The sequence below is a fragment of the Shewanella sp. UCD-FRSSP16_17 genome (genome assembly GCF_001675935.1).
GTDB lineage: Bacteria > Pseudomonadota > Gammaproteobacteria > Enterobacterales > Shewanellaceae > Shewanella > Shewanella japonica.
Window position 1 is genome coordinate 57672 of sequence record NZ_LZFV01000024.1, and the last position, 57671, is coordinate 115342.

Sequence of the window (57671 nt, forward strand, 5' to 3'; positions counted from 1 at the left end):
CTATCAAGGTTGCTATAAAGCAAGGCTCTGTTGAGCTTGCTATCTCGGTACTTGCTTTTCAAAACCTAAATTCTAATTGCGCTGATAATGACTATTTAGCGATGGCTTTGGCTTACGGGCGCCGTGACATTTTCAATCTATTGATGCTTCATCCTGAAGTTAATGTTTATTCTAGCTATGAAGTAGACAAAGAGAATCGTGAAATCGCTGAATTCTGTGGTGTTCATGATTGGTTTGATTATTTTACACCTCATATTTGGCTTATGGAGGAGCAATATAGCTTCTTGTACCCAAACCTTAATATTGATTGGGAAACACCTGTGAGTGGTCATCAAGGCTCTCCCTTGATGATTGAATTATATCGTAAACGTGATTTTTCGTTGATGAGCAGATTAGTTGCAGCTGGTGCAGATATTAATCCTAAAGTGTCTGAGTTTGATAATGAAAGCTTGGTTCATTTAGCTATTCACGATTGGCAAGATGATGAGCCTGATAGTCAGCGGGGGTTGAGGTGGCTTGCTAGGTATATCTCATTTTTGAATGATGATGGTTGGGACGGTCTTGATGTTCTTTCTGAGTTGCTAGGAAGGGAAGAGTTTTATGAACCTAGTCCACTAATTAGAAAGTTATTTAATCTAAGAATGTTGGATGATTCTGAATCTGATTTAGAAGATCGAGATATGGAAATCTATGATTTAAAAAAGATGAATGATGATTTAGGAGCTTTGCTTAGCAAGGAGCCTGCTCACCCTATTCATTATCAACAAAAGCCTATATCAATTATGGATGACCTATTGAGGCTTGAGATAGTTAAGTTAAGTCATGGTGTTATTGATATTGAATGTGGTGTGACTGATAAAGGAATTGAGTTTGGTGTTCTCTATGAAGGGCAAAGCTTCGTCAATAGAGTTCTTTTGCCAAACCAAGTTCTTCATGAACTGGGCATATTGATGCCATCTAAATTGCGATTTATGACGATGTTTCAACTTCAAGCTGCTCTATTAGGTTGCACCACAAACGTTTATGTAGCAGTAAATATTCTGGCAGAAGACAAAGGCTTTACAGTATTCAATAGCGTCAAAGGGTGCCGAATTGCCAGTAATATGCGTTTTTCAGTCGTTAACGATATTCTAGCTTCAGGAGGGATAACTGATCCAAGCCTATTGTCTGATAAGCTTTTCGATGAGCTGAATGCATATGATACGTTACGTCGAAAGTTGAGCGATCAAAAAAACCTTCAAACACTTTTCACAGTTGATGATTTAGAAGAAGTACTTGATTACCGTAAAGAGGGGAGAGGTAGTGAGTCTCAGTTAAGTATAGAAAGGACAATTATAGGGGAATTCGATGTCATTTTAGTTCATTGTGAAATTGAAGGTAAAAAAGCGACGCTTGATTATCGCGTTAAAAATGGCGAACCGTTTGAAGATTGGGTTGAAATATTATTTCAAGCTCCGATAGCTGTACCCTGCGTTGAGTGCGGTTCTATAGGATTCGGGCATGCTTTTGCCTATGAAAAAGTATGTATGGAATGTATTAATGCGTAGAGCTATCAACTAACAAAAAAACAGCACCCATTTGAGTGCTGTTTTTGTTTAAGGCATCAAGCCAAGCGGTACTGAGTTTTACGATATTTCTTCCAGTTACGCTGCTCTTTAGTCAGGTAACTATTTGTTGTGTCTATTCCATGCGGGAAACAATGAGCACAACCCATATCCTCACCAACACAGATGCGGGAAACTTGTCTACCTGACACTTTATGTGGCATAGCAGCCAGTCCTGCTTCATTGATACCGTAAAAACGTATAAGTCGAACTTCTTTTTTCATGTCTCTCTCCTAGGGAATACCTAGAACAGAGCGCCTTTTTTAAATCGAATTAGCATTAATGCTCCCATATTTGGTAGTTCACTAAGCTTGTTTAGGTTATCGCATTTCATACGTTCTTGATACAAAGCCACGACGTGGAATCATTAAATTGTGTCATTTCAATAGTTGATGGTAGTGAGCCCTAAACCATTGAGTCTTATCTATGGGTAGAGATATTTTAATGAAACCTAAACAATCTGAAAATCTGTTTCTAAAGAGAAAAGGATCATTGAAAGTGGTCAAAACGAAACGGAACAGGAGTTTCGTGATCCATTTTAAAAATGAATTGTTTCCCCTCTGTTTTACTTCAGTTTATTGCTCAAACTATATTAGGAACATTTGAAGTTGTGTGATTTTACCAGTATTGAGTTCAGTATTTAGTAAAGATATTGAGACGAAAACTTTAGTTAAGTGAATTGCATTAGCTATTACTTTAGCTGTGACAACGTTAAATATTGAGAATGAGATAACTACATTGAGTAGCAACTTGAGTAGCAAGATAACAAAAAAGGGCTAACCATTACTGATTAACCCTTTTTAATACAACGAATTAAGAATTTCTTCTTAGTTCATGCCGTATTTTTTTAATTTCTTACGTAAAGTACCACGGTTGATACCTAACATGTTCGCAGCACGTGTTTGGTTACCACGAGTGTGTTGCATGATGATGTCTAGTAATGGTGCTTCAACTTCGCTTAAAACCATTTCATATACTTCAGACGCTTCTTGACCGTCTAACTGAGAGAAGAAGTTTGTTACTGCACGCTTTACTGCGTCACGTAATAGTTGTGGCTTGATTGTACCGTTAGCGGTTTCAATCTTACCTACGGTTAGCTGGTGAACTTCTGTGTTAGTAGTTGTCTGATCAAACATTCTATTCTGCTCTTTATATTAAAAATTTACTAATTCATCAAAGTAACATTCCACAAGGGAATATTGCTGTTCAGCGGTTTCAAGCCTATTAAAGTCAGCACGGAACTGTCGCTGTTCTTCTTGGTTTAGGTACCATCCCATATGCTTTCTCGCAAATCGGACACCTTTGTATTCGCCGTACAATTCGTACAATTTGTTCAGGTGTTCGAGCATGATTTCTCGTTGCTCGCTCGCCTCAACTGGCGGTAATTTTTTACCTGTTTCCAAGTAGTGGTGAATTTCTCTAAAAATCCACGGTCTGCCTTGGGCTCCTCGTCCTACCATCAAAGCATCGGCGCCTGTGTAATCTAAGACAAACTTAGCTTTTTCAGGACTGTCGATATCTCCGTTAGCAACAACAGGGATTGAGACATTTTGTTTTATTGCTTTAATCGTGTCGTATTCGGCAAAGCCTTTATACATGCATTGTCTCGTTCTGCCATGAACGGCGAGCGATGCAATACCACAATCTTCAGCAATATGGGCAATTTCAACACCATTACGATGTTCAGGTTGCCAACCTGTGCGGATCTTAAGTGTTACAGGGACATCAACTGCACTAACAACAGCCTGTAAAATCTCTTTCACTAGCTGGGGATCTTGCATTAATGCCGAGCCTGCAAGCTTCTTATTCACTTTTTTTGCCGGACAGCCCATATTGATATCAATGATATGCGCACCTTGTTCAACGTTGAACTGGGCGGCATTTGCCATTAAATCAGGATCTGCACCCGCAATTTGTACTGAGCGAATACCTTCTTCACCAGAATGCATCATGCGCTGGCGGCTTTTATCTGTATCCCAAACATCAGGATTAGATGAAAGCATTTCTGATACTGCTAGGCCTGCGCCATAGCGTAAACAGAGGTTTCTAAAAGCGCGATCGGTGACACCTGCCATTGGTGCCACGATCAGCTGATTGCTCAGTTGATAAGGGCCAATTTGCATTGAGTTAATCACCTTGCTCGTCAAAGGGGCGCTATATTAGCCCTTTTTTGCGCTGCTGAAAAGGTCAATAAATGAACTAAATGTAACTTTTTTTCTTGACTTTTAGTTGGGGAGTCGTAATAGCCCCTTTTGGCAGAGATCTAGCTGCCATAAGGGGTGTACTGCCTTTACCGTTATTTACGTGTACCTGTCAAGCGGCTCCAGTCTTCTTTGTGAGCCGCTTCATCCATGATGAACCATTGACTGTAAAATTGTGATATTTCTTCTGCTTGCTCTTGTAGCAGGCCTGACAGGGCTAATTTACCGCCTGTTTTAACCTTTTCTGCAATTAAAGGCGCTAATTCACGTAATGGGCCAGCAAGAATGTTAGCAACCAAGATATCTGCTTGCAGATTATCAGGTTGGTTCTCTGGTAAATATAGCGCTAATTTATCTGCTACGCCGTTACGTTCTGAATTGGCAGTTGATGCATCAATCGCTTGATAATCAATATCAACACCTGTGACAGTCTTAGCACCAAGTTTTAGTGCTGCAATGGCTAAAATGCCTGAGCCACAACCAAAATCGATCACTTCTTTATCAGATAAATCTAAGCTATCTAACCACTCTAAACATAATGCGGTAGTTGGGTGGGTACCTGTTCCGAAGGCAAGACCTGGATCAAGAATAACGTTAACAGCATCAGGCTCAGGAATATCACGCCAGCTTGGGCAGATCCATAAGCGGTTACCAAATTTAATCGGGTGAAAGCTGTCCATCCATTCACGAACCCAATCTTTATCTTCAATCTGTTCGATTTTATGTGTAAACCCTTTGCCTAGATAAGGCAGGGTTTCTAAAAAGCTCACTGTCGGAGCTAAGTCGGTGCCAGCATCAAACAGGGCAATCACGATAGTGTCTTGCCAAAGTGGCGTTTCACCTAATTTGGGTTCGAATATCGGTGTGTCTTTACCATCTTCATAGGTAATTGATACAGAACCTTGCTCCATTAAGAGGTCGCCAAGCGCGTCGGCATGGTCGCTGTGAGTACTAATGCGAAGTTGAATCCAAGGCATGGAGTTTTCCTATGAGAATAATTTAATGGCCTATTGTACCTGCTTGGCGGGTAAAACAGCAGCACTTGATAGTGAAATATTGCTCAATTGCATTGAAAGGGCCATTTTCACACCTTTTGCTACTGGTTAATCTTTAAGCTATTAATATCCATGATGAAATCACCATATTCATCTGTTTGTTTGAATGTCACGATAAATTTATGAAACATAAGGTAAATTTTGAGTTCTTAAATTTGAACAATCTGTGACTGTGATCAACTTCTAAAAGACGGTGAATGCAGGGTGAGCTTGATCACGATTTAATTTTCTAGCACAAGGAGAAATAGTGATAACTGATAAGCTGAAATCACCAGCAATATGTCATTAACAGGCATGAGAACTATGACAGCTTCATCACAAACACAAAATCAAAAAATACATGACGTATCGTCAAAAGGGTATTTGAACCCCATTTGGGCTGCCAGAGCGGATAAATTACAAAGTGCTACCGGGTTGTTGTTAGGCTTCTTCATCATTATGCACTTGCACTTTGAGTCGAGCATCCTAATCAGTAAAGAGGCCTTTTATCATGTGGGTCACTTTCTAGAAGGTGGCATCTTTAGCGAAACAGGACATGGCTTCCCTGTACTAACCAAATTTATCTCTGCCTTCATGTTAATTGTGGTGATTATTCATGCTGCATTTGCCTTGCGCCGTTTTCCTGCGCAAATTCAGCAATGGCGAGCGCTTCGCAGTCAAATGACAATCATGCCTCACCAAGATACAAAAATTTGGTTCTGGCAGCTGATCACAGGCTTTTTATTATTCTTCCTCGCGCCTGTTCATCTCTATGACATGATCACTAATCCTGCGATTGGGCCACATTTATCGGCTGAACGTGTTTACCACCAAGATGTGTGGATGCTGTATGTATTACTGCTTCCTGCCGTTGTTATTCATGCCATGTTCGGCTTATACCGTGTTGCCGTTAAGTGGGGCGTTACCACTAAACGTATGGCAGCGTTAAAACTTGCCAAGTTTATGGTGATTTACTTGATGATTATTGGTATCGCAAGTTTGATGACTTACATCGTGATTGGTCAATCGTTGGAGTTACCAGTGACTCCTTTTGTGCCGAGCTAGAAGCTTAAGAGTTTTAGGTTAATGAGTCACCTATGCCATTAACCTCGTATCGAATTTAAGGAATACCCGTGAAAATAATTTATACAGACTCATTAGTCGTTGGCGCAGGCCTTGCTGGTTTGCGCGTTGCTATTGCTTCAAAAGAACGTGGTTTAGATACCGTGGTGTTATCGCTTATCCCTGCTAAGCGCTCTCACTCTGCAGCGGCTCAAGGTGGCATGCAAGCGAGCCTTGGTAACACTGTAAAAGGAATGGGTGATGATGAAGATGTCCATTTCCAAGATACTGTAAAAGGTTCTGATTGGGGCTGCGATCAAGACGTAGCAAGAATGTTTGCCCATTGCGCGCCAAAAGCGGTGCGTGAACTGGCTAACTGGGGCGTACCTTGGTCACGTATTACTGCTGGCGATCGCCAAGTGGTAGTGAATGCTGAAAAGGTCACGATTACCGAAGCTGAAAAAGCCCATGGTTTAATTAATGCCCGTGATTTTGGCGGGACTAAAAAATGGCGTACTTGCTATACCGCTGACGGTACAGGTCATTCATTGTTATATGCAGTAGATAATAAAGCCATTGAAATGGACATTCCTGTTCATGAACGTATTGAAGCTTTATCACTTATCCATGACGGCAAACGCTGTCACGGTGTGATTGCTCGCTGCCTAGTGACTGGTGAGCTGCGCGCTTACATTGGTAAATCGACCACTATTGCCACAGGTGGTTATGGGCGTATTTACGAAGTGTCTACCAATGCAATCATCTGTGAAGGTATAGGCCAAGCATTGGCATTAGATACAGGCGTTGCCGCTTTAGGCAACATGGAAGCGGTGCAGTTCCACCCAACAGCGATTGTGCCAGTAGGGATTTTAACCACAGAAGGGTGTCGTGGTGATGGCGGATTGCTGCGTGATAAAGATGGTCATCGCTTTATGCCTGACTATGAGCCTGAAAAGAAAGAGCTTGCATCACGTGACGTAGTATCACGGCGCATGACCGAGCATATGCGTAAAGGTAAAGGGGTTGATAGCCCTTATGGCCCTCACTTATGGCTCGATATTACTCTGCTTGGCCGCAAGCATGTTGAGACCAATTTACGTGAGGTCAAAGAGATTTGTGAAAACTTCCTCGGTATCGACCCTGCGAAAGATTGGATCCCAGTCAGACCGACTCAGCATTACTCAATGGGCGGTATTCGTACTAATGCTACCGGTGAAAGTCCGCAGCTTGCAGGTTTATTCAGTGTCGGTGAGGCAGCCTGTTGGGATATGCATGGCTTTAACCGTTTAGGCGGTAACTCACTAGCAGAAACCGTAGTTGGCGGCATGATTATCGGTAAGTATGTCGCTGATTTTTGTGAGAAGAATACCCTAGAGATTAATACACAAGTCATCGATGACACCATGTCAAAATTACAAGGCGAAATTGATGAGCTATTAGTCGGTGAAGGCACTGAAAACGTATTTGATATCAAACTCGCTATGCAGCGAATTATGATGAATTATGTGGGTATTTTCCGTAATGGCCCTGAGCTTGAAAAAGCCGTCAGCGAGCTAAAAGACCTGCTGAAACGCAGTAAAAATATCGGTCTTAAGTGCAAAAAACGTCACGCTAACCCTGAGCTAGTTGAAGCATTAAGAGTCCCGCGTATGCTGCGTGTTGCCCTAACGGTTGCATGTGGCGCGAATGCGCGCACAGAAAGCCGTGGTGCCCATGCCCGTGAAGATTACCCGCAACGTAACGATAAAGAGTGGCTAAACCGCACACTATCAACATGGCCAGATGAAAATGCACTTGAGCCAGAACTACATTACGAGCAACTTGATGTGATGAAGATGGAGCTGCCACCAGGCTATCGTGGCTATGGTAATGATAATGCGGTTGCACACCCTGATACCGCAGCGCGTGAAGCGCAGATTGCAGAAATTCTTGCTGAATTAGGTGATGATGCCGACCGCTTTGATAAACAAGCAGCCATCATGCCATTCGATTTACCTGAAACATTACGTCCTCGTAATGAAAGATTAAGTGACACTAGTGCAGTGTCGGGAGAGAAGTAATGAGTAGCCCACGTACTATCAGTTTTGAAATCTTTCGATACGATCCGCAAGATCCTAACGATAAGCCAAAAATGGTGACTTACGAGATCACTGAAGCGCCAGGAATGACAGTGTTTATTGCTTTAAACCTGTTGCGCGAACAGCAAGATCCTTCTTTGCAGTTTGATTTTGTTTGCCGTGCGGGTATCTGTGGCAGTTGTGCGATGGTGATTAATGGTAAACCAACATTGGCTTGTCGTACGTTAACGGCAAACTTTGCCGATGGAAAAATCAAGTTAATGCCTTTACCAGGATTCGAGCTAATTGGCGATTTATCGGTGAATACTGGTAAGTTTATGCGTGAGCTGGCAGAGCGTTTACAACTGTGGCTGCAACCAGACAGTAATGACATCGACATTCACCGCTTAGAAAACCCAATGGATCCAGCTGAAGCGGCTAAGTTATATGAATTAGAGCGCTGCGTTGAATGTGGTGTGTGTGTTTCTGCGTGTGCGACCAAACAAATGAAAGACACCTTTGTTGGCGCAGTGGGTATGATGAAAATCGCTCGTTTTGAAATGGATAGCCGTGATACCCGCACAGCGGAAGATTTCTATCATGTGATTGGTAATCAAGATGGTGTATTTGGTTGTATGACATTATTGGGTTGCCAAGATGCTTGCCCAAAAGATTTACCGCATATGCAGCAAATTGCCTATTTACGCCGTAAAATGGCGCAAACGATAGTGAGTTGTTAATTAATCGCTAAACATTTAAAAGCCGCATATCTGCAGAGGTAAGCGGCTTTTTTGTTTGTCATTTTAATAAATCAACGTCGTGGCGCTTAGTTCACACCAGATTCAGATTGCAGGTTTCTTTCCTTTATTTCCAAACTCCGTTTGGGTTAACGTCGTGGCGCTTCGCCCACACCAGAGTCAAGGGGGAAAGCGCTTGTCCCCCTTAACAAACCCTCAGCGCCCCTAACGAAAAATGCTGGAAAGCGCATAATTTTCGATGGGGATTGATCCAGCTTTAAACTTCGTTTGTTGCTAACTTCAGACTTATTCGAAAATGCTAACGCTTCCGATGGTGCATCCATGCACCGCGAAAGCTATGCTCACATCCATGTGAGAATCACGCTATTTTCTTCAACGTCCTCAATTCAAATTGAGCCTTTTAGTTCTTTAAATTGTCACGAATACAGTCAAATCGAAGAGGCAATAATCGCAGTGTAGATGCGTTCAAGACCTTCGAAAACATGGATGTTTTCGCAGAGCCCACATGGATGTGTTTACGGCGTGTCTTGGATGTATCTGCATAAAAGGTCTCTCTTTCACATCCATGTGATCGCGACATTCGTATATCCTATACAGCATCTGCGGTAGGCAATGGATTAAGTTGAAGTGATAATTTAAGATAACCTAACCAATAAAAACGAAGTAAAAACATTGAATTAAGCACATAGGCTGTATTAAAGTAAAACCACTTAAGGGTAGAGTTGATTAGTCTCGAAGATAATCACCAAGCGGAGCATCTAGGGAAGAAAGCTCATTTAATAATGATGTATTAAACAACTCCCATATAAAGTTTACTCTGACTAGACTAATTTTGGCATGACTAATTCCAGAAGGCATCATGGATGTTTATGAGTAAAAAAATATTATTAATCAATATTTTAATCTTTTGTGTTGTATCAAGTATGCTTTCTGCGGCTTCTCTTTATGAAAAAGTTACAGATGAACAATATTTGAAATTAGAGTTTCTGCCTTTATGTACAAGTGAGGGACAAACGATTTTTCAAATTACTAATGTTTCCGGTCAAAAGTTGCTGGTAGATCCAGCTTTTATGGAAGTAGATAAATATGATGCTCATCGATTTGGAATTGATTTAGTCAATCTCACTATTTCTGATAGTTACCCGAAAATGACTAGTAAGGCATATGTCGGTGGTCAAGGTGACTGGTATCCAATGGAGGCTGGTGAAGTTATACAGCACAAAATTGATTTTAGGGAATATGCAGTATCGCCTCTTGATACTTCAGCTCAATATATGCCAGCTTTCAATGGAATGCCCATCAGGGTGATAACGACTATAGAAGGAAAGAAAGTAACCATGTTTAACGGTGTTTTCGATACAACATTTAGCAGTCAGTTTGGTCCAGAGTGTTGGAAGTAATAAAAATTAAGGCGCTTCGCCTCGCTTATTATGTAGAATTAGCTAATTTTCAGATTCCCAAAAGCAAGTCAGTTGTAACACATCTATGTCCAAAACAAGCTTCAAACTATACCCATTTAAGACATTAGTAGATATCTAAACCAAAGGCGCTAACTTCATTAACTCTGCAATATTTTGCACGCCCAACTTTTCCATTAATTTTGAGCGGTGAACTTCAATGGTTCTGACTGCCACACATAATTCATTCGACATCTGTTTATTGGTATTGCCTGCGATAACTAATTTGAAGATTTGATTTTCTCGCTCTGACAGTCCATCAATCAAAGCTAAATTGTGCATTTTCCAGTGTTGCTTCACGCTGTATTGCATACCCTTTTCAATAGACTGTGCCAGCACTTTGCCTTGAACGGGTTTTTGAAAGAAGTCAAAAGCACCTTGTTTAAACGCATCAACAGCCATGGGCACATCGCCATGTCCTGTTAAGAAGATAATCGACAACGGGCTTTTTGCTTCATTCAATAATTGCTGTACTTCTGGGCCGCTAAGTCCAGGCATTCTGGCGTCTAAAATTACGCAACCTGCTAATGACAAATCAACCTGATCGAGAAAGGCGTCTCCAGAGTTAAAGCTGGTTAGCTGATAACCGAAGCCTTCCATTAAAAAGCATATTGAATCGATAATGGCTTCATCATCATCGACTAAATAGACTGGGCAATGAATGTCAGTTTGCATGTGTATTCCTTGCAATATTTTGAATGCATCATTGATAAGTATCTCAGTTTGAATCGATATGCGAACTAATTTTATACAAACCATGAAATCCATCACGTTGCGTGATTGTCGCTCATCGTAAGCTTATTATAGTTTTCTAATGAAAGGTTTTATTGTGCTGCGGATATTGCTTTGTTTTATCGCCATTAGCTTTTTGTCACCAGTTTGGGCTAAACCGCAAGAGCTTTATGTCGGTGTGCTTGCCAATTGGGGCGATCAGCAGGCGATTGCTCGTTGGACGCCGATGATGGATTACTTGAATGAACAGTTACCTGATACCCGATTTCATGTTTATCCAGGTAATTTCGAAGCCTTGAATGCGGCAATGGAATCAGGAAAAATCCAGTTTATTATTACCAACCCAGGGCAATACCTTTATTTATCCAATCAGTTCCCTTTATCTTGGCTAGCTACGATGCGTTCAAGGCGTCATAACGGCGCTACCTCAGCTATTGGCTCAGCCATTATTGTTAGGGCTGACAGTGATTACCGCACCTTGTACGACTTAAAGCAAAAAACCATTGCGGCTAGTGATCCTCATGCTTTAGGAGGCTATCAAGCTACCATTGGCCTGATGCATAAATTGGGCATGGACACTAAAAATTACTTTAAAGAGATTAAGTTTCTTGGGTTCCCACTCGATCCATTATTGTATCAAGTGCGAGATGGCAACGTGGATGCGGCGATAACGCCATTATGTACCTTTGAAGATATGGTCGAGCGAGGGCTGATTAAAGCGGATGAGTTTCGTATATTAAACCCGAGTCGTCCGAAAGGATTCGACTGCCAGTGCAGTACTAATCTTTATCCTAACTGGTCGTTTGCTGCGAATGAGAGCGTGGATATTGAACTCAGTAAACATATCACTCAAGCGCTAATGGATTTACCTTCAGATCACCCTGCTGCAATACAAGCAAAACTAAAAGGGTGGACGTCACCTATTAGTCAGCTGGCAGTGATTCAGTTATTCAGTGAGCTTCATGTTGAAGCGTCAGAAGTAAACCGCTGGGACACTTTACTAAAATGGCTTAATGATAATCGTCATTGGGGTGGTTTGGCCGTGCTGTTATTTATCGTCGCGACGGTTTACCACTTATGGATTGAGTATCGCTTTCATCAAAAAAGTGAGTCGTTAATTGAGTCTGAGCGGCAATTAAAACAACAAGAATTGGCGTTAGAAAAACTGCAAAGTGCTGCCATTATTGGTGAGATTGGCGCAGGGCTCGCACATGAGATTAATCAGCCCATTGCGGCGATTACCAGTTACAGCGAAGGCGCTATTATGAGGCTGGAAAACAATCAGCCTTTTGATGAACAATCAGCCAAAGCATTGCTAACTAAAATCCATCAACAATCCACCCGAGCTGGCGAAGTGGTGCACCGTATTCGTGGTTTATTAAAGCGCAAAGAAGCGGTCATGGTGGATGTCAACATTTTGAGTTTGGTCGATGAGAGTGTGTCATTACTCAAAATTGAATTGGCTAGACATGACATCAGTGTTGAAAACAATATCAAAGGTGAGCCATTTTTTATTACCGCTGATAGAGTTGGCTTGTTGCAGGTGCTGATTAATCTAATTAAAAACAGTATTGATGCGATAAGTGATAGTGCTGAAGCTGTAAAACGAGCCAAAATTGTCATCGCAATGGATTTTAAAGAGCATCAGGTGGATGTTTCGATAATCGATAATGGCCCAGGCTTACCTGAAACATCAGATGCGTTAATGGCTACCTTTTATACCACCAAAGAAAATGGTTTAGGCCTTGGGCTTGCGATTTGTAATGAAGTCATCAAGGAACATGAAGGCGCCTTTAGCCTTAACAATCGACAAGATATTCAATCTGGTTGTATTGCCAAAATCAGTTTGAAGAAAAGAGGCAGCCAGCAAAAACTCATCGTTTAACGTGAGTAACAACCCGCCTCGGTAGAGGCTGGTTGAGCCGGAGAAACACTGACTATTTTGTTTTTATCACGAAAATGGACAAAATGTGGTTTACCACAATAGCGAAAAAAATAGACATGTGTTGGTGGTTTTTTAAACCGTGAACACAGTCACAAAGCCGAAATACCCGCCGTAGATATGTGGTTTACCACAATATTCAATTCGCTTCTTCTGTTTGAGAATGATGAAAACCTTAGAACAACTTAACCGTTATGCCATCCAGTTGATTGGATATTAAAGCAAGCTGATTAAGGTTCTTGGGCATCGTTGTCAATTGGGAGAAGTACCATGAAACTAGATCGGCGAACCTTTATCAAAGGCGCAGGAGCAGGCACCGCAGGTTGTGCACTCGCTGCGCTGCCTGGCTCGATTGCTGCTTTAGGCAGCGTCACTGTGCAAGGGAGTGAAGAGCTAGTCGCAAGTAGCTGCGAGATGTGTTCAACACGTTGTCCTATTTCTGCTCGAGTAGTAAACGGCAAAAACGTGTCTATTTTAGGGAATAAAAAAGCGAAATCATTTGGCGGGGCAGTGTGTGCCCGTGGTGGCGCTGGTCATAGTTTACTTTACGATAAGCAGCGTATTGTTAAGCCGCTTAAGCGTGTAGGCGAACGTGGCGAAGGCAAATGGGCTGAAATTGAGTGGGATGAAGCCTACAGTCTGATAGCGGAAAACCTCAATAAAATTAAAGCCAAGCATGGTGCAGAGTCCGTTGCATTTTCTTCTAAGTCTGGCTCGCTTGAAAGCCACCTTTTTCATCTCGCCAAAACCTTTGGCAGCCCAAATACCTTTACTCATGCATCGACTTGTCCAGCTGGTTATGTGGTTGCAGCTAAAGCCATCTTTGGTGGCAAAATTAAACGTGATTTAAGTAACTCAAAGTACATCATCAACTTCGGTCATAACTTGTATGAAGGCATTAATATGTCGGAAACAAGAGGCATGATGAATGCACAAATGGAAAAGGGCGCCAAGCTAGTGGTATTTGAACCACGCTTTTCTATCGTTGCTGATAAAGCTGATGAGTGGTACGCCATTAAACCAGGTACAGATGTAGCGGTTGCCTTGGCGATTTGTCATACCCTGATTAATGATGATTTATACGATAAAGACTTCGTCGCACAGTACGTTGAAGGCTTTGATGAGTTTGCCAAAGAAGTCAAAAACTACACACCTGAATGGGCCGAAACGATAAGTGATGTACCCGCTGAAGATATTCGCCGTATTACCCATGAATACGCTGCTGCAGCGCCTCATGCATTAGTGGATTTTGGTCACCGAGCCTCATTTACAACAGAAGAGTTTGAAATGCGCCGTGCTTTATACGCTGCCAATGTATTGGTAGGCAATATTGAGCGTAAAGGCGGTTTATATTTTGGTAAAAAAGCATCGAAATATAATAAGTTTGCTGGCGAAAATGTTGCGCCAACACTATCAAAACCAGGTGTAAAAAACTTACCTAAAATTGACGCTAAGCGTATCGATATGGTCGATGAGCAATATGCCATGTTGTGGTCATCGGGTGGGGTATATCAAACCATTTTAGATGCCACTCTTGATGCCGTGCCTTATCAGTTACATGGTTGGGTAATGAGCCGCACTAACCCAATGCAAACGATGACGGATAGAGCGAGAATTGTAGAGTCGATGAAAAAGCTCGACTTTGTTGTCGCCTGCGACTTATACATCACAGAAAGCGCAGCTTATGCTGATGTGTTCCTACCTGAATCTACCTACCTTGAACGTGATGAAGAAATTAAGGATAAGTCAGGCAAGAACCCAGCTTATTACGTGCGCCAAAGGGTGGTCGATACCATTGGTGACACTAAGCCAAGCTGGCAGATTTGGAAAGAGGTGGCAGATAAATTAGGCCTAGGTGAGTACTTCCCCTGGGAAAATATGCAGACCTTGCAGATGTTCCAAGTGAATAAAGATATTAGCTTGCTGGATAAAATTAAGCGTGATGGCTGGGTAAGCTACGGTAAACCATTAATGTTACGTGAACCGAGCATGGTGAATGCGTTTGTAACTGAATACGCTAATGCAAAAGCGCCAGATGAAGATAGCACTTATGCCAGTCATCTGAGTTTTAAAACGCCATCAGGCAAGATTGAATTAAGCTCAGATAAAGTGGAAAAAATGGCACCTGGACGCGGCGTGATTAAATACCGCGAAGTCACCATGAAAAAAGCTGATGAGCTATTTTTCATCCAAGGTAAGGTCGCCGTACATACCAATGGCGCAACGCAAAATGTCCCCATGTTGGCTAATTTGATGTCTGACAATGCCTTGTGGATCCACCCGATAACAGCGGGGCATATGGGGATTTCGAGCGGCGATAAAATTCGTATCTTCAACGATACAGGCAGCGAAGAGGGCCATGCCTTAGTCACGCCAGGTATCCGTCCTGATACCGTATTTGCTTATATGGGTTGCGGCTCTAAAAACAAAGAGCTTGCGCGTGCCACAGGTAAGGGTATTCATTGCGGTAACTTACTTCCTCATGTCACGGCTCCGGTAACAGGTATGAACCTACATACTACCGGCGTCAAAATTGCCAAGATTTAATCGGAGTTCATTATGACTAAACGTTATGTCCTTGTGCACGATGAAAATAAGTGCATTGGCTGCCAAGCGTGTAATGTCGCTTGTCGCAGTGAAAATAATGTCCCTGAGTCGGTGACCCGTATTCAGGTAAGAGTTGAGGGGCCTTACGGTAATTTCCCTCACCTGCATTTTAAATACAACCGCGTGTCATGTGAGCAATGTGAAAACGCACCTTGCGTGAAAGTCTGTCCAACTGGAGCGGCTTATGTCAACGATGATGGCATTGTATCCATCAATGAAGGTAAGTGTGTTGGTTGCTTGTATTGCGTGGCGGCGTGTCCTTATAAAGTGCGCTTTATCAATCCTGAAACCCGCGTGCCGGACAAGTGTGACTTCTGTAAAGAAACCCGTTTAGCTCGAGGTGAAGAGCCTGCATGTGTAGCAGTATGCCCAACTCAAGCGCTGACCTTTGGTGATGCCAATGATTTAACTTCAGAAGTGAGTCAATTACTGGATACCAAAAATCATTATCAACAAAAAGTGAATCTAGGCACTGAGCCAAGGGTTTATCGTATTCCTAGCCGTAAAGGAGGGATCAAAGCATGAATAATATCTGGGGCTCAATGGAGCAATACGATCCAGTCGTCTGGAACTGGATAATCGCAGTGTATTTATTTATGGCAGGGTTATCAGCAGGCTCAATGCTGGTGGCAATAGGGCTTAAATGGTACAAGCAAAGCCGAGGTTTACCGACAGAAGGGTTGCCGGTGATTAAAGCCGCAGCGGTAGTTGGCCCAGTCTCTATTTGTCTAGGTATGGCGCTGTTAGTGCTTGATTTAACCAAGCCATTTGAGTTTTACCATATTCTGCTTAACTACAACTTTACTTCGGTGATGGCTTGGGGGGTATTAGCATTATTATTTTATATCCCGCTGGTGTTTATATTTGCTGGTTTAGTGTTTGAAAAGCAGCTACTTAAATATGCGCCCTGGTTAGCTGGCGTGGCTAAAGTATGTCGCCAACTTGAGAATAGCCTTAACAAGTTGATCTTTATATTGGCGATAGGGGTTGGGGTTTACACAGGCTTTTTATTATCAGCGCTGATTAGCTACCCGATATTAAATACTGCTGTTTTACCTGCACTATTTTTAGCATCAGCTTTGTCGGTAGGTTCGGCAGGTAACATTTTGGTTGCGACCTTATTCTTCAGCAAAAAAGAATCTGACTGTATCGAGCAAGTGCATCGCATCGAATATCCTGTGGCGTTTAATGAAGCATTATGTTTGGTGTTGCTGTTTGTTGGGCTTAACTTTTCAGGCCCTGCAGCGCAAGCAGCAACGTCAGCTATCACTACAGGAACGTGGGCGAGTGTATTCTGGCTAGGGGTTGTTGGTTTAGGTTTAGTTGTGCCAGTGCTTGCTAGCACGATTGCACCTAAGTCATGGCGTCATACAAAAGGGTTTTTAATCACGGTTTCTTGTAGCACCATTCTTGGGGTATTAGCCTTACGTCACTTCGTGGTGTATGCAGGGCAAAGTTATATTAGCTAGAGCGCTGTATATAAGAAGGTATTGATTCTTGAAGAGTACCAACTTATTCAGCAATTAATAGCATCAATAAAGCCGCTTAACATATACTGTTTAGCGGCTTTATCGTACTCGCAATATTTATAGCGTTAGATTATTTCTCACATAAGCTGTGGAAATTGCCTCCCGGCGAAAATCACTTATTCCATTATTAATATCAATACTACTACCAGCACTACTATCAGTTTTACATTCCAAGAGCATCACATGTTAATCGAGCATGTTTATTTAGGTTTAAATTTATCCGATGCAATCATGTGCAGTAATGATATAGTCATTTTTATTTAATCATTTGATTCAGATGTTTGAAGAGTATTAAACATGAGTGTTTGTGGCAGTTGCGGATCAATGACTCGCAATAGATAAGCACCAAAATAACATAGAGGGATTTATGATTTATTGGCCGTTAAATAAGAACATTAGGTTGGTCAGCATACTGGCTATGCTGTTGTTATCAGGATGCGCTTCGCAGCAAGTGAATACCAAAAGTAGTGTGATGGATTACCTTTATCCAAAGTCCAGCGAAGCAGTAATTACCCCTGCAATCCCTCAGTTAACTCTCCCGTTACGGGTTGGTGTTGCGTTTGTTCCTGCAAGTAAAAGTGATAGCTCATCTCATAACTCTTGGACCGGAAATAGTTATTCTGCAGGGTTATCGGAATCTAAGAAAACCGAAATTTTAGAAAGTGTTGCTAGTAACTTTCGGATGTTGGATTTTGTTAGCAGCATAGAAGTGATCCCCTCTGCGTATTTAACTGCTGGTGGTAGTTTTGCTAATTTGTCTCAAATACAAACTATGTATGGTATTGATGTGATCGCATTGGTTTCTTATGACCAAGTACAGTTCACCGATGAGGGCATATTATCGCTAAGCTATTGGACAATTGTCGGTGCTTACGTGGTATCAGGCGAGAAGAATGATACGAATACCTTGATGGATACAGTTGTCTACGATATCGACAGTAAAATGATGCTATTTAGGGCGCCAGGAACCAGTCAGATATCAGGCAGCTCAACACCTATTAATTTAAGTGAAGAGTTAAGAGCAGATAGCATTCAAGGCTTTGAGCAAGCAGCGGATAGTATGGTTATGAATTTAAATACTCAATTGGATAGCTTTAAAAAGAGAGTTAAAGAAAACCCTGATCAAGTAAAAATAACGCATAGTGAAGGTTATAGTGCTAAAGGTGGCGCGCTAGGTTTGTTAGATATAACACTGTTTTTCATAATAATGGTATTTGGATTTAGAAACCGAGTAGGTAGAACATAATCAAAACCAGTGCCTACAACCTGAAAGATTGAATAATTAGCTACTTTTAGTGCTTTTACTGAAGTATTGCGTGCTGACATGTCCGCTTGTTGAAAGTACAGGCACAAAAAAACCACCWATATAGGTGGTTTTTTAATGCAGAATCAACGTTAGGTTTTAGCGCGTTTCATCGCAGTGAAGAACTCATCGTTTGTTTTGGTCATGGCCAATTTATCGATAAGGAATTCCATGCCTGATACTTCATCCATTGGGTTAAGGATTTTACGTAAAATCCACATCTTCTGAAGTTCATCTGGCGTGGTGAGTTTTTCTTCACGACGCGTACCTGAGCGGTTGAAATCAATCGCTGGGAATACACGTTTTTCAGCTGCTTTACGAGAAAGGTGTAACTCTTGGTTACCTGTACCTTTAAATTCTTCGTAAATGACTTCATCCATCTTAGAACCAGTATCGACAAGCGCTGTTGCGATAATGGTTAAGCTACCACCGTGCTCGATGTTACGTGCAGCACCAAAGAAACGTTTTGGACGGTGTAAAGCGTTAGCGTCAACACCACCGGTTAGGACTTTACCTGATGATGGAATCACGGTGTTGTATGCACGTGCTAGACGCGTGATTGAGTCTAATAAAATCACCACGTCTTTTTTGTGCTCAACTAAACGTTTGGCTTTTTCGATAACCATTTCTGCCACTTGAACGTGACGTGATGCTGGCTCATCAAAGGTTGAAGCAATCACTTCACCTTTTACCATGCGTTGCATTTCGGTTACTTCTTCAGGACGTTCGTCAATCAGTAATACCATTAACACCACTTCTGGGTTGTTGTAGGTAATGCTTTGCGCCATGTTTTGAAGTAATAAGGTTTTACCCGCTTTTGGCGGTGCGACAATCAAGCCACGTTGACCTTTACCGATAGGAGAGCATAAATCAAGAATACGCGAGGTGATATCTTCAGTCGAACCATTACCGCGTTCCATGCGTAGGCGATCTTCTGCATGTAGCGGGGTTAAGTTTTCGAATAAGATTTTAGAACGAGAATTTTCAGGCTTGTCGAAGTTTACTTCGTTGACTTTTAGCAGGGCAAAATAGCGTTCACCGTCTTTTGGTGGGCGGATTTTACCAAAGATGGTATCACCGGTACGCATATTGAAGCGTCGAATTTGGCTTGGAGAGACATAAATGTCATCAGGGCCTGCTAAGTAAGAACCATCTGAACTTCTTAAAAATCCGAAACCATCTTGAAGGATTTCTAATACACCGCCACCAAAGATATCTTCACCGCTTTTGGCGTGGGCTTTCAGAATTGAGAAAATGATGTCCTGCTTGCGAGCACGGGCCATATTGTCTAATTTCATGCTTTCAGCGAGTGAAACTAGGTCCGATATAGACGTGTCTTTTAATTCAGTTAAATTCATGTTGGGGGTCTTGTATTACGCGACGATGCTTACCGCAATCAATCATAGGGTATAACGGTGTAGATAAAGTGTGATTGATAAGCGAGTAGGAGTTTAGTTGAAAAAATCTGCTGAATAAATTAGCACTATATGGAGTGTGCGTCCAGAATTTTAGCTAATTATCGGCACAAATTGTTCACATATTGTGCCGATAATCACTATTCAAGCTCAAAATGCGCAGCATCGTCATGATTGATTAGCGTTATTGACTCTCATATATGAGAGTCTCTAAGCCAATAACGAGTCTTATAACAGCACTCGTTATGAATAATATTCAACATTCAATCAGATAGGCTGTGATTCTGATTTGAGGCTTGATTAAGCTTGTGCGTCGATGAACTCTTTTAATTGAGTCTTAGATAGTGCGCCAACTTTAGTCGCTACTAACTCGCCGCCTTTGAACATTAATAATGTCGGAATGCCACGTACACCGTACTTAGCAGGTGAAACATTATTTTGGTCAACGTTAAGTTTAGCTACTGTTAGCTTACCTGCGTACTCTTCAGCTACGTCATCTAAGATTGGGGCAATCATTTTACAAGGACCACACCACTCAGCCCAGAAGTCTACCAATACAGGTAATTCTGAGTTAATAACGTCATTTTCGAAGCTGTCATCGCTTAGGTATACAATTTTATCGCTCATGTAAATCTCCAGATTTGGCACCATTGCTAGTTTATTAATGGCTTACCATGTATATTGGGGCGGTTAAATAGTTTTCAAGTAAACGTGTGGGCTATTTCAAACGATTAAGTCTTTTTTTGCAACACTAACGAGTATGCTTGTGCTATGAGCGAAACACATTTATCTACCCAAAGATTCGCCGACTTCCCTCTGAAACCAGAGGTTGTTCAGGCTTTAAACGAAAATGGCTTTGAATTTTGTACGCCGATACAGGCGTTATCTCTCCCCATTTTATTACAACAAAAAGATATTGCAGGTCAGGCACAAACAGGTACTGGCAAGACAATGGCTTTTTTGGTTGCAACCTTTAACCATCTTTTATCCGTTGCCGTCCCAGAAGGGCGACAAGTCAATCAGCCACGTTCAATTATCATGGCGCCGACTCGCGAACTAGCGATTCAGATTGCAAAAGATGCCAAATTATTAGAAAAACATACCGGCTTAAAAGTGGGTATTGTTTATGGCGGTGAAAGCTATGATGTTCAACGCCAAGTGCTTGATGCTGGTGTTGATATCCTTATTGGCACAACGGGTCGTATTATTGATTACGTTCGCCAAGGTGTGATTAGTTTGAACTCGATTCAAGCTGTCGTATTAGATGAAGCTGACCGTATGTTCGACTTAGGCTTTATTAAAGATATCCGTTTCTTGTTTAGACGTATGCCTGATGCGAAATCTCGCTTGAATATGCTTTATTCAGCGACATTATCAATGAAGGTACAAGAGCTAGCTTATGATCATATGAATGATCCTGAGAAAGTCGAAATTGCGCCTGAGCAAAAAACGTCAAAAAACATCAAAGAAGAAATTTTTTACCCTTCAACAGATGACAAAATGCGCCTGTTGCTAACATTATTAGAAGAAGACTGGCCAGAAAAAGCCATTGTATTCTCTAATACTAAGCACAGCTGCGAAAAAGTATGGTCATGGTTAGAAGGTGACGGTCATCGTGTTGGATTACTGACAGGTGACGTGCCGCAAAAGAAACGAATTCGTATTCTTGAGCAATTTACTAATGGTTCGCTTGATGTGTTAGTGGCAACTGATGTTGCTGCGCGTGGCTTACATATTTCTGATGTATCTCATGTATATAACTATGACTTACCGGATGACTGTGAAGATTATGTTCATCGTATTGGCCGTACTGGCCGTGCAGGTCAAAAAGGTGTGTCAGTGAGCTTTGCCTGTGAAGAATACGCATTAAACTTACCTGCAATTGAGACTTACATTAAGCACTCAATTCCAGTGACAAATTACGATCGTGAAGCGTTACTTGATGATTTACCGCCACCAGTGCGTATTCATCGTAAACACCCAACGACTCGTGGTCGTGATGGTGCTAACCGTAATGGTGCTCATCGCAGTGGTGGTCGTCCACCTCAAAGGAATCGCAGACACTCGTAAATGACTGTTTCAGCTACATTACCCTGTTACGCCGCGATAACGCTTGGCTCAAATAGCTTTAATATGTTGGTTGCCCAAACATTGGATGGCCAACCAACGATTATTGCTAAATATAAGCAAAAGGTGCGCTTGGCTGAAGGTATTGGCGAGGATAATCGCTTAGCTGAAAATGTGTTACAGCGTGGTCTTGATTGCTTGCAAATGTTTGCTGATATGCTTGAAAAACATCAAGTAGCTCAGCAACATGTTGCTGTTTTTGCGACAGCAACACTCCGTGTTATTTCTAATGCCGCTGAATTCCATCGACGTGCGTTACCGATATTAGGTCATCCTATCGAGGTGATTAGCGGTCTGCGTGAAGCTGAGCTTATTTATCAAGGCATGGCAGCGACAACCGAAGGTGATGGCCAGCGTTTAGTGATTGATATTGGCGGCGCTAGTACCGAGTTTATTATTGGTAATGGCAACGAAGTGCTATTTAAAACCAGCTTAGATTTTGGTTGTGTGCGCTTTAATCAACAGTTTTTCAATCAAGTCCCTCATCAGCTTCAGCATTTTGAACAAGCTAAAGCAGCGGTGTCTGATGCGTTGCTTCCTCATAGTGAATTACTTAGAGAGCTAGGTTGGCAAGGCGTGGTTGGTGCCTCAGGCGCGGTTCAGTCCGTGGTTTCGGTACTGAATCATCGTGAGCTGTCTGAAATCATCACCCTGAAAGTCTTATATCGATTTCGTGATGAAGTGTTGGCGCAAAAGAATGAATCTTTGCATCATATTCAAGGCTTATCTGAAGAAAAAGCACCGACTTTTGCTTCAGGCATCGCCATATTAATCGCCTTATTTGAATTGCTTGATATTGAGTCGCTAAATTTATCTGGCGGCGCCCTTCGAGAAGGTGTGCTGAAAATGTTGGCTGACAGAGTTGAGCTGGGCTAAGATTTGAAAAAGTGCTTGTTATGAGCGATCAAAAAAGGACCTAAATAGGTCCTTTTTTATTGTGGCGTATTTTGATTTATTTAACGATATTCAATAAATCTTGCTCTAGTGTCACTTCAGGGCTTTCTACGATACGGCCAATCTCTTTATTGTCTTGTTCAACGATAAAGGTTGGGATACGTGTAAACTCATAGTTAGCGGCTAAACCTTCAGGATCAAGCTTGCTGCGATCAACACCAATGTAGGTAACGGTGATATTCGGGTTAGCAACTTCTTCGATTAGCTTCATGAAACGTGGTGTTTCACGATGACAATCAGGGCACCAAGTTCCAATAATCACAACCACATTTGTTGGCGTGGTAATGGCTTTTAATGCTGAGATAGTCGCGGCATCTGTTTGATAGTTTTCAAACTCTTCTGCATAGCCTGGTAAATCTTTTTCTAATGCTGAAATTTCAACAATACCTGTGATAATCACTTCTTGTTTCTCCTCGCTACATGTTGCCATGAAGCCTGATTGCTCTTCATCAAACGCACAGCCGCTGCTAGCTAAGGCTGAACCTACAACCAATTGGCTGCTAAAGAAAAGGGCGGTTGTGGCTAATAATGTTTTAACAGTTTTATGCATGATAAAGTCTCATGAAAGAAGAATGCAATAATTCAATCATTTTGACGTAAGTTAGGGAAGTTGAATATGAGCGACCTGTTAGCTAGATCACTCACAAGGGCAATAATTCAAAGAGAACTTTGAACTTGCCCATAAGTGCGATAAATACTGTAACAGATATAAGAATCTTATTGCATATCATATTCCTGATGCGCGGTTTTTGTCCTTTTGGGGCTGTTTTTCTGTCGAGAAAATATGCCAAGACTTTTCAATTCCTGATTCTTGCCACTTAGCTACAGCAACTAATCTGTGTTCACGTCCCTTGATGGCTACTGGGATCATATTATCTTCAAAATACACTTGCGAAGTAATGTTTTGCTTGTTGATCCCTTGCGCCACAATCAAGCGGGTAATTTCTTCGGTGCGCTTTTTAGCGAGTTCATGGTTATAGGTATCGCTACCCTCGGGGCTTGTATCACCAATCAAATAAATCTTCGCGTCTGGGTGGTGTTTGACTGCGTTTACCATTTTAGCCAAACGATTCGATTCATAGTCAGTCAGTGTGTGTTTATCAAATTCAAACATCACCACACGGCTGGCTTTTTTCTCCACGGTGACGGCATTCTCGCAGCCATCGTTATTGATAACTGAACCGTCAGGAGTCGTTAAGCACAGATCTCGAGCTGTGATAACGCCATCGGCATCGACATCGGTTAAATCACGACTTTGCTGTTCAACCATGGCTGGTTTAGGTGTTTCAATACAGGCTGATAGCATCAATGCCACGAGGCAAAGCGGAAGCATGTTAAGGTGTTTCATATTACTTCTCCTCTTGCCATTGTGTTGGGGTGTCGACTCTAAATGATTCAATGAGTTGACCAGTGGCGTTAATTAATCGATACGATGCAATATGATAATTGTAATAGGCGCTAAGGTAGTTTTTTCTGGCTAAATAGACTTCTACTTTGGCATCTAACACATCAAGAAGTGAACGTCTTCCTAGCTCAAATTGACGTTGATAGCCTTGCTCTGCTTGCACGGCTTGGTCCACATTCACTTGATAAAACTTACGTTGCTGGCCAACAAATTCATAGGCGTTCCAAGCAAGTCGAGTGCCTTCAATGACTTGTTTTTCAGTTTGCTGACGAATTGATTTTGCTTGTTGTACTTGCCAGGCTGCGGCTTCTGCTCGGTCATTGGTTGAACCGCCATTATAGAGGTCATAACTGAGCATTAGCATGGCTCGTGCATCTTCATCAGGCCCTTCAATCCCACCAATGTTGTCATTTTTATTGGCTTGAAGTTCAATTGATAACTTAGGCCAGTAGTCACTTTTTTCTCGCTCATACTGTGACGAAGCAGCTTGAGTATCGTTGATGGCCGCATCAATTTCTGGATGGTTCTTAACGGCTTGCTCTAGTGCCAGCTTGAGTGATGTAGGTACATAATTAAAATCGGGTTTGGCATCATGCAGCTCTGTGGGAAGTTGGCCAACTAGGTCGTAATAACGAGCTTGTAAATCCATTTGCTCATTGCGCGCAGCAAGGTATCCCGATTGACTTGTTGCTACACGGGCTTTGACTTGCGCGACGTCTGATTCACTACTCAGGCCTTTTGCTTGACGCAAAATAATGTCTTTTAAGATGTCTTCGTGTTCGACAATATTACGTTCAGCAAGCCCCACTACACGGTTAGACAGCATTAAATTGAGATACACTGTTGCGACATCTAAGCTGAGGTTTTCAGCTTCAGAAATCAGCCCAAAGCGTTCAGCCTCTTGTTCAAATTCGAGGCGGTCAATTTCTGAAGTGGTTCTAAAACCATCAAATAATAGCTGCGACACTTTCACGCCTAACTCGGTGCGATTTAAATCAGTATCGACGCGTTGGCCGCTGTTATAGCGCACCTCTTCATAGCCTACACCACCATACAACTTCACTTGGGGTAAATAGTCTCCTACTGCGGCTTTTTTATAGCGAACAGCAGCTTCAAAGCTAGCGTACTTTTGCTGCAGCCTAGGGTGATGATTTATCGCTTCAGCCACTGATTGTTCTAGCGTCATTGCTTGAACTTGAGTGGACATCACTAAAGCAGAAATGAATAGCAGTTTTTGCATAGTATCCTTACCTTCTGGTACCTTTACGGTTCTCTTAGTGCATTTGCTTTGGCTCGTAATAATGGTTTAAGCCAGTAATTTAAAACTGTTTTTTGACCGGTCAAAATATCTGTAGAAGCTTGCATTCCGGGGATAATTGGCCAGCCATTGAGCTGAGTTTCATCTGTTTTTATGTGCGCCTCATAATAGGTGGTGCCATCTTCTAGTTGCTGGGCATCTGGACTGACATAAATCACCTCACCTTTGATGCCACCATAAATGACAAAATCATAAGCGGTAAATTTCACCATGGCTTGCAGTCCAGTATGAACAAATGCGATGTCCTTAGGCGCTATTTGGCTTTCAATAATCAGTTGATCATCTTGCGGCACTATTTCCATGATAACTTGCCCCGGTTCAACCACTTGACCGGCGGAGCGCACCAGAATATTCGACACGCTACCAGTGACTGGCGTAGTGATTTGGGTGCGTTCGAGCCTATCGGCTAGCGTTTTCATGTTTTCGGTTAACGCTGAGAGTTCGTTACTGGTTTTATTGCGCTCATCGGTCATGCGATTAATAAAATCGAGTGCCACATTGCGACGCTCTGCTACCGCTTGACTGATCGCGGCCTGAAGCTGTCTTTCACTGGCTTGCGAGGCAGATAATTCTCCTTGTAAACGAACTGCATCTCGCTCAAGTTTTAATAGTTCAAGTTCGGCAACGGCGCCTTCACTAACTGCTTCACGGGTCATACGGATTTCTTGTTTCGCCATGCTAAGACCACTACGTTGAGCCTCAATATTAATATTCACTTCTTCTTTGGCTTGGCGTTTTTGCTCGACGATTTGCGCTGTTTGATCTAATTGCGATATCAGTTGAGAGAGTTGCGATGAGTATATTGCTTGAGCACGACGATTGGATGAAGGGTCTGCAATCTCAAACTGTTGCGGACTGACTTGCACTTGTGAAAACCATAGCGGTTCATTGTCATTGATTTGCACACTTTCAAGTAATGCTTCTAATCGTGTGAGTTGGTTTTTTAAGGCAACGCTATTGAGTCTTGCCTCATGGAATGCTGAGGCAAATCGTAACTCATCTATCACTAATAGAGTTTGTCCCGCATTAACGGTATCGCCTTCTTTGACTAAAATTTCTTTTAAGCTGCCGCCATCTAAACTTTCTATTTGCTGAACGGCTGTGGCTGGTACCACTTTGCCTTCGCCAACCACCACCTCTTCTAAGGTGGCAAAGGCTGCCCAAGCAATCGTGGCCAAAAGCAAGGCAACAGTCAGCATGATGACCGTGTTGGCACGTTTTGCCCCTTCAAGGTGTTTGATGTGCATGTTGGCACTCATGATTTCACCTCTTTGCTTGTATGTTGGCGCACATTGACCGCTTTAATTCGGCGCTTACTGGGCTCAATAAATTCACTGGCAGATTTCTCGCCGATTATCGCCCCTTTATCCATCACTATGATGCGATCACAAAGGCTCAATACTTTGGGGTTATGGGATGAAATTAACAGGGTGCAGCCTTGAGTATTGGCTTTTAAACTACTGATAATTTGATTTTCACTGCGTTCATCCATAGCACTAGTGGGTTCATCAAGGATGAGTAATGTGGGCTGACGAAGTAGGGTACGACATAGTGCAATAGCTTGACGTTGTCCGCCCGATAATTGGCGGCCAAATTCACCCACTTGGCTGTTTAAACCACTGCCGAGTCTATCCATTAATTTATCAATACCCGTATTCATCATGGTTTTAGCCAGTAATGCTTCATCCACGTGTTGGAGTCCGTAAAGTAAGTTGTCTAGGACGGTGCCATAGACTAAACAGGGTTGCTGACTCATATAACCGATATGGTCACGAAGTCGATTAACGGACCATTGTTGCGCTTCGAGTTGATTGTAAAAAAGTTGACCTTCATTTAATTGATACTGCCCTGCAATGAGTGCCAGTAATGTTGATTTTCCCGCACCTGCGGGGCCATAAAAACCGACTTTTTCTCCAGCTTTGATATCAAGAGATATGTCATTAAATGCTGTTAGTGGCTGCTCTGGGTAACTGAAACTTGCGTGTCGTAGATGTAGGCTGCCATTAAATGGGAATTGCGACACACTCATTGATTGCTGCTGGTTTTCTTGGGGTAAAGACAAGATAGATTCAACCGAAGTAATTGCTGAGCGAGTCTGTTGGTATTTTAGCAAAAGCATGGCTATTTGATTGATAGCACTTGAGGCGCGTCCGCTTAGCATGACGATGGCGATAAGTCCGCCCATGCTCAAGTTACCCTGATGAATTTGATAAACGCCAGTAATAATCAGGCCAATGGACACTAGCTGCTGACAGTTCATCACACTATGGCTTAGGGTATTTGAGCTAATACGAGACTCATTTTGCCAATCTGCAAGACTACTGACGGTTTCATGCCAAATACGTGAGGCTTTAGCTTGACCGTTATTTTGTTTAATTTCGGCTAGCATATTTAGGCTTTCGACTAGATGTGCTTGACGCTGAGTAGACAGTTTTGATGATTCTTCTATGGTTACTGATAAGCGCTTTTGCATAAAAACACTCAGTAAAATGAGTACGACCATGCAGGTTAATGGCACAAACACCATGACGCCACCTAACCATGCAATTAGGAGCAAAAACAATAGGGTAAAAGGTAAATCCACTGCCGTGACAAGGGTGACTGATGTGATGAAGTCACGAATGCTATCAAATTCTTGTAATTGTTTAGCGAAAGCCCCTGATGATGCGGGGCGGTTTTCAAGCCGCATTCCGACGACTTTTTCAAATAATGTGCTTGAAAGTTTAATATCAACTTGCTTGCCAGCGACGTCAGCAAGACGGGTACGAGCTTGGCGCAGTAACCAGTCAAAAACAATCGCAATGGATGCACCGCTAGCGAGGACCCATAAGGTATCAATGGCTTGGTTGGGCACAACACGGTCATACACATTCATGGTAAATAATGGTGTGACTAAGGCGAGTAAATTAATGGCCAGAGAACCAATCAGAAAACTGCCGTAAAACGGTTTTACTTCATCAAATGCGGCTAAAAGCCAATGTTTTTTGGTCTCTTTGTGGTGTTCAGTACCTCGCTCGTCGAGTTGTTCGAGTGGCTTGAGATACCAACACAAACTGTTTTTTTGAGGAAACTGTTGGCTTAATTGTTTGGGTGAGATTGTTGATTGTTCACCAGCAGCATTGAGTAAGGTAAAACCTGCAGCTTGTTTTTGGGTAATGAGAAAAACCTGTTGATTAGCATCGGTCAGGAGTGCAGGTAGCGCTAAATGCTGACTGTCAATTTTTTGCAAAGCAGCGTCCAAGTTTATTTTGGCCATCGCTGTGGTGAGTTGGATGGCGATGTCTTTTTGTACGGGCAGTGCTTGCTGCACTTGTTCAGTGCTAATGCTTAAGCCAAAGTGAGCTTTGGCTAATACTAGAATATTAACTAAGGCTTCATGTTGAGCTATATCGGCATGACTGCTATCTGTAACTGACATTGTAATATTGCGTATCCTTATGCGTTTTTAGTTTTTGATTCTAGCTTTGATTTAATAAGGCCTGATGGGCAGCTAATTGGTTTATTTCATCCAATTCAGTTTGACTTAAATGGACATCTGTTTGCACATCGAATAATGAAGCGTCTTGCTGATGTGCCATGGACTGTTTTATCGCATCAGTGAGCGCTAATAGGTTTTCAGCCTCAGTTTGATTCTCTGATGTTGCATTCATTTGGGTGTCGTCTGGAATTGGCTGTATCTCATCAAAACCTGGCTGCTGAATAAGCTTGTCATATGAATGAGTTTGCTGCATATCGATTGATAATTGGCTGGTTGACTCAATCGTTATTGTTGATAAACCTTCATTGGGCAGTGCTTGTTCCAACAACTCTTGCGCTACAGGGCTCATTTCACTGAATAGAGCTAAGTTATTATCGAGATGACTAAAAATGGGCTCTACTGTTTGAGCTTCAGCGTCTGTAATAGGTTGCGGATCTTGATATCCGTATTCAGGTTTACCGCTGAGCAATGGCTCAGACTCTGGTTGAAACTCTGGTTCAGATTCTGGTTGAAAGTTTGGTTCAGCCCCTGGTTCAAAGTCGGGCTCAGAATCTAAGGTAAATTTATTGTAGTCATTAGACGCAACAGGGGACATCGTATCTTGATGAATCGGTATGTCATCTGATATGACTGGTTCATCAATAGGTAAAATGGCGTCTATAGGTTGGCTTGATAATGGGTTACGCGACTGCTCATATTGATAACGAGCGACGGTTTGTTCCATTAACTCGATTTCAGCAAATACAGCTGCGGCAGTTGGAGTCAGGTTTCGATAGCCATGTTCATAATGCCGCACTTGCTCAAATTGTGCTCTTTCATGCATTTCTTGCATGATATCGAGCTGCATCATCTCTAACGCTGCTTCATCATTAAATGGATGGACTATCGGATCGTCGAGTTCCGTTGGCTGGGTAACCGTCATCGCCATTGCCATATTGAAAGCTGAAACGTAGGCGGCATTCGCTGCAAATGCATTAGCCACCACGGCGTTGCTATCAACGGTAATGGTGATGGTTTCAAGTTCACCATCGGCCACATCAGAACCTAATGTCGCAATCGGATCGAGTGATAAGGTAATTGTTTCCCCGTCTGTCGCACCGCTTAATGTAAGCCCTGCGACATCTTCAATATTAACAATCCATTTATTGCCTTGTTTTTCACCTTTCGAAAGCGTCATGCCATCCGATAGGCCAAGAATCGTTAATGTTGCGGTTTCATTTGGTGCAGGATTTTGCAGCTCTAAGCCCAAGTTTAAAGCGATATTGTCAGTTTGATTGGTCGTGAAGTCGGCAAATTGAGTCCAAATAGGCGGATCGACCTCTGGGGTTAATTCAATATCAAAGGACACGGTTTGGCTTTGACTTCTGTCGAGCTCTTCCGAGCCGAGGACTTCTGCAGTATCAATACTGGAAATTGCCATTTCAACATTGAGCGTACCAAAGGCAAGTTCACCAGGTAATATTTTGACTTCTGCTAAGCTGACTGCTTCAACAATTAAGCTGGCGATATATCCACCTGAACCATTAGCGGTTAAAGCAACAAATTGCTCATCAATTTCTACCCCTTCAAGGTCGACAAGGGCACTGGCGTCACTTGAGGTGATTAGAAAATCAACAACAAAGAATTCACTCCCATCGAGATTAAGTAATTCTGCGGCAATTTCTACTTTGATGTCATCGCCCTCATTACCCGTATAATCGTCTGGAGCAGAAATGATTTGTACGCCATCTGCGATAGGGCTGACGCCTACAATAAAGTCCATTGAGGTAGTCACAAAATCATCTGTGCCTAACTCTTGGGTGATGATGGATAAAGACAGTGGCATATCACCGTTAAAGTTGTGTGGCGGCTTAACGACTATGCTATCTAGTTGATCGGGTGTGACAGTCCAATAGGTTGTCGGAGTACCATTGAGTTGACCGCCATCAGCGCCATTGTTTGGCAGAATGTGTAAATCACCACCTGCATCTTGGTAATAGACAGTCGCCCCTTCTGGCACGCCATTAAGAGTGATGTATTGCACCTCTGAACCATCTAAATCAATTAAGCCGATTACTGAGCTATTAATGCCACTAAGCAAAATATCAGTATCTTCTGAACCGTTGATAGTGATTAGCCCTGCTGGGATATCAGCAGCGTCGGTTACTGGGTTTACATGAATCGTAATTGTGTCACTGAAATTGGTGGTATCGATGACATCTGCTGAGTCAATATCAGCGGTGTCACTGACTGCACCTGATATCTGTAACCTAAAGTCTCCACTTAAATGCTCGGGAGGCGAAAATTGTAATAAGGCTAGCGCTGAATTTAATGCAGCATTGGTAGAACCTGTGAATTCCCATGTATCTGTGGTGCCAGACTTTAATTGGAATAATCCTGAGTTATCAATTAGCTGACCACCATCGAGCAGTTGTATGGTGAATAATTGGGCGGGATTATCAAGCACCACTTTTTCAACGCCACCATTATCAGCAGTTGGATCTAGATCCTCATAAGTAAGGAACAAGCCAAGTGGTGTCGGATCGTCCTCATCCATAGTATCAACTAATACATCTATCGATAGGCCATCAGCGATAGGGGAGATATTAATATCCAGACTCTGGCTATCATCAACTAAGGTATCACCACTGAGTGAGTCCGTTGCAATAATGCGAATAGGGATGACCATGTCTCCGGCAAAGTCGTCGGCAACATTGTGCAGTGTGAGGTTACTTAATGATGCTGTGGTAAAGACATATTCAATCACGTTTTCACCACTGGCATCATAAAGCGCAATGACATCACTGCCACTGAAATAGCCCCCTTGTGGGAGATCGCTAGCAAGCACTCTAAAGCTAATCACATCATTATTATCGCTCGTGATGGATAGGTTTAAGTGGCTAGCAAAACTGATGGCGTTATCTTCGGTAGCATCTACGGTCGTCGATTGCAGTGCCGTCACAGTTGAAGCTGTTGAGGTTGAAGTGGGTTGATCAAAGGTGACAAAAATATTGGCTGAAATAACTTCTGGGTCATCTCTATCTAGGACTCTGGCTTCTACAAGGATAGCTTGAAAGAGTGTGATGTGGTCACTTGATATGGTCATTCCTTCTAAAATCGCCAGTGATTGTTCTTGAACTGAGTCACTGGTCATATTATTGCTAGGAATTATCCATCGGCCATCACCGTCGTTAATTGCGCCATTTGGATGTGTGACATACCAGCCATCAGCACTTGGCATGGTAATAACGATATAGTCGAGTACTTCAGAGCCATCAATATCACCATCAAAAAACACAATATCATCGCCAATGGTAATTGGTTGGCCATCTGGACTATAAAGGACGGTGTTATTCACCTGTAACCGTGTGATGCCTTCTACAACGGCATCGACTTCAATAGAAAGCTGACTCGCGATATCTTGAACCGACGTTTCTCCTGTATCAGAGGTGTCGGTAATTTGATAAATAACGTCTAATGAGAAAGTACCGTCAGCATCTTGTGGTGGCAGTACGGCTAAGCGTCCCGAGTTGAGTAACTCTATTAATGTTGGACTAAATTCATCGGTAAGTTCAGATAGTAATAGGCCTGAACTGCCCACGGTTATTTCAGCGCCATCGAATAAGTAAATGATCCCCTCACTAGAAGGAAAGATCGTCATATCTGTGATGCTTTCACTACCGTCAATATCGGCTAACAAAGCCGGTATTAAACTCAGTACAATAGGTTGATCTTCTTTGCCATTGCTGGTGGTAGTTAATGTTGCGGATGTTTCATCAATGACTGGGGCAATATCAATATTGAGATTGAGTTCGTATTGCGCACTATCGCCATCTAATTCGGTGCTTTCGACAAATAGTTGTAAGTTAATTTGACCACTAAAATCTTCAGCGGGTCTGATTGACAGTGCAGATAACTCTGCTGCTGTAACGCTATAAATAGGTGCTGAACCGTCAAAACCGACGACGGGTAAATTAACAATCTGGCCATTGCTGTCGACAAAGTTTGCACCGTCAGGCAAGCCCACAATGCGTAAGCTTAAACTTTCTGAGCCATCATCATCTGAGCTAATTACCGTAAATGATAGTGGAATATCAGTATCCTCATTGAACGCCGCCACTGAATTGATATTACCATCATTGGTAATTTCCCAGACTGTGGGATCTGAGGTGATGGTCGGCGCATCATTGGCGACACCGGTGAGAGCTATCGTTATGGTTTGTGGGGCACTGTAATTGGGGTTGGGATTGATAATACTGTCTACTGGATCGATACCATCCTGGGTAGTTTCTGTCGCAAAGCTGCGAACCGAAATAGTAAAGTCGCCAAGATTTGCAGAGCTTGCGTCTGCTAAAGGCACTAGCATGGCTTCTGGACTGGCAAAAAGATCGTCTACCGAGACAGTCCACACATTGTTGCCTAAATGGATAGCGCTTGGGGCATCAATCTGCCAACCATCTGGTAAGGTTAATTCAAAATGGAGGCTTTCAGAGCCGGATGTATCGGTTAATTCGCCAAATAAAATTGTGTTTAAAGCGATAGGCTGATCTTCTTGACCATTGATATCACGAGTCACTAATGTGGGTGCATCAGCAATTGGGGTGACATTGATGGTGATTGTTTCATTGGTACTTTGCGCAGTATCGCCATTATCAGGCTCAGTCGAGATGGCCCTAACATCAAAGCTATATTGGCCCGCTAAATTTTCACCGACTGTAGCTTGTAATAATGCTAATTCATCTGCACTGATTTCTTGGCCATTGGCGATAGAGAATTGCACACCTTCACTGTTTGTACTGGTGAGCTGAATACCTGGTGCAATATTGAAAATGACATAGGTCATGACCTCAGAGCCTTGAGCATCAATGCCAACGACATCCTTAGTACTGGCTGACAGGCTTATATTGAAAGCACCATCATCTTCATTGACATCATAGGTAAACTGGCTGGTGTTTTCCCATTCAGGCGTGTCGGCAACAGAGGCGATAGTCAACGGAACTTCAGTCGAGATTGACGGTTTGTTATTAATATTGACTGTGATTTCAGCGTTGATGGTTAAGGTTGCATCCGAGGCGTCTTCAGGAGGATGGAACACTAAGTCACCGCTAGGAATTGCTATACCAAGATTACTGATCAACAGATCTCCACCACTCAAGATATAGTTCCCATCGGCATCTAGGCTGACAGGTTGGCCATCTAATGTGAGTGTGCCACCTGCTAAAGATGCTTTGTTGATGACAATGCTTTGAATGATTTCCCCTTCATCAATATCGCCAGGCAAGGCGACGATAGATAAAACCCCAGGTGTATCTTCGGTATAATTGGGGTTGAGCACCTTGATAGAGCCTGCTTTATCGTTAGCCGTGATGGTGAGGTTATCAATGACGGTATCACCATCAGTATCGGTGACATATACCTGAACCACTTCACTATAAAACAGTTCATCATATTCAAAAATCATACTGGTTACTGTGGCTTTACCATTGGCAGTAATCACTAACGTTCCGTACTTAACTCCGGTATCGGTAAAGAGTTCAACGGAATCGCCTGCTGAATATTCTGTGCCTTTGTATATAAATTTACTGACTTGTGCTCCATCAGCGCCTTGTTGTTTTTGATTAAACAAATTAACACTGTGGTCAGCATTGTTTTCTTCGGTAAAGGTGAGTGATGAGTCATGCTGAATGGGGACATCATCTTGAACATTGATATGTATCGTTTGACTGTTTGAGGTATCGCCATCGGCATCGGTTGCGATAACGTCAAAACTGATGGTTAAGGTATTTTCACCATTGCCATCAGGATGGTCTATGGCCTCAAATTGCTCAAATTCAACTTTACCATTGGCGTTAAATCGCACTCTAAATACTTCACTACTGTCTCCGGCTCTAATGGCGGTATACCAGCCGTTACCATCAGCAAAATTACTGAGTAATATTGACTGCCCACTACTGGTATAAGCCCCAAAAGTAAAGCTGGGATCAAATTCAATACGACTGATATCATCACTGCCATTATCGATATTTAATACCGCACTGCTAAGGACGCTGTTGTTGTCGACTAGCTCACCTTCGTCGATTGTTAAGATGAGCGAAGAAGGCAGACTTGGAGATTCTCCATCGTAAATATCGATAGAAATAATGGCGTTTATATCTGTGTTATCGCTGTCGGTTGCGACAACATCGACGTTGATTTTGCTTTCAACCCCCGAGCCTGCGATGTTGTCAATTGGGCCTAACATTCGCATTTCAAAATCAATTTGAGCTGTGGACTCGGCATCGATATGGATGTCTGTTGGCAGGCTCATTCTGAACACAACAGTTCCGTCAGCTGTTTGTCCTTCTGCTGTTGCCCCGTCATTAGATATCACCCAATATACGAGTGACCCATTTTGAGTCACATCATTATTGTCTGCATCTACAACCACGTCGCCATCGGTAATGGCAAATTTGATATCGACGATGGGGTCGCCTTTAGCATTGATATTAATAAAGCCACTGGCACGGTTATCAACACCTGGAGTAACGCTAGGCAGCTCGCTAATTTGCACTGTGATACCAGTAATTTCACCTGCTTCATCATCTTTTACTGTCAACGTCATCGTGGCTTGTGTTGTATCGCCATCATTATCAGTTATGAATAAGCCAAAGTTGATGTCGTCAGTATCAATTTGATCAAAAGGTTGATGGAGCGTTGTTGTATAGCCATGAGATAAAGTGTCAGATTCATTATTCCAGCCATTGTCGATCGTAATGGTAAATATTGGTTGAGCAGGATCGCCAGTATGTGCGGTCAGCGTTAATCCATCAGCGGATAAGTCAAATTGAATCGCTTCACCGCCAACGGTGAGCTCTGGAAGCTGGTCAATATCAAACCCTAATGTGTCGATAGCATCGGCACCGACTTGAATATCAAACTGACCTGTTTGGGCAATAGGTGTTCCTATGAGATTTGTTTCATCAAAAATCAAGGTTTCAATATTATTGATAGCTGCATCATTGCCATCTTGTATGTTCCATTTAAGGTTACCTAAATCGATATGACTGCCATCAATATCATTGGCATCGATTAATGTGGCTAATTCCAGTGATTCAGCACTGTAATGATCTAATGGCCTAGTTAATGTCATTACCGCTGTCACATCGACATCATCGCCATTACTGACAGCAGAAAGAGATAAGGTAAATACAGTGACTCCATTTGCAGATGCAGTGATGGTTTTAGCATCTGGACTGAGGATATAACTGAGACTGTCGCCATTAGATGTTAGTCCTAATGCGGTTAATGGGATTAACGATAAACTACTAAACACCACAGAACTGGCGACGATGGAGTCTGAACCTGCGGAAATGGTAAAAGAGCGTGAGTCTGTATTAGGGGAGTTGATAATCGCTTCTGCAGTCGAAAAGCTGACATCACTCATGTTACCAATTGCACCGTCAGCGATGATAATGGTACTGGTTGCAGATGCAATACTGCCGTCAAAGTCCGTAACTGTGTAGTCAAAACTTATGGATTGTTCTACGGTGTTATCTAGATTGTCACTTGCCTCAAATCGCCAAAAGCCATTGTATAAAACCGTTAATTCACCTTTACCCGTATCAATAACAGCTGGAGAGCCTTCTAATACGGGGTAATCGATGCCATTAAATGTGACGGTTTCGACGACTAGTGGGCCTTCGATAGTGTAATCGTTACCGGTTATCGAGCCCGTCATAGCGGTATCTTCAATCGCTGTGAAGTGATCGTCTATGGCTAATTCAGGGGTATCTTTTACATGCAGTATGGCGTAAGTGATGATTTGCTCAGTTGTGCCATCTGTATCCGTTTGCAGCCCCTCGACTCGAATTAATGTGGATAAATTGCCTGTAGCAGGGTTATCTAGCGTTTGATAAAGGGTAACGTCGAGTTCGGTTCCGATAAGCGTCGCTTCAAGGACGAGTTCGTTATCTCCATCCCTAAAAACTTGGAAAGACAGGCTGTTTGGCGCGATCACAATCGACAAGTCTTGGCCATTAGATTGGTTTTGTAAAAGGAAGGATTGGTCAGTTGATAACGTCAGCTCGGCATTAGGAATATCAAAACTAAACTGGGCACTTGTTTGATTGTTAATGTTTAGCACTAACTCATATAAATAACCATCATCAGGAATATCTAAATACGGCATTTCATCTGTAGCGGTATTCCCTGCAAGGTCGGTCACACTGACACTCATCTGCCAACTTACACGTTGATCTAATCCATCTACATCTATGGTTTCATCAAACTCCCAAGTGCCATCGGCCTTAACATCAGTAGTAAATGTTTTGGTGGTGACTCCATCAGTTAGCGTTAGAGTGACTGTTTGGCCTTCTTCTGCACCTGTTGTGGTGCCAGATAAAGATGACTCTCGACCATAGGTAAATAACCCGACGTCAAACCCATCTGCGCCAGTATCGATATCAATGGTTACTTGAGTATCAATAACAAGTTGATCCGTTGCGCTGGCGGTATTTCCCGCGACATCGGTTGCCGTTGCTGATGCGGTTAAAATACCGTCAACAAAACCTAATGCGGCTAGATCTTGCGCTGAAATGGTCCACGTACCGTCACTATTGACCGTGGTGATGATGCTGGTGGAAGTATTATTCGCATCCGTCAGCGTGACAGTCACATCTTGTCCTGCTTCAATATTAGTGACGGTTCCGCTAACAACGACGGCCAAAAGCTCAGTTTGGTTAATGATATCGTCGTTATCTATGATGTTAATTGTGATGACTGCTGTGGTATCAACGGGTAACTGAGTTGTCGCAGTGGTAGGGTTGCCAGCATCATCGTTAACACTTGCTGTGACTTCTAAAGAGCCATCATCAAAACCTGATAAGTCTTGAGCAGCAAGTTGCCAAACTCCAGCAATGACTTGTGTGGTTAACGTTAGACTATGGCCTTGATTATCGGTAATGACAACGGTGACGGTTTGGTTGTCTTCAACATCGGTTACCGTGCCCTGAATAACCACTTGTGTCATTTCAGTGGCGTTAATGACACCATCATTATCAAGGATTTCAACCGTGATATCGGCAAGAATATCGACAGGTAACTGAGCGGTGGCAGTAGCAGGATTACCTGCAATATCGTTTACGGTTGCTGTGACCTCTAAAGAGCCATCATCAAAACCCGATAGGTCTTGGGCTGGTAATTGCCAGATCCCACCATTGACTTGAGCTGTTAACGTGAGGCTATGACCTTGGTTATCAGTGAGGTTTATCGTTACGGTTTGACCATCTTCGATATGGGTAACCGTCCCTTGAATCACCACTTGAGCCATTTCGGCGGCATTAATCACGCCATCGCTATCAATGATTTCAACAGTGATTTCGGCAAGGGTATCTTTGGCTACGGTATTGTTGCCAATACTTGGATTGCCTTCTACGTCAATGGATAAGGCTCTTAGGCTGAGTTCACCTTCTGCTAGTGAAGATAAATCTAGATTATCTAACTGCCATTGACCATCAACAACTGTGGTATTGAAAATAAGGCGTAAGCCATTAACATCGGTGACCCATACAAGTACGTTCTGACCATCTTCAATATTAAGTGCTTCACCTCGTAAAGTCGTTGTGGAGACTTCAATCGCATTGAGCGTATTATCATCGTCGACAGCTTCTATGGTGACAGCAGCCAGGGAGTCTTTGGTGACAATCGTAGAGGTTGAGGCTGGGTTACCTGCGATATCAACGGTGCTAACGGCAAACTGGATATCACCATCAACGAGTGAAGAGATATCGGCATTATCAATTTGCCAATTTCCCGCTGTGATAGTGGTGGTAAAAGTTAACGATGTACCCAAAGAGTCAGTGACGATAATCGTCACGCTTTGGCCGTCTTCAACATCATTGACTTGCCCTGAAAAATCTAACCGTAGCATTTCAAAACGATTAATAATGTCATCACGGCCAGTATCGACGTCGATATTAATGTCAGCAAGAATATCGACAGGTAACTGCGTTGCTGCCGTTGCAGGGTTACCTGCAAGATCGCTTGCCTGCGCAGTTACGAACAGTGACCCATCATCAAAACTTGATAAATCTTGCGCAGCGAGTTGCCATTCTCCGTTTGAGACTATCGCGGTTAACGTTAGTGTATTACCTTGATTATCAAAGAGCAGTACGGTGACCGTTTGGCCATCTTCAACATTCGTCACAGTCCCTTGAATCACCACTTGAGTCATTTCAGCGGCATTAATCACGCCATCATTATCAATAATTTCAACACTAATACTTGCTAGGGTATCAATCGGGAGTGGCAATGATGAGCTTGCGGTATTTCCTGCAATATCTGTGACGGTGGCGGTTGCCACTAACGAGTTTTGATCAAAGGCTGACAGATCTTGTGAAGGTAGGGCCCAAAGTCCGTTAATCACAGAGGTTGTTATCGTTCGTGTGTTACCTAAATCATCGGTTAAATTGATGATAACGGTTTGACCATCTTCTACATTCGCTACGCTACCATGAAAATATACGTTAGTGATTTCTGTTGAATTGATAACACCATCATTATCCAGAAAATCGATACTAATCTCTGCGGTGGTATCGACTGGCATCGATGTCGTCGCCGTTGCAAGGTTGCCAGCGATATCACTGACTTCAGCGATAACGATTAGAGTGCCATCATCAAAATGACTTAAATCTTGGGCAGGCAATGACCATTGCCCATTAATGACAGTGGTCGTGAGTGTTAATGCATTGCCGTGAGCATCACTTACTCTTACTGTGACGGTTTGGCCATCTTCAACTTTAGATACACTACCTTGTATGCCGACTTGTGTTTGTTCTGCTGCATTGATAACGCCATCATTATCGATAATGTCAACGGTGATCCCTGCTTGGGTATCTTTGATAATGGTATTACTACCAAATGCAGGGTTACCTTCTGCATCAATTGCCACGGCATAAAGGTGCAATACCCCGTCTGCTAAATCTGAAGCATCTAAGCCTGATAAACTCCAGATACCATGAGTGACTTCTGATGACAGGGTGAATACTTGCCCTAAACTATCAGTGATAGTGATGAAGATTTTTTGCCCATCTTCAATATTATTGGCAATACCAAAAATAGTATTGAGGTCATCAATTTCTTGCTGGTTTAATAGGTTGTCTGAGTCAATGACATTAATGGTGACATTGGCGATGGTATCTTTAATCACTGTAGTTGAAGCACTGGCTGGATTGCCTGCTAAGTCTGTTGTATCGACATCAAATCGCAATTCTCCATCAACTAAAGCTTCAATATCAGCGTTATCTATTTGCCAAGCGCCATTAATAACTTGGGTGGTAAAGGTTAATACTTGGCCATTGATATCGGTAATTGTGATGGTAACAGTCTGGCCATCTTCGACATCAACCACACGACCTGAGAAATCGAGCTTTTTCATCTCGAACCGATTAACAAATTCGTCATTGCCTGTATCAACGCTAATATCAATATTCGCAAGGATATCAATAGGATCTGCTGTAGTGGCGGCAATAGGGTTACCCGCTATATCAATCACTTCTGCGGTTGCGGTGAGTGAACCTTGATCAAAGTCGGAAAGGTCTTGAGCATCAAGCTGCCAAGCACCACTCATTACCGTGGTTGACATTGTGCGAGAGTGACCACTGGCATCAGTTAATGTCACAAGCACTGTCTGACCATCTTCGACGTTAGTGACGTTACCTTTGATGGTGACAGAAATAATTTCTGCAGCATTGATAACATTATCATTGTCTTCAATTTCAATGGTAATGCTGGCGAGGGTATCTTTAATGGTTTGATCAGTTGCTGGTGCAGCTTCCCCTTGATAGGTTGGTGCACTGATTTCTGCGGTAATCAGTCCTTCAGCTAGGGTTGATATATCAAGCCCATTCACTTGCCATGACTCATTCATCACCAATACTGACAATACAATTTGCTGCCCCTGGATATCCGTTAGCGTGAGCTGGAGTACTTGCCCATTTCGAGCATCGAGTGCTTGGCCATTGATATCGACCCTAGGGACTTCAAACTGGTTTAAATAGCCGTCGTTTGCATCTTCAATATTGACAGATAAAGTTAACGTTAAAAAAGTATCTTGGCTGCCAACAAGGGAATTGATTGAGTCAGTAGAATTGAATTGTTCATCGCCTTGAGTGTCGTAACCAGATTGGGCAATGAGCGCATTATATCGAGTTTGAATGATTTGGTAGAAGTAGTTAAGCCCGCTATTACTGACATTATTACTGTTCTCGCCAGAAGTATTTGAGCTGGTAGGCACGGGTTCAGTCGAGCTATCTTGAGTCAGGCTATTTTGCAGCCCTTCGTCTTTGGCTGAATTAATCAGTAATGAATTAGGCAGCAAAACACTTTGTTGGTCGACAACAATATAAGGGGCGCTGTCTGCATTAATAAAAATACTTTCAGCATTGACGTCATGAATGGTTAATTCATTGCTGACGTTATCTAGCGTAACCGCATGCCATTGACCATCGTTCGCTACAGCGAAAATGCTTGAGCCAATTTTAACGTAGTACAACACATCTACACCATCAACAATCATTTGCATTCCTTAATTTCAATCCATTGTTGTCAGTAATCAAATACGTTTACCGCTTATGACGAGGATCACCAACAAATTAAGCGCAATTTAAAGCATAAACCTTGTTTTTTAAATTTTAAAGCGATGATGAAATATTCACCTGTTTTGATTCATAAAGATACAAAAAAAGAGGCCAATTGGCCTCTTTTTTAAAACAATCAATAATTTTTATTTGTCTTCTTTAAGCCACTGAGCGGCAGATTTGGCAAAATAGGTTAAAATTCCATCAGCGCCAGCACGCTTAAAGCAAAGTAATGATTCCATTACGATGGCTTTTTCGGCTAACCAACCATTTTGAATCGCAGCCATGTGCATCGCATATTCGCCGCTGACCTGATAGGCAAATGTTGGTACTGCAAGTTCTGTTTTAACGCGGCGAACAATATCCAAATACGGCATACCAGGTTTAACCATCACCATGTCAGCACCTTCTTGAATATCTAATGCGACTTCGTGAAGTGCTTCATCACTATTAGCTGGATCCATTTGATAGCTGTGCTTGTTGCCACCTTTAAGGTTGCCTGCTGAGCCTACTGCATCACGGAATGGGCCATAATAGCTAGAAGAGTACTTGGCTGAATAAGCCATAATTTGGGTATTCACATGACCCGCAGCTTCCAGTGCTTCACGGATAGCGCCAATACGGCCATCCATCATGTCAGAAGGCGCAACAATATCAGCACCTGCTTCAGCATGAGATAGGGCTTGTTTAACTAAGATTTCAGTGGTGATGTCGTTAAGAATATAACCTTCATCATCAATAATGCCATCTTGCCCGTGAGTGGTGAATGGATCTAAAGCCACATCAGTCATCACGCCCAACTCAGGGAAAGCTTGCTTTAGTTCACGCACAGCACGCTGAACCAGCCCATCAGGGTTATAAGCTTCTTCAGCCATTAATGATTTCTTTTCTGCTGGAGTCACAGGGAATAAGGCAATAAGCGGAATACCTAATTCAACGAGTTCAGCCGCTTCTTTAAGCAATAAATCGATTGAATAACGTTCAACACCTGGCATAGAAGCCACTTGTTCAGTGCGATTGTTACCTTCAAGAATAAACATTGGGTAGATAAGATCATTTACCGACAATTTGTTTTCTGACATTAAACGGCGGCTGAAATCATGTTTACGCATGCGGCGCATTCTGCGCTGTGGAAACGCACTAGTAATAATATTCACATTCGACTCCTGATATTAATTTGCTCTTATTCGGACGAAAATAGGCTTACTTGGTTTCGTCCATTGCGCTTAGCTTGGTAAAGCGCTTTATCGGCTTGTTCAAGTAGCAGAGTTGGGTGTTCATCAGTTTCAATTACCGAAGCACTGACTCCAATACTTACAAAAAGGGGAATAGGGTTATTCTCCCAATCAATGGATAACTTGGATATTGCTAAGCGAACTTGCTCTGCTAACTGCATGGCTCCTTCACTATCAGTATTCGGTAATATAATAGCAAACTCTTCACCACCAAAACGTGACACCAGATCGGTTGGACGTTTTAAAAAATCTGAAATTGTAGTCGCAATCACTTTTATTGAGTGATCGCCAGCAAGATGGCCATGTTGATCGTTAATGTCTTTAAACTTATCGATATCAATCATTAATATCGCCAATGGTGTTTGTTGACGACGACTGATACGACCCTCAGCGGCAAGACGCTTATCAAAAGCACTACGGTTTTTAACACCCGTTAAACTGTCAATGGTATTCTGCTGAGTGAGTTTTTGGTTTGCTTCATTTAACTCACGTAAGGTCACTTCAAGTTCTAAGGTTCGCTGTGCCACCATTTGTTCTAAGCGCTCGTTCGCTTGCGCTTCAGCTCGTAGTGCTTCATCTCGGTTTTGTTGTAACCTTACCGCTTGTTCAAGCGCTTTTTTCTGCATTTGTAATTTTGCTTTGCGCTCATCGTTATAGCGCATAGCCAATACTGCTGACATGATAATGACCTCAAAGGTCAGCCCAACCATAATTGGAGTTTGCGGCAATATTTGCCAGCTAATATGACCTAAATAGATTAATGCTGATATTAAAGAACCAGCAAATAAACCAATACGGCCTATGGCATGGAAGCGAGCGTTTTTAGTGCCTTTTAGAACTTGTATTAGTGAAAACACAATTAAGGTAAAACTAATTAAAATGATTGATACACCCAGGAGGTATATGGTCACTTCAAAATTTAAAAATGAGATCACTAAGCTTAGGAATACACAATAAACTGCCAAGTAGCGTCCCATTAGCAACATGCGTTTATTATGATATTTAAGTTGCATAACCTTTTCAGTAAACATCAATGCAAAAGCCAATGCGATAGGGATCATCATCGGAATGATTAATTGCTGCAGTCCAGGCAATGAAGGCCAAATATACTGAAATGAAATACCATAAATGCTCGTGACAATGATCGTTAAGCTCATGACATAACCGCAGTAATAGCTGTAACTGAACGAGCCAGAAGCCAATGCAATAAATAAACTGAATAAGCTAATTGCGATTAAAATACCAATTTGAAGCCCATGCACTAGGCTCTGGGTTTCTATCGCATGGCTAAAATCATTCTTGCTCCAAAGCACTAAGGGGATATTGAGTGTGCCACGATTATTAATTTTAAAATAAAAAGTATGTAGCTCGCCGGGTTTCATGTCGAACGGATATAGAAATAAGTTACTTTGCAATGGACGTTGATCAAAAGGCAGGCTATCCCCCATCAGTTCAACATTCTTTAAATCATTATCCACTAGATGAAACAACTTCAATCTATCTAACAGTGGGTTATCTAAGGCGATAATGCGTGACAATTGATCGTTAGGATTATAAATACTGAAGCTGACCCAAGTATTTTTCGCTCCAATCGAGCGCATGTCTGCTTCGGTAAATTTATGCCAATTTTGCTTGTTGTTATTGTGTAAGGTGAGGGTAGCAAGCTCGGTTATATTATTGGAGTTATGGATGTAGAGCCAATCAGTGAGATCAATTTTGGTGATGGAAGATTCTGTTAGTCTGAGAGGGGTATTTTTATGCTCGTTTGTGTCAAAAACATCTTGATTATTAATCGCTGATACTTGAGTTTGGCTTTGTACATAATCATGATCGATTGCCATGCTCGCTGCGCAAAAAAGTAAGCTGAAAAGAGAGAACAATAATATAGCACTATAGTGAGTTAGCGGTGCTCTAGGCATTAGGTGTTGCCTAGATTAAAAAAGTTAACGCTATTGCGGTAACAATGATCCGAAAATTGTTCATAGGTTTGCCCACGAAGCTGGGCAATATAGTCGACAATATAAGGTAAATATTGCGGTAAGTTTTTACTCGATTTAGGTTTAGGTCGCATACTTCTTGGCAACAGATAGGGGCTATCGGTTTCAACCATAATCCGGTTATCAGGAATCAGAGGGACAATACTGGCAAGTTCAGCACCACGCCTTTCATCACACACCCATCCCGTAATGCCAATATGAAGATCGAGTTCAATACAAGCAAGTAGCTCATCTCTTGTTCCGGTAAAGCAGTGCAGTACTGCGGCAGGTAATTGTTGCCTATATTGAGATACTATTTCAACAAAATCGTCATGGGCATCACGACAATGCATTAATACTGGCATTTGCAGTTTTACTGCTAATGCCAGTTGGGCATCGAATGCTTCACGTTGCTTGTCTCGAGGAGAAAAATCACGATTATAGTCTAAACCACATTCACCAATCGCAACGACATGCTCAGAGTCCACTAGGGATTGAAGCTCAGCTGTACTGGACTCATTCCAAGTACTGGCTTGGTGTGGATGTACACCTGCCGTAGACAACAACTGCATTGGGTATTGCTGGCAAAGGGTGATGGCATCAGTACTTTCAGATAGGTCACTGCCAATAACAATTAGCGGAGATACATTTTTCTCCGCTGCATTGTGAATAATACTGTCTATATCTGCTACTAACCGACTACTGAGTAGGTTAACCGCAATATCGATATGTTGAGACATAATTACTTGAGACGTTTAACTCGCATGGTTGAATTGCGACCATCACTACCAAGTAAAAATGAACCTAGTGCGCCTTTTTTGATAAAGATGGTTTGGCCAGATTTGAGCTTATAGCGCTCAGTTCCTACTTGTTTCCAAGTTTGCTCATTGGCTAATGTCACAATTAATGAACCATAAGGATCTTTCTTTATGGATGACACTTCGGCATATAGACGAACATCTTCTTCGTCATCAGCGACTTGTTTTAAGCCAAATTCCTGTTCATCTTTTTCAGCGACATTTTTCAAACCAAACTCTTGTTCAGCGGTGTTAGCGTTCGCTTCAACAGGCGCTGCTGCCGCTGTTGGCGTAACAGGTGCTGTGTTTGTTTGTGTTGACGTCACTGCAACTGCTGCAGGCGCAGTGACTGGTTTAGCAGTCTGGGATGTTGAAAGTGTAGATGTTGCTGTAGAAACTGAGGCCGCTAATGCGTCGTAACACATTAGACGGTCCAGTTTATCGGTATGACTGGCACATGTTGCCAATTGCTCTTCCACTGAGGCATGAGCTTGAGAAGTGATAGCCAAAGCAAAAGTGGCAACCAAGGTTAAACGCATAACAGAATCCTTCTTTATTATTGTTTTACTAGTCCATGAGTATTAAATGCATTACTTAGCTGTCAGTGCTTTCACTCTTAGACTCTTCGTTATCTGTATCTTCTTTTGGCGTGTATAGCTTAGCTGCTATGAGGCCGCCTTCAAATAATATTAACATAGGAACAGCTAACATTGTTTGAGAAATAATATCCGGTGGAGTCAGCATCATACCCACGACGAATGCGCCTACGACAATGTATGGTCGTTTTTGCTTTAATTCTTCGGGAGTGGTTACGCCAGCCCAACACATTAATACTACAGCAACGGGAATTTCAAAGGCTAATCCAAAGGCAAAAAATAGCTTCAGAATAAAGCTTAAGTAGCTACTGATATCCGTTGCAACGGTAACCCCTTCTGGTGCCACACTGGTAAAAAAGCCAAACACAACTGGGAAGACAATGTAGTACGCAAATGCAATTCCAAGATAGAACAACAGTGTACTACTGAATAACAGTGGTGTAATAAGGCGCTTTTCGTGCTTGTATAACCCCGGTGCGACAAAAGACCACGCCTGATATAACACATAGGGAATTGCCACAAAAAATGACAACACTAAGGTTAATTTAAATGGGGCGAAAAATGGCGCAGCTACATCTGTTGCAATCATGCTGCTTGTTTCAGGCAGTGATTGCATTAATGGGATCGCCATATAATGATAAATATCATTTGCCCAATAAACTAAACAGATAAATACCAGCAAAACACTGCCGATAGCTCTGAGTAACTTATTACGCAATTCAAGCAAATGACTAATGAGAGGTAGCTGTTGTGACATTGATTACCCGCTAGCTTTTGGTATTTGAACTGGTCGAGTCTGCTGCTTGCTCACTAGTTGTAGTGGCGCTTTCAGCTGGTTTTGCTGTTGCAGCATCTTTATTAATGTCCTCTACTTGATAAGGACGATTAACCGATTGCGCAGCATCTTTTAGCTGATCAATAGACTCTTGTAATTCAGGAGATAAGTTAGACAAACCTTTGCTTTCAGCTTTTTTCAGATCAGCATGTAGCTCTTCGATTTTAAGCTCTTGCTCTAATTCGTCTTTAACAGAGTTTGCCATTCGCTTTAATGAGCGAATCCACCCAGATATTGAACGTACTGCAGTCGGGAGTCTTTCGGGGCCCAATACCACTAGCCCCAAAATACCAATCAGCAGTAGCTCCATAAAGCCAATACCGTCAAACATAATGAATTACGCCTGTTCTTTGTCCTTTGACTCGGACTTTTGTTCAGTTGCCTGTTGAGAAGTTTTCGCAGTGCTTTCTTTATCTTCTAAAGACTTTTTCTCTTCGTCTTCAGGATTCATAGCATTTTTGAAGCCTTTAACAGCGCCACCTAAATCACCACCTAAAGAACGTAACTTTTTAGTTCCGAATAACAAAACAACAATTAACGCAATGATAAGAAGCTGCCAAATACTGATGCCGCCCATGAACATTTCCTCTATAAGAATAAAAACGTGATTTTGAATAAAGTCAAAATTATAACCTTTATTACATCGAGTATTATGAACCTCTAATGAATAAGTGCTAGTTAAAATTTACGATTCTTTGGTCTGGATCTCCATCCTGTGAGCCAAAGCACTATACCTGATGTGATACAAATATAAGAAGGCCATAGTGTAGCGTCTTGATTTAATAATAGTGTGCCACAGATCAACAATACAGCAGATGTTATTAATAAGTAATTGCTCTTATGAGCTTTGTGCTGAAACTTCAGGTACTTATCTAACATCTGCTGCTGAGTTCCCAGCAGTTTTCGGCCCACTTTTAGGTTGTCATAAATCAGTTCTGGGAATTCAGGTAACTTTTCTGCCCAGTAAGGACTTTTCATTTTCACTTTGCCAAAAATCGCTTTAGGCCCGACTTGTTCAGACATCCATTGCTCTAAAAATGGTTTTGCTGTCGACCACAAGTCAAGTTGAGGATAAAGCTGACGGCCTAACCCCTCAATGTAAAGTAATGTTTTTTCGAGTAAAACCAGTTGTGGCTGCACCACAATGTCGAATTGGCGGGCTGTGCGGAACAGCTCTAGTAACACGTGACCGAATGATATTTCATCTAATGGTTTATTGAACATCGGCTCACACACCACTTTAACGGCTTGCTCAAATGCCAGTACGTCTGTGTTTTCAGATACCCAGCCTGATTCAATATAAAGCTGTGCAATTCGTTGGTAGTCTCGGTTAAAGAAAGCAAGAAAGTTTTCAGCTAAGTATCGTTTATCGACATCGCTTAATGTGCCCATGATGCCGCAATCCATACCGATATAAAATGGATTGTCTGGGTGCTCACGGCTAATAAAGATGTTGCCAGGGTGCATGTCAGCATGGAAAAAGTTATCGCGGAATACTTGGGTGAAAAATAGCTCTACACCGCGCTCTGCTAGTAATTTAAGGTTTGTGCCTTGGACTTTCAGTGCTTCAACGTCTGATACAGGGATACCATAAACGCGCTCCATGACCATCAAACGAGGGTAGCAATAGTCTTCATAGACATAGGGTACATATAAGGCGTCAGAATCTAAGAAGTTATTGCGCAGTTTAACCGCATTAAGGGCTTCTAGATTCAGGTTTAATTCACCTAGTATTGTGGTGCGGTAATCATCAATTACTTCAGCAGGGCGTAGGCGGTTGCCTTCTCCTAACAGCTTTTCAAGTAGATCTGCAGCCTGACACATTAATTGTAAATCTGCTTGCACCTGCGCTTCGACATTGGGACGAAGGACTTTTAGTACCACTTCGGCGCCATTTTCTTTTAAATTTGCAGTATGTACTTGTGAAATTGAGGCTGATGCGAGCGGGGTTTCATCAAAGTTATCGAATAAGCTTTCGATTGGTGCTTTTAATTCAGCTTCAATAGCCTGTCTAGCGAGCGCTGAATCAAAAGGAGGGACTCTGTCTTGCAACATTGATAACTCATTTGCCCACTCGTCATTCAACAAGTCACGACGTGTGGACAACATTTGGCCCAACTTAATGTAGACCGGTCCTAGTTCTTGCATCGCCAGTTTTAAGCGTTCTGCTGCGGGTTTATCTTTGTGTTGATTGCGAAGCCAGAAGAAGCAATTGCGAAGCAAACTGAAGTACCAGGGGGTTTTCTTATTAGCAATAATCTCATCTAGGCCGTAATGCAATACAGTTTTGATGACTTGATAACCACGTCTGATACTGGCAATTGTCATGGGGTAATCTTTTCTCTTAGTGATGCAATTCTGTCTGCAATTGCATTGGTGTTATCTGCTAATTCTTCCAGATTATCACGAAAATGAATGAATTCTATTTGATGGGGGGCAAGACGGTATTCTTCGGTGGTTAATTGACCGACATGGGAACGGGATTTGTAGAATATGTCTTTAGCAGTGCTTGCAAGTTGTTGAGTCCCTGAAATCAACAAATGAGTGGGTGCATCACCGATATATTTTGATAATGGCTCCGCAAAATCTAACTCAATATGACGCAAGTAATGACTAAAACTTTGTAATAAGTTTATATCACCATCCAGTGTCAATTTGTCTTCTTTAATGAGCTCAGTCAGGCTGTCACCGTCAGTGACTTTATATAAGGTCGTGACATCGGCTGAAATACTGACATCCACTTCGCCTTCGTAGGCGTTGAGCACTTGAATCTGTTTGGCAAAAACAAAGTAAAGTGGCCATTCAACTTGGGTTAGTTGAATACGAAACACTTTACCGTGTAATTGTTTAAGCCGTGCATATTCCCCCTTGTCTTGCGCTTGTAACTGCGCAATGGCCGTTTCTAATCCAGCACAAGCAAAGAGTGAAAAATGATTCGGTTGCATTAGAACTTGTAACCACGATGAAGTGCAACGACACCATCAGTCATGTTGGTGTAATCGACTTGTTCAAAACCAGCATCAACCATCATTTGTTTTAATGTGTCTTGATCTGGATGCATACGAATTGATTCAGCAAGGTATTCGTAGCTGTCAGCATCTTGTGTAATTAATGCACCCATCTTAGGTAATACTTTAAAGCTATACATATCATACACTTTACGCATGACTTCATGCTGAGGTTTAGAGAACTCTAGCACTAATAACTTTCCACCTGGTTTTAATACACGGCGCATTGAGCGTAAAGCGGCATCTTTGTCGGTGACGTTACGTAGGCCAAATGCAATGGTAATGATGTCGAAGTAGTTATCAGGAAATGGCAATGCTTCGGCATTAGCTTGAACGTAGTCAACATTTCCTACAATGCCTTTGTCACGCAGTTTAGTGCGGCCAACTTTCAACATAGAGTCGTTGATATCAGCTAAAATCACTTGGCCACGATCACCAACGAGGTGTGAAAACTTTGCGGTTAAGTCACCGGTTCCACCTGCTAAGTCCAACACTTTCATACCTGGACGTGCACCCGCTGTCGCAATGGTGTGACGTTTCCAGAAACGATGAACACCAAAAGACATCACGTCATTCATAATGTCGTATTTAGCCGCAACCGAGTGAAATACGTCAGCAACTAAGTCAGCTTTCTTTTCTGATTCAACGGTTTTATAACCAAAATGCGTGTTCTTTGGGTCGCCCTCAGACATCTGTGTATTCCTATAATGTGCGATAATTAACTGCGAGTGTATGCCATTGCTTGCTTTGCAGAAACTTTAATCAGCGAGAGTGTGATCAAGTTTACTAGAAACAGCGTGGAAAGTGGCAAACCAGAATCGTTTTGCAGCTTTGCAAAAAATTGCTCTGCATTAGACCACAAAACGACTCGATATTGAATAGTCTCAAATGGCGCAAATACAGCATAACTGTCAATATCATACGCCTTAATTAAACACTGGGTTCAACTTTACGCAGTGCTTGATACTTTGTAGGCGTTATCATTTTGCCAGTATGACCGCCTAGTCTTAAATTGAATGTCGGTAACACTATGATTTAAAATTGTTTTTGTGTTTTTTAATAGTGTTGCGGTTGCTTGGCTTGAATATAAGCATAAATCAATTCACTCACACTTTGACCCACATCTCTATTGCCAGCAGACTCGCCCGCTTCATGACATAGCGGTGCAGCTTCAGCAATATGTAAGTATGCAGTTTGAGTATGTTTAGCCATATAACTGACGTAGTGGCAGGCATCAAGTAGTGGTATACCTGCAAAAGTTGAGGCACTACTCGGCATTTTAGCGATAGCATCGACATCAAGCTCTAACGCCACTGGTAATTGGGTTTGATTAATATTCTTACTTATCTGGGTTAATGCCTCAGTTAAGCTGATTTCTCGTCTGACCCAAATTTGCTGGAAAGTATGCCACTGACCACCAAATAAACTGAGTTGTTCTAGTGTCGCTTCGCTATTTTTAAGTTCATGTAATCCAAGTACATGGTAGTAACTTAATGCACCATTGGCAGCTGCGTAGCTAAATCCATTGCCACTGTGTCGGCCTTCTCGTGGTCGAAAGTCGCTATGTGGATCGAGGTTGACCGCCGCAGCAGCTTGATTAAATTGACCTTTTACTGCCATTAAAAGGCCATAAGCATTGTTATGACCGCCGCCGATCACTATAGGCGTTAATTGTGCTGCAAATATTTGACTGACGATGTTGATAACTTGCTCATCTAATTCTGCTGTTGCTTTTGATAAGTCGGCTTGAGTGGCATTGTCATCGAGATGGTGAGGTAGGAGGTTGCCTAAAATAAGGCATTCTTTTCCATGAAGGTATCGGTTTGATTGCAAGTTCAACCATTGCGACATCGTTGCTTCAAAAGCCGTATTTGCTCCACCTCGACCAAGGTTTGCTCTAGGGCCTGCATCTTCGCTGATCCCAAGAATAACGAACTGTCCGCCTTGGGATTTAAACTGGTGTAAAGCTTCTTGTTGCGCCGCACTGTTAGTTAAGGATGGTGCAAGCACGTGCACTGTTTGTCCTAATTTTGTCTCTCCATCACGGGGGGAGACAAACTGCTTAATTGCTTCGTGCGTCATTATCTGTAGCATAAAAACCTACTTTATCTCGTGTTAAGTATTATTGTTATCGAGGTTGGGTTCGTTATTGTTGTGGCCACAAGGGCTATTAGCGCATTTATTGTGATGCCTTGTGCCACTATTGTTCATGACAGTGATGAATGAGTAAAGCAGATTTAGCTTAAACAATGTTCTATTACAGTAAATAAAAAAGCCAGCAAAGCTGGCTTTAATTTTGACTGCTCATGATATGACGGTAGTTATCAATTAACCTTCACAAGGTGAAAGTTGATTAGTCGATGTCTAAAGCTTCTGGCGATAAAATAATGCCAGTATTATCAGCATAAATATGATCGCAAGGTAAGAAGGTTACACCGCCAAAGTTAACTGGGATTTCAACTTCACCGACACCATTACCATCAGCGCCAATTGGGATTGAAGCGAGTGCTTGAATGCCAATGTCCATTTCTTCAAGTGTGTCGACATCTCGGACAGAACCATAAACAATGATGCCTTCCCACTTGTTGGCAACAGCAATCTCGGCAATAGAAGCATCGATTAGTGCACGACGCATCGAACCGCCGCCATCAACTAATAATACTTTTCCTTCACCATCTGCTTGCAGTGCATCTGCGATAAGGCCGTTATCTTCGAAGCATTTAATGGTGCTAATAGAACCACCAAAAGAGCTCGTACCGCCGTAATTACTGAACATAGGTTCTACGACATCAACAACATCTAAATACATATCACACAGTTCTGAGGTGTTGTATTCCATAGTGACACTCCTTGGGGGTAGCGATTTGTTACTTCTCGCTAGTAGTTAAGCAATCTTAAATGAATTATATGAGCTTTTTGTGAAATTAAAAGCGATATTCATCACCAGATGACGATAAACCAACAAGTTGATTTATAAACTGATGTTGAGAAATCCCACAACATCGCACCAGAGACTAAGTTGTAGGAAACTAACTTACATTAGTGGTGGATTAGGATGTTTATATTGATCTTAGTCATCTTATTACGGTTTTTTATTACAACCTTGTATGAAATTTTGTTAATATCAGCGCTTAATTAAATGCAGTTTGTTTTATTTGCTTTAGGGGCACGGACCCCCCGTAACGCTTATGGATGGCAGAGGGCCTTAATGAGAGGTTCTTATGGAAGGGTTAAACGTTGTTGAAATCATAGGTTATGGCGCATCAGTTATGGTGGCTATTTCATTAATGATGAAAGATATTATCTGGCTACGTTGGTTAAACTTTGTGGGTTGTACATTATTCGTTATTTACGGTGTGCAAATTGAAGCATGGCCAGTAGCAGGTATGAATGCCTTCGTTGCGGGGATCAATATTTTCCATTTGATCAAAATCTATCGTACCAATAAGTCAGAAAGCTTATCTGAAGCGTCTGCGTAAAAATGGTCAAGCGAGGTGCCTTTATTGGGCACCTTAATCCATCACTGAAATTTACTATTTACCAACCACGCTTCATATATCCTCTCTCGTTTTTATCTTTATGTCAGTTCCAACGCTTTATTGACATATAAAGGCTGATGCAAGCTTGCCTGTTTGTGCTCAGATATCACTTCCTCTTATGACGGTTATTGCGGACACTTGATATCAGTATCAGATTCGTCATTGTCATAAAACTTTCGACAGAATGTCATGTCAGCGTCATTGGTCATATTTACAGTCCTAATCATGGTTGGATAATAAATAACCCAAAGGACTAGCGAGATGGTGAATATAGCAAACTTAGATAAGTTGTTATTTTGTCATATATTAACCTTTTGTCGTGAGCATAAGCTTAATCAGTTTGCTAAGCAGGTCTCTGCAACGGGTGATGGCCATATTTATGTGTATTTGGCCGTTGGATTGTTGTTTCTACATCCTCAAGGAAGCCACTTTTTCAACCTTATGTTAGTCAGCTATATTATTGAGCTGCCTCTTTATTTATTACTCAAAAATTTTATTCGTCGCAATCGTCCCTGCGCCGCATTTGCAGGGTTTGAATCTGATTTTCAACCATCTGATAAGTTTAGCCTGCCTTCTGGGCATACGGCGGCGGCCTTCATTATGGCATCAGTCGTGATGCATGTTTTCCCATTACTGGCTGTGATGGCATTTACTTGGGCTATGGCAATTGGCTTATCGAGAATCGCACTTGGCGTGCATTACCCATTAGATATCTTAGCTGGAATAGCATTAGGGCTCGGAGCGGTGAGCATGGCAGAGCAATTTATTTAACCACAGGGTATTTAACTCTTTTTATTTTGTGGGATGTAGAAATTAGTGGCAGGTAATCAAGGGCGTTTATGAAAATCTTATACGGTGTTCAAGGTACAGGAAATGGCCATATTAGCCGTGCACGTGTGATGGCGAAGTCACTGAGTAAAACGGACATAGAGGTCGATTTTTTATTCAGTGGCCGAGAAGAACATCAATATTTTGATATGGATTGTTTTGGTGACTTTCAGCTGCGAAAAGGTATGTCATTTATGACAGAAGGTGGGCGAGTTAATCTGCCAAAAACCATTAGACGCAATCTTTCTACGTCCATCTTTTCAGAAGTGCAGCACATGGACTTATCTGATTATGATTTAGTGATTAATGATTTTGAGCCTGTGACGGCTTGGGCAGCAAAAAAACAGGGAGTCACATCAATAAGCATCAGCCATCAAGCTGCATTGCAGTATCCTGTGCCTAAACAAGGGATGAGTTGGCTTGACGAACGTTTACTGAATAACTTCGCTCCAACAGATATTAAACTAGGTTGCCACTGGCATCACTTTGGTTTTCCAATTATTCCGCCTTTTGTTGAAGTCGAGCCAAACTGCGGTGATCACCATCATCAGATTTTGGTGTATTTGCCTTTTGAAAGCCCAGATGAAATTGCTCGGTTCTTGGCGCCTTTTAATCAATATCAATTCTATGTCTATCACGCTGCTGAACCGAATATAGCATTGGCAGACCATATTAATTGGTTCGGTTTCAATCGCACGGGTTTTAAAGCCCATATGTCACAATGTGGCGGCGTGATAGGCAATGCTGGGTTTGAACTGGCCAGTGAAGCCATGACGCTTGGCAAAAAGCTGTTGGTAAAACCGTTATTAGGTCAATTTGAGCAGTCATCTAATGTGGCCGCATTAGAATTACTTGCTGCTGCACAAAGCATGGACACTTTAGATGGCAGTGTATTAAAACGTTGGCTAAAGTCTGCATCGCCAAAGCCTATTCTGTATCCTCAGGTCGGTGATGCTTTAGTGAAATGGTTAAAACAGGGCGACTGGCATCAACATCAAATGTTGTGCAACGATTTATGGTCGCAGGTGGAATTACCAGATAACTGGCGTAAATGAAGGTATAACTGAGTATGCCTTGTGAGCGGGCAATGGAAAGCTAATGGTTTAAACTATTCTTAAGCGCTAATTTTATGTGCAAATGCTCAGCGCTAACGGTAATGACTAGCACCCATACAATTGGCAATAGCGTTAACTGGCCGCTTTTGAATGATGTTCGTAAAGTTGCTCAAGAAGTTCGTCTTCAAAAGCAAAACGCGTTTCCATTGCTTGAGCTAATTTTGATAAATCGGCGTCTAAGTCCATCAATACATCGTCACTTTCAACTTCTGTATATTTATCATTGAAGTCAAGCGCAGCATCGGTTGTTTCGCTAATTTGAGGCAGTAGCTGTTGTGCACGGGCTTTACTGCTTTCACCAGACTTCTCACATTCGTTGACCACTTGGTCATACACTTCAAAGTGTCCCTCGGAAACGTAGTCCACTAATTGTGCACAAAATTGCTTGACCGTTTCTGTGGTTGGAAGGCTTTTTTCTGGCGCAGTGTAAGGGGCTAGACCGGCAATATTGAAGTATTGGATCAGTAAATTTCTACGGTGTTGTAGCCATTGATCGACAAGCTTGTTAGAACCGCCCCACTTTTGTTCGGCTTTTTCTAGTTTTGTCAGCATAACGAAATCCAATATTGCAACTAATCCATAACACTTAATGTATGAGAGAAAGTGACTATTGATCAACTATTTTCTGTAAAAGATCGAATGGATCGACCAGAAGAAGGACGTTTTAATTGTAAAAAATAATGAAACTGTGGAGTTCAGAAAGAAAAATGCCCAGTGATAGCAAGCTATCACTGGGCAAATAGATTTTTTAAGGGCTCGATTTATCGTGCTTCTTGATTGTTCTTGCTAGCGCAGACTTTTTATACCAAACGCTAACAATAGGTGCAACTTTTTTATCCAATTAGCCTAATCTATACCTAATTATGAGTATTATTGTGAGCGCGATAACGATTACATTAGCAATTTCGATACTAGTTGGGGTGTTACTTCACATTAATTTAGCATTGCTGGTTACATTAATCGCATAAGTGCTAAACTACGCGCCAGCGGATATCACTATATGTTTAGGAATCAAGCCCCATGGCAGAATTAAAGAATGATCGTTATTTACGCGCTTTATTAAAACAGCCTGTTGACAGAACCCCTGTCTGGATGATGCGTCAAGCTGGACGTTATCTACCTGAATATAAAGCGACTCGCGCAGAAGCGGGTGACTTTATGTCTCTTTGTAAGAACCAAGATTTAGCATGTGAAGTGACGCTACAACCACTTCGTCGTTATGATTTAGATGCTGCAATTTTATTCTCAGATATTCTTACTGTTCCAGATGCAATGGGCTTAGGTTTATATTTTGAAACCGGTGAAGGTCCACGTTTCGAGCGTCCTACAGATACAATCGACGCTATCAAAAAGCTAGCTATCCCAGATCCTGAAGATGAGCTTGGTTACGTTATGCGTGCTGTTAGCACCATTCGTCGTGAACTAAAAGGTGAAGTACCATTAATTGGTTTCTCTGGTTCTCCATGGACACTAGCAACCTACATGGTTGAAGGTGGTTCAAGCAAGACGTTTGAAAAGATCAAAAAAATGGCTTACGAAGAGCCAGCAACACTACACATGCTTTTAGACAAGTTAGCTGATTCAGTTATCTTATACCTAAACGCACAAGTTGCTAACGGTGCTCAATCGTTAATGATTTTTGACTCATGGGGCGGTGCATTATCTCACCATGCTTACCGTGAGTTCTCGCTACGTTACATGCAAAAAATCGTTGATGGTCTTACTCGTCATGCAGACGGTCGCCAAGTACCAGTTACTTTATTCACTAAAGGTGGCGGACTATGGTTAGAATCTATGGCTGAAACAGGTTGTGATGCACTAGGTTTAGACTGGACTGTTGATATCGGTGATGCACGTCGCCGTGTTGGTGAAAAAGTTGCGCTTCAAGGTAACATGGATCCATCAGTACTTTACGCATCACCTGAGCGTATTCATCAAGAAGTTGACCAAATCTTGTCATCTTACGGTGAAGGTACTGGCCACGTATTTAACTTGGGTCATGGTATTCATCAGCATGTTAATCCTGAGCATGCCGGTTCGTTCATCAACTCTGTGCATGAGTTATCGGCTAAATACCACAAGTAATGGGTATGAAGTTTGAGGCGTCGTGAAGATGCGTAAAAAAAGACGAGCTTAGCTCGTCTTTTTTATTTGTGAAAAAAGTGA

The 57671-nt window shown here is 42.2% G+C and carries 42 protein-coding genes (1 of these 42 only partly in view); 16 read left to right on the top strand and 26 right to left on the bottom strand.

Features of this window, described 5'->3' with window-relative positions; all coding sequences use genetic code 11:
* Positions 1-1547, top strand: the 3' portion of a protein-coding gene (locus A9267_RS11745; protein WP_065109307.1) for a hypothetical protein. The gene continues 238 nt to the left of window position 1, outside the view; the window shows 1547 of its 1785 coding nt (coding positions 239-1785); the start codon falls outside the window, past its left edge; it ends in the stop codon at positions 1545-1547.
* 56 nt (positions 1548-1603) lie between these two features.
* Here the strand turns inward: A9267_RS11745 and A9267_RS11750 are convergent, their stop codons facing one another.
* From A9267_RS11750 to prmA, 4 genes are all read right to left on the bottom strand, one after another.
* Positions 1604-1828, bottom strand: a complete 225-nt coding sequence (locus A9267_RS11750; protein WP_065109308.1) for a phosphate ABC transporter substrate-binding protein — start codon at positions 1826-1828, stop codon at positions 1604-1606.
* Positions 1829-2431: 603 nt separating this feature from the next.
* On the bottom strand, positions 2432-2740 hold the full coding sequence (gene fis / locus A9267_RS11755) for a DNA-binding transcriptional regulator Fis (protein ID WP_055023591.1): 309 nt from the start codon (positions 2738-2740) through the stop codon (positions 2432-2434).
* 18 nt (positions 2741-2758) lie between these two features.
* The gene (dusB, locus tag A9267_RS11760; RefSeq protein WP_055023590.1) at positions 2759-3727 is read right to left on the bottom strand and encodes a tRNA dihydrouridine synthase DusB; all 969 of its coding nucleotides are present in this window, start codon (positions 3725-3727) and stop codon (positions 2759-2761) included.
* A gap of 173 nt (positions 3728-3900) precedes the next feature.
* A complete protein-coding gene (prmA, locus tag A9267_RS11765) occupies positions 3901-4782 on the bottom strand; it encodes a 50S ribosomal protein L11 methyltransferase (protein WP_065109309.1) in 882 nt (293 codons plus the stop codon).
* Positions 4783-5163: 381 nt separating this feature from the next.
* On the opposite strand from prmA, the gene A9267_RS11770 reads away from it, so the two are divergent.
* The 4 genes from A9267_RS11770 (at position 5164) to A9267_RS11785 (ending at position 10116) form a co-directional block, all read left to right on the top strand.
* Positions 5164-5904, top strand: a complete 741-nt coding sequence (locus A9267_RS11770) for a fumarate reductase cytochrome b subunit (RefSeq protein WP_065109310.1) — start codon at positions 5164-5166, stop codon at positions 5902-5904.
* Positions 5905-5972: 68 nt separating this feature from the next.
* Positions 5973-7961 (top strand): fumarate reductase flavoprotein subunit, encoded by a 1989-nt coding sequence (locus tag A9267_RS11775; protein ID WP_065109311.1) that lies wholly within the window; start codon positions 5973-5975, stop codon positions 7959-7961.
* Positions 7961-8698, top strand: a complete 738-nt coding sequence (locus A9267_RS11780) for a fumarate reductase iron-sulfur subunit (protein ID WP_065109312.1) — start codon at positions 7961-7963, stop codon at positions 8696-8698. Before A9267_RS11775 ends, A9267_RS11780 begins: the two co-directional genes overlap by 1 nt.
* Before the next feature lie 887 nt (positions 8699-9585).
* Complete coding sequence (locus tag A9267_RS11785; RefSeq protein ID WP_156669159.1) at positions 9586-10116, top strand: hypothetical protein; 531 nt, start codon at positions 9586-9588, stop codon at positions 10114-10116.
* Positions 10117-10251: 135 nt separating this feature from the next.
* Here the strand turns inward: A9267_RS11785 and A9267_RS11790 are convergent, their stop codons facing one another.
* Positions 10252-10848: a response regulator transcription factor gene (locus tag A9267_RS11790; protein ID WP_065109314.1), complete on the bottom strand. Its 597-nt coding sequence runs from the start codon at positions 10846-10848 to the stop codon at positions 10252-10254.
* A 139-nt stretch (positions 10849-10987) separates the two neighbouring features.
* Between A9267_RS11790 and A9267_RS11795 the strand changes: the two genes are divergently transcribed.
* The 5 genes from A9267_RS11795 to rhlP all read left to right on the top strand — a co-directional run bounded on the left by A9267_RS11795 (position 10988) and on the right by rhlP (position 18229).
* Entirely contained in the window at positions 10988-12790 is a 1803-nt protein-coding gene (locus A9267_RS11795) for a sensor histidine kinase (protein WP_231919104.1), read from the top strand.
* A 327-nt stretch (positions 12791-13117) separates the two neighbouring features.
* The gene (phsA, locus tag A9267_RS11800) at positions 13118-15394 is read left to right on the top strand and encodes a thiosulfate reductase PhsA (RefSeq protein ID WP_065109315.1); all 2277 of its coding nucleotides are present in this window, start codon (positions 13118-13120) and stop codon (positions 15392-15394) included.
* A gap of 12 nt (positions 15395-15406) precedes the next feature.
* Positions 15407-15979, top strand: a complete 573-nt coding sequence (locus A9267_RS11805; protein WP_055023581.1) for a 4Fe-4S dicluster domain-containing protein — start codon at positions 15407-15409, stop codon at positions 15977-15979.
* Positions 15976-16923: an NrfD/PsrC family molybdoenzyme membrane anchor subunit gene (gene nrfD / locus A9267_RS11810; RefSeq protein ID WP_055023580.1), complete on the top strand. Its 948-nt coding sequence runs from the start codon at positions 15976-15978 to the stop codon at positions 16921-16923. The genes A9267_RS11805 and nrfD overlap by 4 nt, the downstream gene beginning before the upstream one ends.
* Before the next feature lie 427 nt (positions 16924-17350).
* The gene (gene rhlP, locus A9267_RS11815; protein ID WP_065109316.1) at positions 17351-18229 is read left to right on the top strand and encodes a rhombotarget lipoprotein; all 879 of its coding nucleotides are present in this window, start codon (positions 17351-17353) and stop codon (positions 18227-18229) included.
* Positions 18230-18378: 149 nt separating this feature from the next.
* Here rhlP and rho read toward each other — a convergent pair whose 3' ends face one another.
* On the bottom strand, positions 18379-19644 hold the full coding sequence (gene rho, locus A9267_RS11820) for a transcription termination factor Rho (protein ID WP_065109317.1): 1266 nt from the start codon (positions 19642-19644) through the stop codon (positions 18379-18381).
* A 357-nt stretch (positions 19645-20001) separates the two neighbouring features.
* On the bottom strand, positions 20002-20328 hold the full coding sequence (trxA, locus tag A9267_RS11825; protein WP_055023577.1) for a thioredoxin TrxA: 327 nt from the start codon (positions 20326-20328) through the stop codon (positions 20002-20004).
* Between the two features lie 144 nt (positions 20329-20472).
* Here trxA and rhlB point away from each other — a divergent pair, with 144 nt between their 5' ends.
* Positions 20473-21771, top strand: a complete 1299-nt coding sequence (rhlB, locus tag A9267_RS11830; RefSeq protein ID WP_055023576.1) for an ATP-dependent RNA helicase RhlB — start codon at positions 20473-20475, stop codon at positions 21769-21771.
* Positions 21772-22704: a Ppx/GppA phosphatase family protein gene (locus A9267_RS11835; protein ID WP_065109318.1), complete on the top strand. Its 933-nt coding sequence runs from the start codon at positions 21772-21774 to the stop codon at positions 22702-22704.
* A 76-nt stretch (positions 22705-22780) separates the two neighbouring features.
* Here A9267_RS11835 and A9267_RS11840 read toward each other — a convergent pair whose 3' ends face one another.
* The 18 genes from A9267_RS11840 to rraA all read right to left on the bottom strand — a co-directional run bounded on the left by A9267_RS11840 (position 22781) and on the right by rraA (position 52862).
* The gene (locus A9267_RS11840; RefSeq protein WP_065109319.1) at positions 22781-23332 is read right to left on the bottom strand and encodes a thioredoxin family protein; all 552 of its coding nucleotides are present in this window, start codon (positions 23330-23332) and stop codon (positions 22781-22783) included.
* Positions 23333-23509: 177 nt separating this feature from the next.
* The gene (locus A9267_RS11845) at positions 23510-24130 is read right to left on the bottom strand and encodes an OmpA family protein (RefSeq protein WP_065109320.1); all 621 of its coding nucleotides are present in this window, start codon (positions 24128-24130) and stop codon (positions 23510-23512) included.
* A gap of 1 nt (position 24131) precedes the next feature.
* On the bottom strand, positions 24132-25427 hold the full coding sequence (locus A9267_RS11850) for a TolC family outer membrane protein (protein WP_055023572.1): 1296 nt from the start codon (positions 25425-25427) through the stop codon (positions 24132-24134).
* Between the two features lie 23 nt (positions 25428-25450).
* A complete protein-coding gene (locus A9267_RS11855; RefSeq protein WP_065109321.1) occupies positions 25451-26764 on the bottom strand; it encodes an HlyD family type I secretion periplasmic adaptor subunit in 1314 nt (437 codons plus the stop codon).
* Positions 26761-28923 (bottom strand): type I secretion system permease/ATPase, encoded by a 2163-nt coding sequence (locus tag A9267_RS11860; RefSeq protein WP_065109322.1) that lies wholly within the window; start codon positions 28921-28923, stop codon positions 26761-26763. Before A9267_RS11860 ends, A9267_RS11855 begins: the two co-directional genes overlap by 4 nt.
* 40 nt (positions 28924-28963) lie before the next feature.
* The gene (locus A9267_RS11865; protein ID WP_065109323.1) at positions 28964-41515 is read right to left on the bottom strand and encodes a T1SS-143 repeat domain-containing protein; all 12552 of its coding nucleotides are present in this window, start codon (positions 41513-41515) and stop codon (positions 28964-28966) included.
* A gap of 207 nt (positions 41516-41722) precedes the next feature.
* Positions 41723-42733 carry a porphobilinogen synthase gene (hemB, locus tag A9267_RS11870; protein ID WP_055023568.1) on the bottom strand — a complete coding sequence of 337 codons (1011 nt, stop codon included), beginning with the start codon at positions 42731-42733 and terminating at the stop codon, positions 41723-41725.
* Positions 42734-42759: 26 nt separating this feature from the next.
* Positions 42760-44652 (bottom strand): sensor domain-containing diguanylate cyclase, encoded by a 1893-nt coding sequence (locus tag A9267_RS11875; RefSeq protein WP_082972375.1) that lies wholly within the window; start codon positions 44650-44652, stop codon positions 42760-42762.
* 77 nt (positions 44653-44729) lie between these two features.
* Entirely contained in the window at positions 44730-45527 is a 798-nt protein-coding gene (locus A9267_RS11880; protein WP_065109324.1) for a TatD family hydrolase, read from the bottom strand.
* Positions 45528-45529: 2 nt separating this feature from the next.
* Positions 45530-46123, bottom strand: a complete 594-nt coding sequence (locus A9267_RS11885) for a hypothetical protein (RefSeq protein ID WP_065109325.1) — start codon at positions 46121-46123, stop codon at positions 45530-45532.
* Positions 46124-46178: 55 nt separating this feature from the next.
* The gene (gene tatC / locus A9267_RS11890; RefSeq protein ID WP_055023565.1) at positions 46179-46937 is read right to left on the bottom strand and encodes a twin-arginine translocase subunit TatC; all 759 of its coding nucleotides are present in this window, start codon (positions 46935-46937) and stop codon (positions 46179-46181) included.
* 10 nt (positions 46938-46947) lie between these two features.
* A complete protein-coding gene (gene tatB, locus A9267_RS11895) occupies positions 46948-47346 on the bottom strand; it encodes a Sec-independent protein translocase protein TatB (RefSeq protein WP_055023564.1) in 399 nt (132 codons plus the stop codon).
* Between the two features lie 6 nt (positions 47347-47352).
* Positions 47353-47592 (bottom strand): Sec-independent protein translocase subunit TatA, encoded by a 240-nt coding sequence (gene tatA, locus A9267_RS11900; RefSeq protein ID WP_055023563.1) that lies wholly within the window; start codon positions 47590-47592, stop codon positions 47353-47355.
* A 101-nt stretch (positions 47593-47693) separates the two neighbouring features.
* On the bottom strand, positions 47694-49343 hold the full coding sequence (gene ubiB, locus A9267_RS11905) for a ubiquinone biosynthesis regulatory protein kinase UbiB (RefSeq protein WP_065109326.1): 1650 nt from the start codon (positions 49341-49343) through the stop codon (positions 47694-47696).
* Positions 49340-49960 (bottom strand): ubiquinone biosynthesis accessory factor UbiJ, encoded by a 621-nt coding sequence (locus tag A9267_RS11910; RefSeq protein WP_065109327.1) that lies wholly within the window; start codon positions 49958-49960, stop codon positions 49340-49342. The genes ubiB and A9267_RS11910 overlap by 4 nt, the downstream gene beginning before the upstream one ends.
* Positions 49960-50715: a bifunctional demethylmenaquinone methyltransferase/2-methoxy-6-polyprenyl-1,4-benzoquinol methylase UbiE gene (gene ubiE / locus A9267_RS11915; protein WP_055023560.1), complete on the bottom strand. Its 756-nt coding sequence runs from the start codon at positions 50713-50715 to the stop codon at positions 49960-49962. Before ubiE ends, A9267_RS11910 begins: the two co-directional genes overlap by 1 nt.
* A 364-nt stretch (positions 50716-51079) precedes the next feature.
* Positions 51080-52117, bottom strand: coding sequence for a formimidoylglutamase (locus tag A9267_RS11920; protein WP_065109328.1), 1038 nt, complete (start codon positions 52115-52117; stop codon positions 51080-51082).
* Positions 52118-52376: 259 nt separating this feature from the next.
* Positions 52377-52862 (bottom strand): ribonuclease E activity regulator RraA, encoded by a 486-nt coding sequence (gene rraA / locus A9267_RS11925; protein ID WP_055023558.1) that lies wholly within the window; start codon positions 52860-52862, stop codon positions 52377-52379.
* Between the two features lie 382 nt (positions 52863-53244).
* Between rraA and A9267_RS11930 the strand changes: the two genes are divergently transcribed.
* The 3 genes from A9267_RS11930 (at position 53245) to A9267_RS11940 (ending at position 55445) form a co-directional block, all read left to right on the top strand.
* Entirely contained in the window at positions 53245-53502 is a 258-nt protein-coding gene (locus A9267_RS11930; RefSeq protein ID WP_055023557.1) for a YgjV family protein, read from the top strand.
* A 321-nt stretch (positions 53503-53823) separates the two neighbouring features.
* On the top strand, positions 53824-54333 hold the full coding sequence (locus tag A9267_RS11935) for a phosphatase PAP2 family protein (RefSeq protein ID WP_055023556.1): 510 nt from the start codon (positions 53824-53826) through the stop codon (positions 54331-54333).
* A gap of 68 nt (positions 54334-54401) precedes the next feature.
* Positions 54402-55445 (top strand): MJ1255/VC2487 family glycosyltransferase, encoded by a 1044-nt coding sequence (locus tag A9267_RS11940; protein WP_065109329.1) that lies wholly within the window; start codon positions 54402-54404, stop codon positions 55443-55445.
* Between the two features lie 132 nt (positions 55446-55577).
* Here the strand turns inward: A9267_RS11940 and A9267_RS11945 are convergent, their stop codons facing one another.
* Complete coding sequence (locus tag A9267_RS11945; RefSeq protein ID WP_055023554.1) at positions 55578-56057, bottom strand: Rsd/AlgQ family anti-sigma factor; 480 nt, start codon at positions 56055-56057, stop codon at positions 55578-55580.
* A gap of 468 nt (positions 56058-56525) precedes the next feature.
* Here A9267_RS11945 and hemE point away from each other — a divergent pair, with 468 nt between their 5' ends.
* A complete protein-coding gene (gene hemE / locus A9267_RS11950; RefSeq protein ID WP_055023553.1) occupies positions 56526-57590 on the top strand; it encodes a uroporphyrinogen decarboxylase in 1065 nt (354 codons plus the stop codon).
* The last annotated feature ends 81 nt before the right edge of the window (positions 57591-57671 follow it).

Bases quoted from the DNA above. Each gene is read 5' to 3' on its own strand.
- A9267_RS11750 (WP_065109308.1), bottom strand. From the start codon at position 1,828: ATGAAAAAAGAAGTTCGACTTATACGTTTTTACGGTATCAATGAAGCA.
- fis (WP_055023591.1), bottom strand. From the start codon at position 2,740: ATGTTTGATCAGACAACTACTAACACAGAAGTTCACCAGCTAACCGTA.
- dusB (WP_055023590.1), bottom strand. From the start codon at position 3,727: ATGCAAATTGGCCCTTATCAACTGAGCAATCAGCTGATCGTGGCACCA.
- prmA (WP_065109309.1), bottom strand. From the start codon at position 4,782: ATGCCTTGGATTCAACTTCGCATTAGTACTCACAGCGACCATGCCGAC.
- A9267_RS11770 (WP_065109310.1), top strand. From the start codon at position 5,164: ATGACAGCTTCATCACAAACACAAAATCAAAAAATACATGACGTATCG.
- A9267_RS11780 (WP_065109312.1), top strand. From the start codon at position 7,961: ATGAGTAGCCCACGTACTATCAGTTTTGAAATCTTTCGATACGATCCG.
- A9267_RS11785 (WP_156669159.1), top strand. From the start codon at position 9,586: ATGAGTAAAAAAATATTATTAATCAATATTTTAATCTTTTGTGTTGTA.
- A9267_RS11790 (WP_065109314.1), bottom strand. From the start codon at position 10,848: ATGCAAACTGACATTCATTGCCCAGTCTATTTAGTCGATGATGATGAA.
- A9267_RS11795 (WP_231919104.1), top strand. From the start codon at position 10,988: ATGAAAGGTTTTATTGTGCTGCGGATATTGCTTTGTTTTATCGCCATT.
- phsA (WP_065109315.1), top strand. From the start codon at position 13,118: ATGAAACTAGATCGGCGAACCTTTATCAAAGGCGCAGGAGCAGGCACC.
- A9267_RS11805 (WP_055023581.1), top strand. From the start codon at position 15,407: ATGACTAAACGTTATGTCCTTGTGCACGATGAAAATAAGTGCATTGGC.
- nrfD (WP_055023580.1), top strand. From the start codon at position 15,976: ATGAATAATATCTGGGGCTCAATGGAGCAATACGATCCAGTCGTCTGG.
- rhlP (WP_065109316.1), top strand. From the start codon at position 17,351: ATGATTTATTGGCCGTTAAATAAGAACATTAGGTTGGTCAGCATACTG.
- rho (WP_065109317.1), bottom strand. From the start codon at position 19,644: ATGAATTTAACTGAATTAAAAGACACGTCTATATCGGACCTAGTTTCA.
- trxA (WP_055023577.1), bottom strand. From the start codon at position 20,328: ATGAGCGATAAAATTGTATACCTAAGCGATGACAGCTTCGAAAATGAC.
- rhlB (WP_055023576.1), top strand. From the start codon at position 20,473: ATGAGCGAAACACATTTATCTACCCAAAGATTCGCCGACTTCCCTCTG.
- A9267_RS11835 (WP_065109318.1), top strand. From the start codon at position 21,772: ATGACTGTTTCAGCTACATTACCCTGTTACGCCGCGATAACGCTTGGC.
- A9267_RS11840 (WP_065109319.1), bottom strand. From the start codon at position 23,332: ATGCATAAAACTGTTAAAACATTATTAGCCACAACCGCCCTTTTCTTT.
- A9267_RS11845 (WP_065109320.1), bottom strand. From the start codon at position 24,130: ATGAAACACCTTAACATGCTTCCGCTTTGCCTCGTGGCATTGATGCTA.
- A9267_RS11850 (WP_055023572.1), bottom strand. From the start codon at position 25,427: ATGCAAAAACTGCTATTCATTTCTGCTTTAGTGATGTCCACTCAAGTT.
- A9267_RS11855 (WP_065109321.1), bottom strand. From the start codon at position 26,764: ATGAGTGCCAACATGCACATCAAACACCTTGAAGGGGCAAAACGTGCC.
- A9267_RS11860 (WP_065109322.1), bottom strand. From the start codon at position 28,923: ATGTCAGTTACAGATAGCAGTCATGCCGATATAGCTCAACATGAAGCC.
- A9267_RS11865 (WP_065109323.1), bottom strand. From the start codon at position 41,515: ATGATTGTTGATGGTGTAGATGTGTTGTACTACGTTAAAATTGGCTCA.
- A9267_RS11875 (WP_082972375.1), bottom strand. From the start codon at position 44,652: ATGGCAATCGATCATGATTATGTACAAAGCCAAACTCAAGTATCAGCG.
- A9267_RS11880 (WP_065109324.1), bottom strand. From the start codon at position 45,527: ATGTCTCAACATATCGATATTGCGGTTAACCTACTCAGTAGTCGGTTA.
- A9267_RS11885 (WP_065109325.1), bottom strand. From the start codon at position 46,123: ATGCGTTTAACCTTGGTTGCCACTTTTGCTTTGGCTATCACTTCTCAA.
- tatC (WP_055023565.1), bottom strand. From the start codon at position 46,937: ATGTCACAACAGCTACCTCTCATTAGTCATTTGCTTGAATTGCGTAAT.
- tatB (WP_055023564.1), bottom strand. From the start codon at position 47,346: ATGTTTGACGGTATTGGCTTTATGGAGCTACTGCTGATTGGTATTTTG.
- tatA (WP_055023563.1), bottom strand. From the start codon at position 47,592: ATGGGCGGCATCAGTATTTGGCAGCTTCTTATCATTGCGTTAATTGTT.
- ubiB (WP_065109326.1), bottom strand. From the start codon at position 49,343: ATGACAATTGCCAGTATCAGACGTGGTTATCAAGTCATCAAAACTGTA.
- A9267_RS11910 (WP_065109327.1), bottom strand. From the start codon at position 49,960: ATGCAACCGAATCATTTTTCACTCTTTGCTTGTGCTGGATTAGAAACG.
- ubiE (WP_055023560.1), bottom strand. From the start codon at position 50,715: ATGTCTGAGGGCGACCCAAAGAACACGCATTTTGGTTATAAAACCGTT.
- A9267_RS11920 (WP_065109328.1), bottom strand. From the start codon at position 52,117: ATGCTACAGATAATGACGCACGAAGCAATTAAGCAGTTTGTCTCCCCC.
- rraA (WP_055023558.1), bottom strand. From the start codon at position 52,862: ATGGAATACAACACCTCAGAACTGTGTGATATGTATTTAGATGTTGTT.
- A9267_RS11930 (WP_055023557.1), top strand. From the start codon at position 53,245: ATGGAAGGGTTAAACGTTGTTGAAATCATAGGTTATGGCGCATCAGTT.
- A9267_RS11935 (WP_055023556.1), top strand. From the start codon at position 53,824: ATGGTGAATATAGCAAACTTAGATAAGTTGTTATTTTGTCATATATTA.
- A9267_RS11940 (WP_065109329.1), top strand. From the start codon at position 54,402: ATGAAAATCTTATACGGTGTTCAAGGTACAGGAAATGGCCATATTAGC.
- A9267_RS11945 (WP_055023554.1), bottom strand. From the start codon at position 56,057: ATGCTGACAAAACTAGAAAAAGCCGAACAAAAGTGGGGCGGTTCTAAC.
- hemE (WP_055023553.1), top strand. From the start codon at position 56,526: ATGGCAGAATTAAAGAATGATCGTTATTTACGCGCTTTATTAAAACAG.